Raw genomic sequence first — 57671 nt, forward strand, 5'->3', positions numbered from 1 at the left:
GTAAAGATGCCGCGAGGCCTATGGGGGTGAAGTACGTTTTAAATAGCAACTCCCGCCGTTGTTGGGGAGTACCCCAGCAGCTACGGGTTTTACTCCAGGTAATGTGTCAGGAGTCCGAAGTTATCCTTGTTCTCGAAGTAAAATCTTGCCGAGGAGAAGAGATATTCTTCGGGTAGAGTAACGAGCCGCCACTTTTCCTGAGCCGGGTTGTTGTGAATGTAGTCCAGCTTCTGCTCCGTAACAGCAACAGAGTAGCAATAGATTGATAAAGGGTTGCGCTCCCACAACTGGTACTGACGATCCTTAGCGTTTACTCTAAACCTTTCCAGCACCAAAGGGTGATGTGCAACAAGGTCATACTTTATTTGCTGTGCGGTATACTTCAAAAAATCCCGCTGCACATCTTCCCGCTTATGCGGCTCCTCCATTTTCCAGAGTAGGTGCAGGTGGTTTGGCATGATTACAAAAGCGTATACCTTTACCCGTTTCTGCTCTACCAGATAACGCAGGCTGTCGACAATTATCTGTTTATACTTATCGGGCTTTAGCAGGTGTTTCCATTCCAGAATAGTGGCTGTGAAGAAAGCGATATGCTGTTGCTCATGCATTTGCTGAGGTACTACTTTGCACACCCATATGTTGCGTAGTGGTTCTTCCGCTGTTTGCTTTGCCTGTTGTGCTATCTGCTTTAGGGGGTTTCGCTGTTGTGCGTATGCCCGCCGTTGTTTGCCATAAACCGCCGTTGTTGGTGTTTTCACCAACAACCACTTTGGGTTTGCGAAATGTAATTGCCCATACTTTTTCTGCTGCGAATAGATGAGTGAGAATGCAGGGCGTTGCTTCGTTGCTGCTGCCTTAGTTGTTGGTGAAAACACCAACAACGGCGGGATAAACAAAGAGAGGCTATCACATATTATGATAGCCTCTGCATTAATTGAAATATCTAGTTAACACCGTAGCTAAAGGCTGCTCAGCAAGAGCACTCCAGAGAAGATCAAAAGCCTTTTCTGCCATTTTCAGTACCAACCAAGTTCCTGCTGCATAAAGAGTGGACAGAATAGGATGACTCTTTACTAGCTGTAGACTAATTCCATGGACTCTAATTGGATGTGCTGCAACCTTTAACTTTCTATTTGCAGCAGCATTCAAGAAGTTAGCTATAATCCTTACCTTACTTAAGGTAGAGAAATAAAGCTCTTGAAACTTTTGCTCATCAAAAGCTTCTGCTTCTTGTTTACCAGTTAGAGACTCACCCAGTGCATATCTATTTCTCTTGGCAAGGTTTAGCAACTTACCGTTTGGTAAGTTGTTCTCAAATTTCGATGAATAGATTTGTCTCAGAACATCTGATAAATCATACTTGTTTTTATCAGGTATAGATATTGGTGTACCTCCAAGTATTTCATATCTAAGACAAACGGCTTCAAACCCATACTTTGAGTTAAGCATTTTCCAGTGAACCCACTTATAGTTCCTGTGGCTCCTTAGATAGGAAAAATAAGTGTCTAGCATATGTTTCTCAGCCTGATCATACTCCACCTCACTTAGGCTGAGAAAATCAAGTTTTAAAAGCTGTGCTGACAAATGGATGGAGAAAGACTTTGCTTGCTCCGAACCTAACTTTAGAATAGATATAGAAGTGATTCTGGGTGTTCTTCCTCTAGGGTTTAAGAAGGATTCACAGGAGTAGTGTACTATTAGTACCCTACTCCTGTTTTCCAATATTTTGTTAAGTTGGTTTAATCCTTCTTCCCTTTCGTGGGACCTCTTCACTCTTAACTATAAGAGGTTTACGATCCGCAAGCTTCGCAAGCGTCTGGGTTGTCTAGCGAGCAAGCCATGTCGCTGCGGTTCTGGTCTTGTTGGTTATACACCGGCGAAAGGGTTTCGGCGGCTTGTTTCTCAACGGTAAACTTAATCGCGTCTACCGCAGACTTGGTGCGCAGGTAGTACATACCTGTTTTCAGGCCGCGCTTCCAGGCGTGGAAGTGCATTGAGGTCAGTTTGCCGAAGTTCACGTTCTGCACGTGCAGGTTCAGCGACTGGCTCTGGCAGATAAAGGCACCACGGTCGGCACTCATATCGATCACGGCACGCTGGCTAATCTCCCACACAGTTTTGTACAGGTCCTTGATGTGCTGCGGGATGTTTGGGATGTCCTGCACAGAACCGTTGGCCGCGATGATGTCGTTCTTCATCTTATCGTTCCAGATACCCAGCGCGATCAGGTCACGCAGCAGGTGCTTGTTCACCACCATAAACTCGCCAGATAGTACGCGGCGCAGGTAAATGTTGGAAGTATAAGGCTCAAACGACTCGTTGTTGCCCAGGATTTGCGCTGTAGAGGCAGTAGGCATAGGCGCTACCAGCAGCGAGTTACGCACACCGTGCTTCACCACGTCCTGGCGCAGGCTTTCCCAATCCCAACGGCCGCTTTCCGGCGTTACGCCCCACAGGTCGAACTGGAACTTGCCTTCTGAAAGTGGAGAACCTTTGAACGTCTCGTAGGCGCCCTGCTTCTTGGCCAGGTCCTTAGAGGCCGTCATGGCCGCAAAGTAAATGGTCTCGAAGATATCCTTGTTCAAGCCTTTTGCCTCTTCGCTCTCGAAAGGCATGCGCAGGTGAATGAACGTATCCGCCAGGCCCTGCACGCCCAACCCGATCGGGCGGTGGCGCAGGTTAGAGTTCTGTGCCTCCGGTACTGGGTAATAGTTGATATCGATCACCTTGTTCAGGTTAACCGTGGCATGGTAGGTTACATCAAACAGCTTCTGGTGGTCGAAGGTCTTGTTGCCGTGCTCATCCTCTTTCACGAAGCGAGGCAGCGCCAACGAGGCCAGGTTACACACGGCTATCTCGTCTTTGCTGGTGTACTCCATAATCTCGGTGCACAGGTTCGAGCTCTTGATAGTGCCTAGGTTCTGCTGGTTAGACTTGCGGTTGGCGTGGTCTTTATACAGCATGTACGGTGTGCCCGTCTCGATCTGCGACTCCAGGATGTGGAACCACAGGTCCTGCGCTTTCACGGTTTTGCGGGCGCGGCCCTCGCGCTCATACTTCTCGTAGAGGCGCTCAAAATCCTTGCCCCAGCTGTCGCCCAGGCCAGGTGCCTCGTTCGGGCAGAACAGGCTCCAGTCGCCGTTCTCCTCCACGCGCTTCATAAACAGGTCTGGTGTCCAAAGGGCGTAGAACAGGTCGCGGGCGCGGTTCTCTTCCTTGCCGTGGTTCTTCTTCAGCTCCAGGAAGTCGAAAATGTCGGCGTGCCACGGCTCCAGGTAAATCGCGAAGGCGCCTTTGCGCTTGCCGCCGCCTTGGTCCACATAGCGGGCCGTGTCGTTAAACACCTTCAGCATTGGGATGATACCGTTGGAGGTGCCGTTGGTGCCTTTGATGTAAGAGCCCGTAGCACGCACGTTGTGGATGCTCAGGCCGATGCCGCCGGCGCTCTGCGAGATCTGCGCGCACTGCTTCAGGGTATCGTAGATGCCCGGAATGCTGTCGTCCTGCATGGTGAGCAGGAAGCACGAAGAAAGCTGCGGCTTCGGTGTGCCGGCGTTAAATAATGTTGGGGTGGCGTGCGTAAACCATTTCTCAGACATGAGATTATAAGTCTCGATGGCAGATTCGATGTCCTCCTTATGGATACCCACGGCCACACGCATCAACATATGCTGCGGGCGCTCCACGATCTTGCCATCCAGGCGAAGCAGGTAAGAGCGCTCCAGTGTCTTGTAACCGAAGTAGTCGTAGTTGTAATCGCGGTCGTAGATGATGGTGGAGTCGAGCAGGGCCGCGTGCTTGCGGATGATCTCGTACACATCCTTGGCAACGAGCGAGGCGTTCTCACCCGTTTTCGGGTCTGTATAAGTATACAGGCGCTTCATGGTGTTGGAGAACGACTTGCTCGTAACCTTGTGCAGGTTAGAGATCGCCACACGTGCCGCCAGCACGGCATAGTCCGGGTGCTTGGTGGTGAGCGACGCGGCCGTCTCGGCAGCCAGGTTATCCAGCTCCACGGTGGTCACGCCGTCGTAAATGCCGTCGATCACCTTTTTGGCCACCTCAATCGGCGACACATAGTCCATGTGCAACCCATAGCACAGCTTCTCGATGCGTGCGGTAATCTTGTCGAATTTGACGGACTCGCGTCTGCCGTCTCGTTTAACTACTAACATAGCGTATACAATTAGCGGGTGTCAAAGGCCCGGGTGGTTAATAAAATATATCGGTGTATTAAAATCCGCTGCCGCTGCAGCAGGTGGTTGTTCTTTAAATCAGATGTACCATCGGCTATACGTCTATATAGGTATAAGCCGTTGAAGTACAAACAATTGTGCTTTAAGCCAAATGCTTTTGCTATATAGTAGGGCTAGGATACCCTATCCAGGTGGCGGTGCTGCCACCCATGCCTCCGGTTGCGGTGCTGCGGTCGCCTCTGCTGCTTCTACTGCCGTCCGGTAATATGGTAAAGAGTAAGTTCAGGTGGGGAAAGAAGAAGTGCTTTCTCCCTCTGGCCACCTAAACTTACAAAGGTTTCTCTAATCTTAAAAGTCTTCGTCCAGGCTGAACACGTTTTTATCTTTGTCGCCCAGCACGCCGGCTTTCTGGTACTCGCCTACGCGCTTCTCAAAGAAGTTGGTCTTGCCCTGCAGCGAGATCATCTCCATAAAGTCAAATGGGTTGGTGGAGCCATAGATCTTCTTATAGCCCAGCTCACCCAGCAGGCGGTCGGCCACAAACTCAATGTACTGGCTCATCAGCTTGGAGTTCATCCCGATCAGGTCCACCGGCAGGGCATCGGTCACGAACTCCTGCTCAATGCTCACCGCATCGCGGATAATGGCGTGCACGCGCTCCTCCGATAGTTTGTTCTGCAGCATAGAGTACAGCAGGCAGGCAAAGTCACAGTGCAGGCCTTCGTCGCGGCTGATCAACTCGTTAGAGAAGGTCAGTCCTGGCATTAACCCGCGCTTCTTCAGCCAGAAGATAGAGCAGAAAGAACCGGAGAAGAAAATACCCTCCACGGCCGCAAAAGCGATCAGACGCTCGGTGAAGTTCTCGCTCTCGATCCACTTCAGAGCCCATTCGCCCTTGCGCTTCACGGCCGGCACATTCTCCAGCGCGTTAAACAGGAAGTCTTTTTCGCTCTGCTTCTTTACATAAGTATCTATAAGGAGCGAGTATGTCTCGGCGTGGATGTTCTCCATCATGATCTGGAAGCCATAGAAGCAGCGCGCCTCCGGTATCTGTACCTCGTTCATGAAGTTCACGGCCAGGTTCTCGTTCACAATGCCGTCGGAGGCAGCGAAGAAGGCCAGCACATGGCTGATGAAGTGGCGCTCACCGTCGTTGAGGTTCTCCCAGTCCTTCAGGTCCTGGCCCAGGTCAATCTCCTCGGCGGTCCAGAAGCTGGCTTCGGCTTTCTTATACATCTGCCACACCTCGTCATGCTGTATCGGGAACAGTACAAAGCGGTTTGGGTTCTCTTGCAGTATTGGCTCCATAATCTTTAAATAAGCGTTTTATTGGTTGAAGGGGTAAGCTGAGTAGCTTAGAAAACACCCCATTTAAATTTTAGTTTGGATGAATAGGATGGCGTTCACCCGGCATTATCCTGACTTCAAATATATAGAAATGAACTTGATTTGCGGGTCGAAAGTTGTTCAATTTATGCACATCCTCCTACGGTGCTACCAAGGCCGATTTTAAGTATAACTAACATGGTTATCCACATTTGTGTTAACATATATATTACATAATAGATATTAATAAAGCCATAAGACAAGGAGGTTAGGTACAAAACACCTGCGGTTTTGCCGTGGCAACTGTGTAAGTTGGGTGTACAGACTGTGAAACGGGTGCTTGCTGTTGCTTATATAAGTGTAACAGGCGGCTAACTTTATAAAACATAGAGGGTGGTGTGGAAAAGTGGCGGGGAAGGGTTCTGTGTTAACTATCTGTTGCAAAACTGGTTATGCGAATATTGAAAACTATAAGTAAGCCTATATGTGGATATGCACATACTTTTCCACAGCCTGTATAAGTAAAGTATACTAGCTGAACAATTTGTTATACAAGCCGTTGCAAATATCAAATGGATGCCGTATTTTTGCGGACTAAATCTTTAAACATACATTGAAGCTGATGTACGCAATTGTAGAAATCGCAGGTCAACAGACCAAGGTAGAGAGCGGTAAGTTCATCTACGCTAACAAGCTTTCCGGCAATGAGGGTGACGCCGTTGAGTTCGCCAATGTTCTTCTAACTGATGACAACGGTACAATCACCGTTGGCGCTCCTTTCGTGGATGGTATCAAAATAACTGGTAAGATCCTGGGTGAGGCGAAGGCCGACAAAGTATTTGTTTTCAAGAAGAAGAGAAGAAAAGGGTATAAGAAGTCTCGCGGTCACCGCCAGCAGTATACCAAAGTTCTTATCGAAAGCATTGGTTAAGCAGTAAGAAGAAATTAATCGTAGAACCTTTTGGGCTTAGCTTGCTAACCCAACTAAATAGTAAAAGAAAATGGCACACAAAAAAGGCGTTGGTAGTTCCAATAACGGCCGCGAATCGCATTCTAAACGACTGGGTGTTAAGATTTACGGTGGCCAGGACATTATTGCAGGTAACATCATTGTAAGACAAAGAGGTACTGCACACCACCCAGACAAAAACGTAGGTATGGGCAAAGACCACACCCTGTTTGCGCTGGTTGACGGCACGGTACAGTTCAGAAAAGGTAAGAAGAACCGTTCTTACGTTTCTGTGCTTCCTAAAGTAGAGGCAGAGGCTTAGTCAAGAGCCAAGCAGATACATAGAAGAGGGATGCCATACCGGTATCCCTTTTTTATTGCTGCCTGTTGCAACAAGTAAGCAAGGCCCGCGTATAATAAAGCAAAGAGGTTATAGTTAATAAATTAAACCTCTACTAGAAAAGGGATGCATTTGCATCCCTTTTCGCTTTTATAGCAGATCTTAAAAGACCTAAGCACCCGCAGGCGCAACAAATGTTTACTTTCTGCGGATATAGCTTTATATTTGCAAACTCTTATCAAGAAAGACTGAGGGATAGGGCCCGATGACGTCTTAGCAACCATGTATAAAGCTTGGTGCTAACTCCCTCCTGGTGGTGCTTTGCCAGGGAAGATAAGATTGCCCCTGCCTTACCTCAGGTGTCCTTCTTGATAAGTTATGTGAGAGACTGACGAGAAGATAGACACCAGCCATGACCAAGAAACATCCGATTTATACTTTGCTGCAGGAGCGCGTGCTCGTGCTCGATGGCGCCATGGGCACCATGATCCAGCGTTACAAGTTGCAGGAAGCTGATTTCCGCGGCGAGCGCTTTCAGGACCACCCCTCCGACCTGAAGGGCAACAACGACCTGCTGTCCATCACGCGCCCGGATATCATCAAGGCGATCCATACCGAGTATCTGGAGGCCGGGGCCGATATCATCGAGACCAACACCTTCAGCGGGACCAGTATTGCCATGGCGGACTATCGCTTGGAGCATATTGTGTATGAGCTTAACTATGAGTCGGCGAAAATAGCACGGGAAGCGGCGGATGAGGTAGAGGCAAAGAACCCTGCCCATAAACGCTTTGTAGCCGGTGCCATCGGCCCGACTAACCGCACCGCCTCCCTCTCCCCGGACGTGAACAACCCCGGCTACCGCGCTATTACCTTCGATCAACTGGTAGAGGCATACCATGAGCAGGTACGCGGCCTGGTGGATGGCGGCGCCGACCTGCTGCTGGTGGAGACGGTGTTTGACACCCTGAACTGCAAGGCGGCCTTGTTCGCCATCCAGGAGTTTGTGAACAACGGCGGCAAAGAACTGCCGATCATGGTGTCCGGCACAATCACCGATGCCAGTGGCCGTACTTTGTCTGGCCAAACGGTAGAGGCTTTCTGGAACTCGATCTCGCATGCGCCTATACTTAGTGTAGGCTTTAACTGTGCCTTAGGCGCGCGTCAGCTTAAAACGCACATCCAGGAGCTGGCAAGGATAACAGACTGCTACATCAGCGCCTACCCGAACGCTGGTTTGCCAAACGCCTTTGGCGGCTACGACGAAACAGCCGAGCAGATGGGGGCCATTGTGGAGGAATACCTGAAGGAGGGACTGGTGAACATCCTGGGTGGCTGCTGTGGCACCACGCCTGTGCACACCAAGGTGATCGCAGACTTAGTGCAGAAGTATAAACCGCACACACCTACCCCGGTTGCCCCTCTCCCCCGCTACAGCGGCCTCGAGCCCCTGACTGTAACGCCAGAGAGCCTTTTTGTGAATATCGGCGAGCGCACTAACGTGACCGGCTCCAAGAAATTTGCCCGCCTGGTAGTGGATAACAAGTATGAGGAAGCCCTGTCGGTGGCCCGGCAGCAGGTAGAGGGCGGCGCCCAGATCATCGACGTGAACATGGACGAGGGCATGCTGGACTCTGAGCAGGCCATGGCAACTTTCCTCAACCTGATCGCCTCCGAACCGGACATCGCCAAGCTGCCGATCATGATCGACTCCTCCAAGTGGAGCGTGATCGAGGCCGGCCTGAAATGTGTGCAGGGGAAAAGCATCGTCAACTCTATCAGCCTGAAAGAAGGAGAGGAAGCCTTTAAGCACCTGGCCCGCAAGGTACGGCAATACGGTGCGGCGGTAGTGGTGATGGCGTTCGATGAAACAGGCCAGGCCGACACGCTGGAGCGCCGCCAGGAAATCTGCGAACGCTCTTACCGCATCTTGGTGGAGGAAGTAGGTTTCCCGCCGCAGGACATTATTTTCGACCCGAACATCCTGGCCATTGCCACCGGCATTGAAGAGCACAATAACTACGCGGTAGACTATATCGAGGTGGTGAAGTGGATCAAGGCTACCCTGCCGCATGCGCTGGTGAGCGGTGGTTTGAGCAATTTGTCGTTCTCCTTTAGAGGCAACGACCTGGTGCGCGAGGCCATGCACACGGTGTTCCTGTACCATGCCGTGAAAGCCGGTATGGACATGGGCATTGTGAACGCGGGCATGCTGGGCATCTATGAGGAGGTGCCACAGGAGCTGCGCAACCTGATCGAAGACGTGGTCTTTAACCGCCACCCGGAGGCTACGGAGAAACTGGTTGCCTATGCCGAAACGATCAAGGGCAAAGGCAAAACCGCCACAGCAGCCGATACTGCCTGGCGCGATGCTCCTGTGGAGGAGCGCCTGAAGCATGCGCTGGTGAAGGGCATCGTGGACCACATAGACGAAGACACGGAGGAGGCTCGCCAAAAAGCAGACAAGACACTGGATGTGATCGAGGGGCCGCTCATGGCCGGTATGTCGGTGGTGGGCGACCTGTTTGGCTCCGGAAAGATGTTTCTGCCGCAGGTAGTGAAAAGCGCGCGCGTGATGAAGAAGTCGGTGGCTTACCTGTTGCCGTTCATGGAGGCCGAGAAAGCGGGTTCTTCTACCAAGGCACAGGGTAAGATCCTGCTAGCCACCGTAAAAGGCGACGTACATGACATAGGCAAGAACATCGTGGGCGTGGTGCTGGCCTGTAACAACTATGAGGTGATAGACCTGGGGGTGATGGTGCAGCTGGATAAGATCCTGGCGGAAGCCGAAGCGCAGAAAGTGGATATCATTGGCCTGAGCGGTCTGATCACGCCATCACTGGACGAGATGGTGTACGTGGCGCAGGAGATGGAGCGAAGAGGCATGAAGATCCCGCTGCTGATCGGTGGCGCCACTACCTCCAGAGTGCACACGGCTGTGAAGATCGCGCCGCAATACAGCGGGCCGGTGGTGCATGTGCACGATGCCTCCCGAAGCGTAACGGTGGTGAGCAGCCTGCTCAGCAGCAGCCGCGACAGCTACGTTGCCGAAATCAAAGCAGAGTATGAGAAGCTGCGCGAAGACCATTTGGGCCGCACCAAAGACCGCGCCTTTGCCAGCATAGAAGAGGCCCGCGCCAACAAGTATAACGTAGAGTGGGCGGCCACCGAGGTAGCCAAGCCCAGCTTCCTGGGTAACAAGGTATTCACCAACTACCCGCTGCAGGAGATCGTGCCTTACATCGACTGGACACCGTTCTTCCATACCTGGGAGCTGAAGCGGCAATACCCGAAAATCCTGGACGACCCGGAATTAGGCACGGAGGCACGCAAGCTGTTTAACGATGCGCAGGCGATGCTACAGGAGATCGTGGACAACCAGTTGCTGGAGGCCCGCGCCGTGGTGGGCTTCTACCCTGCCAACGTGCAGGCCGACGACACCATTGAAGTATACACGGATGATTCACGTGGAAAGGTGCTGACTGAATTCCACACGCTGCGGCAGCAGGGCAAGAAGGGCGCAAACGTGCCAAACCTGGCTTTCTCTGACTTTGTGGCTCCGAAAGAGACAGGCGTGCCTGATTATATCGGGGGCTTTGTGGTGTCGGCTGGCTTTGGCATAGAGAAGCTGCTGGAGAAGTATGAGGCCGAGCACGACGACTATAAATCCATTATGGTGAAAGCACTGGCAGACAGGTTGGCCGAGGCCTTTGCCGAGCTGATGCACGAGAAGGTGCGCAAGGAGCTGTGGGGCTATGCACCGGACGAGCAACTGGACAACAATGGGTTGATCAAGGAGCAATACAAGGGCATTCGCCCGGCACCAGGCTACCCGGGCTGCCCCGACCACACCGAGAAGATCACGCTGTTTAACCTGCTGCATGCGGAGGAATCGGGCGTTATACTTACTGAGAACCTGGCCATGTATCCGGCAGCCTCGGTGAGCGGCCTGTACTTCTCGCACTCGGAGTCGCGCTACTTCGGCCTGGGCAAGATTGGCGAGGACCAGGTGGCCGACATCGCGCAGCGCAAAGGCATGGCCAAAGAAGAACTGGAGCGCTGGCTGTCGCCGAACCTGAACTATGAGCCAAAGCCGTTGGCACAGCAGGCGGCCGTGTAGAGAACCTCGTGCGCTGCCCCTTCCTGTTAACGGAAGCGGCTTATGCTTACCCCATGTTTCTGTCATCCTCAAGGCATCTTGTGTGAAGGGAGGTGAAGCAGAAGCTATAAAGTATAAGGCTGTACTTCCGCAGCGGCTGTTACTCCTTTGCTGAGAACGAGAGTCCGGAAATGTGAGCGTAGCGCTGAGGAGGTAGGGGTAGTTGGGTCCGGCAGCGTGAAACAGCCATTTAAAAATAGAGCAATTTAACCATCAACATACATTGAAAGTAACAGACCACTTCAAAAATGCAAACGGCAAAACGCTGTTCTCTTTTGAGATACTGCCACCGCTGAAAGGGGAAAACCTGCACACGCTCTACAGCCACATTGACCCGCTGATGGAGTTTCAGCCGCCATTCATTGACGTGACCTATCACCGCGAAGAGTATGTGTATAAACAACGGGAGAACGGGCTGCTGGAGAAGCGCACGACCCGCAAGCGCCCGGGGACAGTGGGGATCTGCGCGGCCATCCAAAACCACTATAAGGTGGACACGGTGCCGCACCTGATCTGCGGTGGCTTTAACAAAGAGGAGACGGAGAACGCCCTGATCGACCTGCACTTCCTTGGTATTGATAACGTGCTGGTGCTGCGCGGCGACTGCGTGAAGAGCGAGCAGCGCTTTGTGCCGGAGCCGGGTGGCCACAACTACGCCACCGAGCTGATAGAGCAGGTGGTGGACATGAACAAGGGCTGCTACCTGGATGAGGAGCAGGCGTATAACAGCGGCACTGATTTCTGTATCGGGGTGGCCGGTTACCCGGAGAAGCACTTTGAGGCCCCCAACATGAAGTCGGACCTGCGCTGGTTGAAGAAGAAAGTGGAGCTGGGCGCGGAATACATCGTCACGCAGATGTTTTTCGACAACCAGAAGTACTTCGACTTTGTGAATCGCTGCCGCGAAGAGGGCATCGACGTGCCGATTATCCCGGGCCTGAAGCCCATGACGACGAAGAGCCAGCTCACCCTGCTGCCCAGCCTGTTCCACCTGGAGGTGCCCTGCGAACTGGCAGATGCCATAGAAGCTTGCCCCGACAACAAAGCAGCTGCAGAGGTAGGCGTGGAGTGGGCCATTCAGCAGTCCAGGGAGCTGATGGCGTTTGGCGTACCTTGCCTGCACTACTACTCTATGGGCAAGTCAGGGTCGGTGCGGAAGGTGGCCGAGGCGCTGTTTTAGAATACGAACACCTTAAACAACTAAACTTTATCTACCTTAGGCTGGGGCTGCTGCCCCAGCCTTTCTTTTATACTTGCGCCGGCTTAAAAATCTCTGCGATCATGCAGCGCACACTGCCGCCCCCGCACTGCTCTATCAGGTGAACCGGGATGTGCAGCAGGTGATCATGGTGCTTTCTCAGTTTCCCCAGCTGCTCCTCCGCCAGCGAAGTAAAAGCGGCCTCCGACATCACCAGTATCCGTTCGCCCTGCCTGTTGCGCAGCTGCAGCATGTTGCCGGCAAAGTGGTGATGGGTCTGGTCGGCTGTCAGCTCGATGATCTCCTTGCCGGTGCTTTCCAGTTGCCGGCGTAGCCGTTCCCGGTCCTGCTCATCCACCACATCCATGCCAGCCACGGCAAACGTGTCGCCCACGCAAAGCATCACGTTGGTGTGGTAGATAGGCTCACCTGTGGGGCCATAGGCACGGAAAGTAACAGGTGTATACTTCAGCCTGTCGCAGAACGCCTGCAGCGGCTCCAGTTCGGTGCGGGGCGACACAGCGGCGTAGGCGATCCTGTTCGCCCTGTCCAGAATCATGCTGCCGGTGCCTTCCAGAAACTTCGGCTCAGGCGCGTCTTCATACTGCTCCAGCCGCACGTGCTCCCGGTAGCCGTACTGCCGCATCAGGAAATCAATCACCTCCTGGCGGCGCTCCCCGCGGCGGTTCACGGGGGCCATGGGGTAGGTTACCAAGCGCCCGCTCCGGTGCGTGGAAAACCAGTTGTTCGGAAAGACCGAGTCCGGGGTGCAGGAGTTCTCCACGTCCCGGACCACGTTTACCGCCACCCCGGCCTGCTGCAGCCGCTGTACCATCTGCCTGAATTCCTGGAGCGCCCTTGCCTGCACTTCTTCCGGTGTCATCCCCTCAGCCTCTCGTTGGAACTTGTTGGTTGTGGCGGCCTCCGGGTTGTAGCAGAAGTTCGTCGGCTCAACCATCAAAACAGTATCCGTGGTCTGCTCCATAGCGCTACTACAGTTGTTGTGCAAGTAATGGTGTTAAGCTGTAAAGCACGGGCTTGCTGGGGCTGGCATCCAGCTGCAGGCTGGCTATCTGCAGGTTCAGCAAGTATAGCCCGTCAGCAATATGGTTGGGGGCATAAATGAGTTCGGTAATGGTGGCGCCGCAGCGGGTGTTGTACGGGTACTGCCAGAACGCGTGGTGGCACAGCAGCTTTCCTTCGTCCAGCTCCCGGTCCACGGATGGCAGGTCTAGCAGCAGGTGCTGTATGCCCTGCTCGGCCAGGTACTGGCCAATGGTGTGCTCCAGGTAGGGTGGGTTGGTGCCGGAGTAGTGGCGGGTAAGCTTCTCCTCCGGGTTGGGCAGGGTGCGAAGTATAAGCGCCTCTGGCTTTATACTTGGCAGCTGCGCTTTCACATCCTCCAGCAGCACCACCTCGTCGCCGTTCTCCTGCTTTTGCGGCTGCACCGTTATCAGTTGGGCCACAAACAGAAAACGCTTCAGGCAGTTGTGGATGGTGGCGTTTCCGTCGGCGGAGATGTGGCCGTAGCACTCGGTGTGGGTGCCGTTGCCGTGGGGCGTGAGGTGCACGCGCTTGTAGTTGGTGCTGCCGCCCTCGGCCACGCTGCCCACAAAGTCCCCTACCCTGATCACGTCAAACTGGACCGGCTCAGCCCAGAAGCACTCCGGCTGCGGCTGGCGGTCGTGCAGGGGCATAGAAATGTCCAGCGGCTCTAGCGGACTGAACGCATAAACCTGGCTTTGGTAGGTGATGGTGGCTTCCATAGTATGATGGGCTTTTTAGCAAGTATAGCAGAAAAGTATAAACCGTGCCTAAAGATCAGGAACAGGGCCTTGGCACGAGTTGAGCCTAGAGACGTAGCCACCGCAGGGCAGCCTCATCGCTGGTGAAGTTCTGCACCTCAAAATCAATGTTGCCTAATGCCTCCGCCCTGGTGACAACCGCCTCAAAAGAAAGCTTGTTGAACAGGTTTTGGGGCAATACCCGCGCCAGCTTCTTTATGCCGATCTCAGACAGGGACTTGTAGTAGGTGGTTGACAGCCACTCCTTCGTTTCGGGCAGCAGCGAACCCATTTGCAGCGCGCTCAGCAGCAGTTTGTCAGCATCGTTTTCCTGGAGCAGCCGATTTATCTTTTGGGCCGTGAGAAGCATTTCCTCATGCTGCACCTGCCGTAGCCAAGTATTGGAGATCAGGCTATGCGCACGATCTATGGCAACCCTGCTGATGTCGTTCTGGAAGAGTGTTTCGAGTTGCTGCATCGTGGCATGGTACGGTTCATCCAAAGCTACGAATAAAATTGAATCTAAGCACCGATGTTGCCAGAGCCTCTACTCAGCAAGCAAATCCAACGTGATCTGGTCGGCGAGCAGCTTGCCTTTGTCTGTTAAGTACAGAACCTCGCCTGTTATACTTGCCAACTCTTTCTGCTGCAGCTCCTGCAGGTAGAGGGTGTGGGATGCCTGCACATCGTACTTGTACCTGTTACGCAGCAAGGCCAGGTCGCAGCCCCAGATGGTGCGCAGCGTGGTGAGCAGGTAATCGTTGGCCTGGTCGGCGGGGGTAAGTTCTTCTACCTCGGCAGGGATATTGCCCTCGGCGATGGCAGCCGTATACTTGCGGTTGTTGGCTACGTTGTACTGCCTGCTGTGGCCGTTAAAGGAGTGTGCGCTCGGCCCCACACCCAGGTAAGGCACGCCGCGCCAGTAGTTGCTGTTGTGCCGCGACTCATAGCCCGGCTGGCAGAAGTTGGAGATCTCATACTGCACAAAGCCATGCAGCCGCATCTGCTCCAGCAGTAGCTCGAACTGTTGCGCCGTAAAGTCATCCTCCGATGGCCTGAACTTGCCCTTTTTGCTCCAGCGGCCCAGCGCCGTATCGGGTTCTATCGTCAGGGCGTAGCAGGAAACGTGCTGCACGTTTAGCGAGAAGAGCATTTGCAGGTCCTGCAGCCAGGTGGCATGGCCCGGTGCCGGGATGCCGTAGATCAGGTCGACGGTGATGTTGTCGAAGCCGGCTGCCTGGGCATCACGCACGCACTGCAGGCTCTCGGTGGCGTTGTGGGCGCGGTTCATCAGCTGCAGGTGCGGCTCATGAAACGACTGCAGGCCGATGCTCAGGCGGTTAATGCCCGCCGCCCGCAGCTCCCGCAGCTTCTCCGGCTTCAGGTCATCGGGGTTGGCCTCCAGCGTAATTTCGGCATCCTCCGAAACTATAAACAGCTTTTTGATGGTTTGTAGCAGTAACTCCAGCTCCTGCTGCGTGAGCAGCGAGGGCGTGCCGCCGCCAAAGTAGATGGTGCGCACCGTTTGCCCCTGCAGGTAATCCTGGCGCAGCTCCAGCTCGCGGGCAATGGCCGCTATGGTGGCCGCCTTATGCCCCATGGAGGTGCTGAAGTGGAAGTCGCAGTAATGGCAGGCCTGCTTGCAGAAAGGGATATGGAGGTAAATGCCGGACACAGTTAAATTTTTAAATTGCTGAAAGGTTAAATTGCTGATGGTCTGTAAAATGTGCTTTCCTTAGATGTGCCAGGTATACTAGAACCCTTTACCTTTGCAGGTGTGATGTATAAACCGGACGCTGTTGTGCAACCATACATCCAGTAAACAATTTAACCCTTTAACAGTTCAACCGCACAAATGTACAAAATAGCTGCCTTCCTGTGTTGCCTGATGCTGTGCCTGGGGACCGTGCGTGCCCAGGTGGTGCAGCCGCAGGATACGGCAAAGCAGCAGCAGGCCAAGAAGCCAGAGCCGGAGAAGGCGGAAAAGCCTGCTCCGGCCAGCAAGGTACAGTTGTCGGTAAAGGCCCAGAACGCTGCGGGGGCGCAGGTGCTCAGGCGCTATAATTTCCGGGAGACCCTGCCTGACTCGGCCGAGGCCACAAAGGAGGTGCGGGCGCTGGTGTACCGGTTGCAGCAGGACGCCTTTTTGCTGGCCTCCGCCGATAGTTTATACTTTGGCGGCGACACGCTCCACGTGAAACTTCATGTGGGGCAGCCTTTTGCATGGGCGCAGTTGCGCAACGGCAACCTGAGCGAGGGCATTCTGGTGGAGGCGGGCTTCCGGGAGAAGTTTTATAATAATGTGCCTTTCAGGCCAGCCGAGTTCGTGAAGCTGCAGCAGCGCATCCTGGATTACGCGGAGCGCAACGGTTACCCTTTCGCCAACGTCTGGCTCGACTCGGTGCGTATAGACGGCAGCAAGATATCGGCCACCCTGATGGTGGAGAAGGCCTTTGTGGTGACGTACGATACGCTGGAGATCGTGGGCAAGACCAAAACGCAGCCCAAGTTCCTGATGCGCTACCTGCAGCTGCAGCCGGGGCAGCTCTACAACCAGGACCAGGTAAACGCCTCCGAGCGCATGCTCACCCAACTGCCTTACCTCAAGTCCACCAAGTCGCCACAGGTACGCTTCCTCAGCGACAAGGCCAAAGTATACTATTACCTGGAGGACCGGCAGGCGAACCAGATCGACGGCGTGGTGGGCTTCCTGCCGGACCCGAACCGGGAGAACAAGCTGCTGATCACCGGTGAGGCGAACCTGAACATCCGCAACATCCGGGGCTCCGGTAAACAGCTGGGGCTGCAGTGGCGGCGGGTAAGCGTAGGCTCGGTTATACTTAACGGCGAGTACCTGCACCCGAATTTCATGGGCAGCCCCTTTGAGGTAGGCACCAAGTTCAGCCTGCTCAAGCAGGACTCTACCTTCATCACGGTGCAGCCGCGCCTGCAGATAGGCTATTATACTTTGAAGTACGGCAAGTTCAGCGTGTTTACCGAGTGGCGCAACTCCCGCATACTTTCGGAGGTGAGCCCGCAGCGCCTACAGCAGCTCGACCTGGCCGATGCCCAGACCACGACCTACGGCCTGAACTACCTCTGGAACAACCTCGATGACTTTTACTTCCCGAGGCGCGGGCGGCTGCTGGAGTTCCAGTTTGCCGCCGGCACCAAAAAGCTGCTGCGCAGCGCCGACCTGGAGAAGGACTTCTACGACACGCTGGACATGAAAACATCGCAGCTGAGCCTGAGCCTGCGGCTGGAGAATTTCCTGCGGCTGGGCAAGAACAGCGCCCTGCTTACCAGGCTGCGCGGCGAGGCCCTGCTCAACGACCAGATCTTCCTCAACGACATGTACCGGCTGGGCGGCCTCTCCTCCCTCCGCGGCTTCGACGATTACTTCTTCTATGCCTCCAGCTACGCCGTGGGCACCCTGGAGTACCGCCTCTTTACCGCCGCCGACTCCTATGTCCTGCTCTTTTATGACCAGGGCTACTACCGCCGTGACCTGGAGCGCTTTTCTGCCGATGAGTATCCTTTTGGTTTGGGGGCGGGCATTAGCTTCAGCACGGCAGCCGGTATTTTCCAGTTGGTGTACTCTGTAGGCAAATCGGGGCAGCAGCCGCTGGCATTAAAACATTCCAAGATACACTTTGGGATAACCAGTAAATTTTAGCGAATGCCTAACTTTTTTAACGATTTTAGGTATACACACTTGCATGGTAAACATCTTTAGTATACTTTTGCATCATCATAACAGTGCGGGGTGGAGCAGTTGGTAGCTCGTTGGGCTCATAACCCAAAGGTCGCAAGTTCGAGTCTTGTCCCCGCTACCTCAGATTAAGATAATGGCTTGTAGGTGAATAACTTACAGGCCATTATTGCTTTTAAGGTGCCCAAAAAGGTGACCAACTTCCTTTTCAACTGTAGTCCGCTGCACTAAAGTTAAGCACGCGTGGCTTAAAATAAAAGCTTTTCATTTCTCCTGTCTGTCTGCTCCGCAGTAAAATATTTTGCTCCTGCTCGCATTTAGAACACCGCAAACTTCAGATTTAAACTAGCACTTGTCAGGTTTACATGAAGAATTACTCATGTGTGTGCAATCTGGATAAGCCATTATTGCTTCATTTTACTCCATGATTAAGGCTCAAACCCCATGTTGCTACGTTTTCTCAAATTTAAATTTAAAATATGGCGTAAAACCACGTGATATGTCCGCTTGGAGCCACGCCAAAAAAGTTGATTAAATATGTTATCCTCTTAAATACCCCTCAAAAATAAAACCCGCCCTACAATCAGTAGGACGGGTCTCATTGATGCCTTTACAGGCGATTTGAGCAGATGCTAAATGCTAACCTATTGGTTGCTTGTTTCTGCTTTAGTTTCTGCCTCTGTTTTGGCTTTAGCTTCCGCTTCTGCTTTAGCTTTGGCTTCGGCAGTTTGCTCTAGCTGCATTTCGTAGGCCTTAGGGTTGTAGCGCATCATGGCTCCAGTAGCTGCATCTATACCCCAACCCAGAATAGAAAATAGGTTCAGTACAGAAACTGCATTGAAGGTAGTCTCTGGCTGGAATGTTTTTGCTTCATAGCCTTCCTTTTTCAAGGTCACAGTTTGTCCTTCAAAGCCTTTCTTCAACTTAACTACGCTAGGTGTAACGCCTCTGTCAATGCCGTCTACTTGGATTTTGGCTCCAGCAGGATAGCTCGCAATGTTTACGGCTTGCTTAGAGCCAGTGAAAACTGTTGCGCAGCTTGACATGAAAAGAGTGGATGCAGCAAGAGATAAGAGTACAAATTTTTTCATAAAAGTTTGTTTGAATAACTGGAATATTTATGAATGCAATATTACATTTGAAATATTTAATAATCAATATGTATATATATTTAATGTTTACACCTCTTCCCTGCTACTTTACAAAGTTGATAAATATTGCGGTGAATGGTCCACCCTTATATTATGACATTTTCTAAACACACGTTTGGTTTATGTCAAATTACATCGTAAATTTGCTATGTTCTATTTAAGGTAGCTTTCCCATGAAGAAATACATAGCCTACTACCGCGTGTCAACCCAAAAGCAAGGTGTATCTGGTTTAGGCCTGGAGGCGCAGCGTGCCGCCGTCCTAGGCTTCATTTCAGGCGCTCCAGTGATAGCGGAGTACACGGAGGTAGAGAGCGGCAAGCAGAACAATAGAGAGCAGCTAACAGCCGCTATAGCCCACGCAAAGCAGGCAGGAGCCACGCTGGTAATTGCCAAGCTTGACCGCCTTTCCCGTAACGCTGGCTTCATTTTCAACCTGAAGGATTCAGGCGTAGATTTCGTATGCGCAGATATTCCAGAAGCCAATACCCTGACGATAGGCATTTTCGCAGTGATGGCGCAGCACGAAAGGGAAATGATTAGCAAGCGTACCAAGGAAGCGTTAGCTGCAAAGAAGCTTCGTGAACCAGACTGGCAGGCTGGCACACCCGCCAACCTGACGGCAGAAGCCACAAGGCGTAGCGTGCAGGTGCGTCAGCAAAACGCCCTGACAAACGAGAACAACGTGAAGGCCGCAGCGCTGGCGCAGTCCATGAAAAAGGAAGGATACACACTAACAGCCATCGCCACGGCACTGAACAAAAAAGGCTTTAAAACGCGAAGGGGCAAAATGTTCATAGCCAAATCCGTTCAGCGCCTACTTGAAAAGGACTTTGACCTAATAACCGTTTAGCCAATTTTAAATATAAAAACATGAAGAGATTTAGCGAGTTGGTGACCGAGAGTACACCGCAACTGGACATAGCGGCAAGGGCGTGGTGTGACGAGCAGGTAAAGCACTTGTCAGAAGCAAGTCGGTTAGAGTGGGCACAGGCACGATGGGCAAAGAACGACCTAAACCACCTAGATGGTTTAAGCCTGACCAACTACTTTCAGAAAAACGAACTGGATGGAGAGCACAGCTACAGCGAATTTCTGACCGCCGTAAACATTGCGTGCGCAGACTTCTACTACGCCAACGGCGGCGAAATGAGTGAAGAAATCAAGCGCTTTAGCCAGAAGATGGGTCATTAATTCCTCAAACCAACTTTAAATCTTAAAATTCATGGCAAAAAAAATCACACCCAAGGAAATTGATTTTTTCACCACGTACTACGTGGCGGCAAGAACGTGGCATGGATTGCTTTTTGGGCAATTGTCCTGTGGGAAAATGGGGGACTTTGGTGATGTGTCTAGAATAGTTTTTGCAAAGAACCCAGATGACGTGGACGAGCACACCTATGACAACATACTGGTTGTCTTTAAGACCGAAAAAGGGCTGCACAACTGGCGCTTGAAGCACTACCCAGAGACAATACCCGTTCCGAAGCCAGAGAAACCAAAGCTGGTGACCATAGGCAGTGGCCCGAATAAGTTGGTTATTTCCAGCATCCTTTAAATTGCCGCTCCAGCATGAAGTCTTTTACCGAACTAACGCCCTGCCAGAAATTTCTCCGTCAAAACCTAGCCCGCGTCATCGTCTACGGCGGCTTTATTGTGGCCTTGTACATTGGCATGAAAAAAATCGCAGACTTTCAGGGCGAGAAGCGGGAGCAGTATAATCGCATTGAGGATACAATGATGAACTACTACAGCGAAACAAAGGGGCAAATGGACACGGTAGGCATGGCTGATTACATGCAGGAGCGTCTTTCCCCTGACGATTACAAGGCATGGCAGCAGGAGGACAAATAAGCCCCTTTGCAGCTACTTTAAATACTCTCCTGTGATTTCTGTCGCCAACATTGAAAAAGTGCCTACAACGGCCTTAAACAGCCTAAAACAAGGTTTGTTCCAGCCGCTCTCATAGCTCCTTAACACCGCAGTTCTGCCTCTTTAGCCTGTCGTTGCCGCACCAGCTAAAAGCCCCCTTCCTTATATTGCTTTATTTGCATTTAGTTGCACGGTATGCCGACCCGCAGTTTAAGCTTTCGCAGGTTATTTAAATAGTTGACATAAAGCCACACGGATAGCTCTCTCCCCACCAATAATTTTGGCGCAAGTGCCTGTAACCGGCATTACAGGAGGCTATAGCAGATTAAAAATGCATTTTTATAGAGTAGAAGGCATTTAAGTATATATTTGAACTTTTGAATATAAAATGCTTCTTTTTTTGGAAAAAAAATAACAATATGAGAAACGTAACAGATACACATTTAACCTTTTCAGTTTTAATCTCTTTAGGTTCATCAAGTGGTTCAGGTTTCCTGTATAATTCAGGTAAGTATATTTATTTAGTGACTGCAAGACATGTTCTATATAATGATGAAAGAGATTTAAGGGAAAAAGAGATTGAGATAACTTGTCAGACTGTTAATTTAAATAGTGATGATGTAAATATGTACAGACTAAATCTAGATAAGTTAGAATCAACCTGTCATAGGAATAGAGATGTGGCTATTGTTAAATTTGCTGCTGTTAAGAAACCTTCAGAAGAAGGTAAAAACGGTAAGCTAAGACTCCTTTCAGGAGCCGAAAAAACTGTTGCTGCTCCAACAGGTCCAGTTGTTGCTTCAGAAATAAACATAGGTAAGTTTCATGAGGTTATGGTTTCCAATGATGTATATCTCTTCGGCTACCCTGTATCGATTGGGTTGCCAAGAAGTCCTCAATTTGACCCAAATAAGCCATTGTTAAGGAAAGGTGTTGTCGCTAACGTTCACTCTTCTGCTCAAACAATAATTTTAGATTGCCCTGCTTATGGTGGTAATAGCGGAGGCCCAGTAGTACAAATAATACATGAGCCTAAGAAAACAATGAAAATTATTGGAGTAGTTTCGCAGTACATACCATTCGTTCAACATTGGAGAAATGACAGAGATAAGCTCGTGCATACAGAACACTTAAATTCTGGCTACTCAGTTGCTACCTCTTTTAATCCAATTTTGGAGTTGATTGAAAGTGTAGAACTAGCTAAGGTTTAAGTAGTGTTTATAATTGTCTATAGACACATGTTTAACAGCGAGTTAACCAACGGAGAGGCAGCATAAGCTTTCATTACTTTTCTAGTATAGAAATGCAGAAGGAAAGGAAATTGAATTGATAGCGATAGAAGTAAGTTTACCTATCAGGAAAAGTAAGAAAACCTTCTGCATCAAAATTCAACCTTTATGCTTAGTCTGTGCCTTGCCTACGGCTGCACAATTGGTGGTACTACATGAAACCACCGCCTGAACACGCCTTTTGAAGCCGTAAGTTACAGCCGCAGAACAAGGCATTTAAAGCCGTTTTAAGCACCTCCTGACGCAGCCAATGAAGTACTTTAAGAGTGGCAACAGAGTGGCTTAAAACGGCTTATTTTGCTCTTAAACAGGCTGTATTTATACGCTGTTACAGCGGCAGTAATAGACGTACAGCCTACCCCTTCCTCGCTAATTTTAAATTTAAAATTCCCTACGCCGCTCGCGCCATTTTAGACTCCAGATTCTCAGGGCACAGCAGCTTCACCGTCAGGTTCGGCACAGCCCCGATGTATCTTTCAAACTCCTCCTCCATGACCCGCTTCAGGTAAAGCTCGTTTCCCTCCGTGGTCATAAGGCTGTCATGTATGGTAAACAGCGGCAGGTCTGGCCGCTCGGTTTTGACGCGCTCGCAAACCTTGCTCAAGATAACATAGGCTTCCACTGATTGCAGCAGGCAGGCCAGCAGCGCGTTGTTGCCTTCCTTTATTTTCTCAAACACTCGGTAAATGGTGGGGAAGCACGACCTGAACGTGTCCTTTGCCAACACGCGACTTTCTCTGGAGTTTCGCTCTTTAAGCGTTCGCGGCTCGGCCATGTCTTCCTCGTTTTTGGAGAAGAGGATGGTAAACACCACCTTTTTCATGTCGTCACGTTGTATGTTCTCCCTTCCTGTCCTGTTCCTGTACTCCTCTAACAGGTACTCATATACTCCCCCGCTAATGACAAGGTCTCTGTATCTCTCTAACTCTTCTCTGTCTATGTCTCCTACTAAATCTCGAAACATAACGAGGGAAGACGTGTTGTGTAGACGTTGGTAGGTATGGTGTGTGTACAGACCTTCCGTGTGTTGTTGTGTGAAGGACATAGGCACCTGTGTTATGGGTGTGTTGCAATAGGTCGTGTTATCAGTACTTGTTAACAGGACATTAGAAGATATAGAAAAATTTGTCTCGCAAACGCCTCCCTCCTTGCCCTCCCAAAACGCCCTGTTTAAAATCGCAAGGCTGAAGAACGGCTGGCTGTTCTTCACGTCTATTTCAACAAGCCTTTTCCCGTCATAGGTCAGGAAATTGCGAAACTCCCTTTTCAAGTTGCTTAACGAGGTATGCACCCTGCCCGCCTTCTCGTCCACTTTAAAGAAGTACACCTGCTCCGAAACGCGCACTGCTGCCTGAAGCGTGCTGAAGTACTTGTGTATAGCCTTCTCGCGGCGCGTCAGCTTAACCCTGTCAAGGTCTTGCTGGCTGCGCCTGGAACGGTTCACCTCCTTTATCCTTCCCTTTAGCCTGCTGTGGCTGTCGTCATACACCCTTACCTTGTCTTTCAGCATAGTCTTGTGCAGGTACTCCCTAACCGCTTCTATGTCAAGCTCCAGTTTCCCGCGCAGGTACCAGTCAAGGAGGTGTGCGTGTGGCTTGCACCTGTCATCCAGCAGGACTTTTGCAATGGCCTTTTCGTTGGCCTTTTTTACGCGGGCAGTGAAGCCCTTTAAAAGTTCTATCTCCCTAAAGCCGCCCCTGTAGTGGCTTGTAAGGCGGTATTTTCTGGACGTTTCCCCGACGATGTACTGGGCGTTTTCCTCAAACACGCCCGTTCTTGTTAAGTAGTTTAAATAAGTTTTATAGTTGTTGCCAATGGTATTCTTCAATGCCACTGAGTTGATTGGCACAAACCCGCCCCATGCCTGCAAGTCCTTGTTGTTGGCAGGAATGGAGACGATTAGGCTAACCACGTATAGGAGCTTGTCTTTCTTGAACTTGGTTATCTCTGTAGGAGGGTATGCGGCAGTGTGCTGGTCTACGTCAAAGTTTGACGGGATAAAGTAAATCATAATCTCTCCGCTCAATCAATCTGCCCACGTCCAACGTCTCTGGAATCGCACTGTCATCGTGTTAAATAATTTAATGGGCACTAGTTGTACATGGCGTGCATTTCCTTTGCACGCTCAATTTCTTCATGGACGAAGACAGCCCCGTTATAGCCTAGCAGTTTGTGCTCCTTAAGAAAGCCGCTCTTCACCAGTCTCTTCAGTGCAGCTGGTGTTATATCAGCGTATACACAGGCCTGCGGTCTTGTTAGCGGGCACTTGAAAGTGTCGTTTGGTTCTATTTCTGTGGCTGTATGGAGTTGCCACACCCCGTCAGGGTATTGAGCATTGATAATGATTTTTCTGTACACCATGTAATAGGGTGTAGCTTTGAGCTGGGACAAAATGTTTGTAGATGTCGTGTTCATGTGTTGGTCGTTAAATTATTTAATGAAATATGTTAGTTAAGCTGCTTTTGGCTCTTTAGCGCATGTACTAATTCAGAGGCGAAGTAGTGGTAGCCCCTAACGCCTTTCCATTTGTGTCTTGGGATAGCCCCAGATTCTGCCAAATCTCTAAGGACAGGCACGCTAATATTTAAAAACGCGGCTGCTTCTTCGGTCGTAAGCGGCTTTTCTACGCCCGTATTCCCTAATGAAGGAAGCTTTGTGCTCATGTAATTATCTACCGCGTTTGAAATCGCGTTTGAAAAGCCGTGAATTATGTCGGCAAGGGTAATAGTGTTCAGGTCAACAAGATTTACCATGTTGGTCAAGGTTAAAAAAATTAAATTATTTAATTGGTTTAAGGTGCCCGTAGGCGAGGATATGAACGTGAGGTCAGCCCGGGTGAAAACGCTGTAAACGCTTTTTATTCTGTCATTTAACAATCACAATGCAAAGGTATGGCGAGAGACCACAAATGGCGGCAGGTTTTCTGAGAAATTTTGGAAAGTCCAAAAAAAGGGGCCGAAGCCCCTTTTTCCTTAAATAACTTAAGCAGCCCAGTGCTTGTTTACCTCCGCATCTATGTGCTTCTGGTTCTTTGCCAGGTACCTCATCAGCATTCTGTGGTCTTTATGACCTGTCACACCTCTAATAGCTAGTTCTGTCATGCCCTTTTCTGAAGAGAGGGTGCAATAAGACCTTCTTGCGGTGTGGCTGGATATGAACTGGTATTTGGGGCCAGCTTTCTCAATTCGCTTATTACCGCGATTAAATACTTTAACGGTGTGTTCATCAATCTTGGCGAGCTGACAAACGTCTTTAATATACCTATTAAACGGCTGGTTCTTGAGGTCAGGGAATACTAGACTTGTGGGAGCGCCTTTTTGTTGCTGCTCCAGCACCCTTTTCGCTTCACCAACTATCTGCACCTTCATTTCCTCTGTGCGGCTAGCTTTCGTTTGGAAGAGGTGCCAGTAAATTTTTCCGTCAGTTGTATACTTAATGTTGCTCCATGTGAGCGTTCGCACGTCTTCAAAGCGTTGCGCAGTATAAAGTTGGAACAAGAACTTATCCCTGATTCTTGCAAGGTGTGGTTTACTATCCAGATTTAAGGTAGCCAGTCTCTCTACTTCCGCCTCTTCCAGAGCAATTACTTTAGTAGGTTCTCTATCTGTCTTAAAATCTTGGAAGGCGGGATTGCTGTGATATCCATGCTTCATCGCCCACTTCATGTACGTTTTAAGGCTTCCAATATTTTTACCTACAGTGGTGTTGTTCTGTAAAAGAACGGTATTTAAAAAGTGCCTAAACCGTACCTCAAACGAAGTGCTTATAGATTCAAAAGTAACTTTGTATTTGCAGTCGACCTCAAACTGCTTCAGTTGCTTTATGAGGGTATTGTCTCGCTGTATTGTTTTAGGGTCTAGCCTTAGCTTTCTTTCCTCTAGGAACTCAGTATGCCTTTCAAAAAAGTCTTTTATGTCTGCTTCATGTTTAAGGTCATTATGCCCTGAAATAAACTGCTTGATTGTTTCTGGGCTCGGGATAATTCCTAAGCTGGTATAATGGCGGTAGCATTCATGCACCTTTTCCTCTATCTCTAAAAGTTTGCTTTTGTACTCCGCATAATCTCCAAAGCTAGCCTTGGGGAAAGATTTCTTATCGTCCCAATTAGAGGGTAGGATAGAAATTCCAGAAGATACGCGAATTCGTTCGCCGTAGCGGAAGTTGACCATGATTAAAGCTGGCTTGGCTTTCTCTTTTCCTGCTGCCTTCTTAAGCCAGAAAGTCACGTTTGGTTTTTTCATTGTAAATGTTCATTTATGGTGCAAAATTATCCGCGGGGGTGCAGTTGAAACTATCATTGACCATATTTTTGAAAAGACCAATCAAGGTGACCAAAAGGTGACCAAAATCGCTTTAACACCTTTCAAATGTTTTCACCACCTTTTATCCAAAACTGTTTGTTTTAGCTTCTTAAATCTAATTTGGGGTAATTACTGCAAAGCAGGTATAACTTTCAGTAGTCTTGTCCCCGCTACCTCAGAAAAACGCCTGATTCAGAAATGAGTCAGGCGTTTTGTTTTTATGCGGCCATTTTCGCTTCTGCGCCTCTCCAGCTACTGCCGCTCTTTCTAAGTATAAGTATTCGATGTAACTCTATACTTGCTCCGGCCGCACGGCCACAGCCACGTCCGTGGCAACGGGAGGTAAGTGCAGTAGCAAGTATGCACCGGAAGTGTGGCGGACAACCTCGGAGGTAACTATCTTGCCCTCCAGGGTATCCCAGTAAGTTACCCTATATGCACCCTGGTTCATGCCCGGCACCTGTACCTCTGCCGCAAGCGGCTCAGCTCCCCGGTCTATGGTCGCCAGCACATCTTCTCCTTGCACGTAGTTATCTGCGCGAAGCAGCCATAGCAGAGCCTGTCTTTCATCGGCACAGGCAAACAGCACAAAGGAAGGGCTGCTGACTTTGGCTTCGTAGTTCAGGTTCTTTCTCCGGAAGTTTTTCCAATCGAGCAGCTTTACGAACGCAGCCATACTTTTCTGGGCGCGGCGCATGCCGTGGGTGAGGCAGTGCGGGTGGCGGTTGGGCCAGCGCATGCCGCCGCCCGCAGCACCCGAGGCCAGGTGTGCCCACTGTATGTGCCGGAAATATTCATCATCGAAATACTCTGGAAAAATGATGTGCCTGTCCTTGAAGGCATGAATAGGGCCGTGCTCGCTATCGAAGAAAGGACGGTTACCCTGCAGGTGTTCCAGTGCCTCCCGCACCAGGCGCCCCGCTACAATGGCGGACCACAAAGTATCCTTAGGGTTGTTGATCGTGGCGGCGTCGTAAAAGTGGGTGCTGGCAAAATCGAGCATCGGGTGCCGGAAAATAACGTCGGCCACTGCCGGGTGCTCATCCAGCACAGGGCCGTAAAGCGAAACCGTCTGCGGATGGCAGCGCCCGTACAGCCGCTGCTCTTCCTGCCGCAGGTGCTGGCTCAGCTCCTGTACAAAGTCAGCAAATACCTCTGTTCTATCGCCGGCGTGGGCGGGGTGTATCTCGTTCCAGAGGTCCCAGGCAAAGAGCACACCGCTGCCGCCCCACCTCTCAGCTACGAAGCTTAGCCGGTTCTTGACGGCCCGTAGCGTGTCGGGGCAGAGGAGCCATTCAGAGCGGTCCTTGCAGGGGCCCCCGTTCAGGTGGCTGTAGGGGTGGTGTTTCCATTTGATCCACATCCAGAAAGTATCCACCGGGGTCAGTAAAATACGGATGTTATACTTGGCGCAGAGGCGGAACAGGTCGTCCCAAAGCTGGACCATACTTGGGTTAAAGGTGCCGGCCGGCTTTTCGAAGTAGCGGTGTTGCCCCTGCGCGTACTCCAGCATCAGACGCAGGCAGGTCACCCCATGTGCTGCCAGCCATGCCAGGTGCCCTTCTACCTGCTGCAGGTTCTTTCGCCGGAAGAGGCCTGCAAAGTCAGGCCAGGTGATGGCGTCGTTCTGGCCGATAGGCGTCCAGTCCTCACCGGTCTCCGTCATAAAATAGGGCGCATCCGGGGCCACCTGTACCCAGGGAAGATCCTGCTCTAGCTTAAAAGCGGGCAGTTCCTTTCTTTTTGCTGTAGCGGCCTTGCCGGATTTTGACAGGCTGCTTTCGTCAATGTTGGCCCCAGTGTGCTGCTGTTGCTCAGTGAACTCCATTTTTTGGAATGTTTCTTATACTTCCGTTCAATGCTTTTCCCGCTCCATTCAGTTGCTGAGGCGCGTTTACAACGGCCTGAGCCAGTTTTTCTGCCGATAGCTTCTTAAAGAGCGTGAGTGCCTGCGCCACGACCTGGTCCATGTTATAATATTTGTAAGTGGCCAGCCGGCCCACGAAGTGCACACCAGGAGTGGCATCCGCCAGTTTCTTATACCTGTTGTAGGTCTCGGCGTTCTCAGGGCGCGGCACGGGGTAGTATGGGTCGCCTTCGGCCTGCGGGTACTCATACACAATGCTGGTCTTGGGGTGCTGCTGCCCGGTCAGGTACTTAAACTCCGTGATGCGGGTATAGGCGTGCTCGTTTGGGTAGTTGACGACGGCGGCAGGCAGGTGCACCGGCTTGTCCAGCGTTTCATGCCTGAACTCCAGCGAGCGGTACGGCAGCCTGCCGTAGCGGTAGCCAAAGTACTCGTCCACCGGCCCGGTATAGATCATCTCCCGGAACGGGATCATGTCCGCGATATCCTGATAATCCGTGTTAAGCATGATCTTGATGTTGGGGTGCGCCAGGAGCTTTTCAAACATGGCGGTATACCCGTACAGCGGCATGGCCTGGTAGGTGTCGGTAAAGTAGCGGTCGTCGCGGTTGGTGCGCACCGGTACCCGGGCGGTCACCGACTTATCCAGCTCCGAAGGGTCCATGCCCCACTGCTTGCGCGTGTAGTTGCGGAAGAACTTCTCGTACAGCTCCCGCCCCACCCTGCTCACCACCACGTCCTCCGAGGTGCGTACCGGCGCTATGTCCTCTGCCACGGACTTAAAGAAATTGTCTGCATCAAAGGCCGTCAGGCTGAGGCCGTATAGTTTGTTGATCGTATCCAGGTTGATCGGGATGGGCACCAGCTGCCCGTCCACGCTGGCTAGCACCCGGTGCTCGTACGGGCGCCAGGCCGTGAACTGCGACAGATACTCGAATACCTCTTTGGAATTGGTGTGGAAGATGTGCGGGCCATACTTGTGCACCAGTATCCCTTCCTCGTTGTAGTGGTCGTAAGCGTTGCCGGCAATGTGGTTGCGCTTATCAAGGATCAGCACCTTTTTATGCAGCTGCGAGGCCAGTCGCTCAGCCAGTACGCTCCCGGCAAAGCCTGTGCCCACGATCAGGTAATCAAACATACTTCCTCCCTTCCTTTAGATACGGTCCTTATTCTCCATTGCCTGTGCCATCAGTTCCACCATGCCACGCCAAGTCTGGTCCCAGGACATGTCGCGCATAAAGCAGCTCACCTTTTGCTGCCACGCATCGTTGTGCTGCTGTGTTAGCGCTGCCTCCACGGCCTGCACGAATTCTGCGGCCGAGCCAGCAATGTGCACCAGGCCCTCCTCACCGTAAGGGCGCACCACATCCCGGATGGGGGTAGACACCACGGGCTTGCCTGCCGCCAGGTACTCAGGCGTCTTGGTGGGGCTGATGAAAGCAGTGGACTCATTGAGGGCAAAGGGTAGCAGGGCCACCTGCCAACCGCTGATGTAAGCCGGAAGCTCCTGGTACGACTTGCCTCCCAGGTAGTGGATGTTGGGGCGCTGCGGCAGTGTGGCAGGGTCTATCTTCACCACCGGTCCAACCATCACAAGCTGCCAGTCCTGGCGGGCATCGGCCAGGGTGGCCAGCAGCTCAAGGTCCATGCGCTCATCTATCACCCCGAAAAAACCCAGCCGTGGCTCCGGTATAGGTTCCTGGTCGGCGGGTGGGGGTAGTGGCTTTTTGGCCTGTGCAAAATGGCCCTTGTCGATGCTGCTGGGAAAGGCCTTTACGGCAGGGTGCTGCTTGCGCTTGGCCTCGTACAGGCGCTGGCCTCCTGTAAATACAAGGTCGGCCCGTTTAAAAAGCTCTAGTTCCAGCTCCTTCAGGCGGGGCGGGGCAAATTTAAAAGCCGATAGCTCGTCCATGCAATCGTACACGGTGAGGGCGGGCCGCAGGTGGTTGGTAAAGGCGAGGGCCATGGGGGTATAGTACCATAGAACAGGATGCTCCAGCCGGTGTTCCGCTAGCAGTTGGTCCAGGAGGTGGCGCTGTGCTGCCTCAATTTGCGCTTCCTGCAGGCCATGTGGCAGGTGCGGCACCGCCAGCAGCATGTTTTCTCCTCTGGAGGAAGTATGTAGGTAGGGTTTCTGAGTATCTGTAAACACCGGTTCCTCCACAAAAAACAGGCGTCCGTAACGGGCAAAGCGGGAGAGCAGGTGCTGTGGCCGCTGGTACACAAAATCCCAGCGCAGGTGCGAGAGGCACACGATACCTGGGAGCTGTTGCAGAAACCTGTCCGTTCTATTTTGCTTCAGGCTGGCCTGGCTTTCGTGAGTAGCTGGCGGGAGGGTAGCGGCTGTCTTGCCTCCTACGTGTGGATCAGGCGTTTCTTTAAACATGAGTTTGTTTCCTTTAGAGTATATGGGTGCTTTCCAGGTGCAGCTACAGGAGCAGGTGCTACTACTGCCCGGTTGTTTTAGTACGCTTTTTATAGAGAAAGGTCAAGGTGTAAAGTAAAAAAATACAATTTATGCCAGGTGTTGCTTTGCAGCCTGCATCCCTTTAGGCAGGCTTAGGGAAAGCGGGGACGATAACCTGTGGCAAAAGGCGGGATAATTGGCTAGCTTTGGCTAAAGATTTTATACTTAGAGACAGCGGTAGAGCGTGCAGATGTCCGAAAAAGGAGAACAGCGGGAGAGGGAAAGCAAGGGAATAGGTGTGCAAAATGAACGCTCGTTGCACGCGGCCCTGAAACTATGGTATGCGCAGCCAGACGATAGGTTTGAAGTGCCCTTAAACGGCTTTTATATTGACCTGGTGCGGGGAGAGCAGTTGGTAGAGATCCAGACACGCAATTTCGCCGCCATCCGGCAGAAGCTGCAGGCGTTGGTGCAGGAGCACCGGGTACACCTCCTGCACCCGGTAACTTTCGAGAAGTGGGTGTTGCAGGTGGATGCAGCGGGCACCGGCGTCAAGTCACGGCGCAAGTCTCCGTACCGGGGCAAGCTGACAGACATCTTTGAGGAGTTGGTTCGCATACCGGAGCTAATAAAGCACGAGAACTTCTCGATAGAGTTCCCCCTGATCCGGGAGGAGGAGGTACGTTGCCGTGACGGCAAGGGCAGCAAGTACAGGAAGCGGGAAAGTATAAAAGACCGAAAGCTGCTGGAGGTGGTAAGCAGCCATCGCTTCACAAAAGCTGAGGACTTTCTGCGGTTCATCCCCCAGGACTTGCCCCGCCCTTTTTCAAACAAAGCCCTTTCCGCTGCGCTTACCCTTCCCCTCCACCGGTGCCGCCAGATCACCTACTGCCTGCGTAAAATGGAGGTGATTGAGGTTGTAGGGAAGCAGAAAAATGAGCTTCTGTTTAATATTCCAGGCAGTTAAGCTGCCCTACTGTCTCCCTTCCCTATTTTAAACTAAAAGGCACAGCTCTTGCGCTGTTGCCCTCCCCTGCAGCGCTAACCCCATGCTTTAAAAGAACTGGTTCAAGGGTGAGCCAGGCTCTTTGCTTTTGATCTCTTCCGGGCGCTCATATCTTGACTGCCTGTGCCCTGCGCAATTTTCAGAATACCAATCCGTTATACTTTTAAGCATTATAAAAAACAAAGAAGGCGTGTAACCTTTTACAGGTTTTGCCACTAGAGGTATAGGGCGGCATGGTGCCTGTTTTCTGCCATTGCTGCCTCCAAGCACCTGTTTCTCTCTCTTTCCCGGTGGTTTAACTGTAGCTATTGGGCCGGTACATAGCCAAGTGCTTACGTATCTAATATATATGATTTTCGTAATACAAAAACTCTGAGCCTATAGATCACCCTTAACTCCTACCTAGATGCACCTTCTGTTACAAAGGCATTTGTTTCTTAGCTTGCTCTCTTTGCTGCTGCTTTGCCATGTGGGCTGGGCGCAGTGCCCTACCGCTATAACTGTAAATGGGCGCACCGTACTTTGCGAGGGAGAGACAACAGAGCTATCGGCGCCTGAAGGTGATGGCCTTAGCTACCAATGGATTAAAGACGGTGCAGATTTAACCGGGCAAGTGGGGCGAACGCTGCAGGTAAGCGAATCCGGGTCTTATCAGGTGCGGGTAACAGGCAGCACCTGCGACACGAACACCTCCAGCGAGCGCGTCATAACGGTTAATCCGCTTCCCATCACTCCTGCCTATACGGTTTCCCCTGCCCCGGCACCCAACAACCCTGTGTGCTCCGGCGATGAGCTTACCTTCTCCTTGAATTTCCCGGCAGAGCCAGGCGTAACCTATACCTGGGATTTCGGGGATGGCAGCACCGCAAGAGGGGCAACAGTAACGCACACGTACACGTCTACCGGTGTGGGGGCAGAGTCCTTTCCTGTAACAGTTACTGCCACCAGTGCGGCTGGCTGCGAAGTAAACTCTGCGCCTAGAGACGTGGTGGTGAACCGCCTGCCTGAAATCAGCTTTTCAGAAGAGTCTAATTTCCAGGTGTGCTTGCCGGATTCTATAGAAGATAGTGAGATTGAAGTCTTCGCTATCTTGAACAACGAAGTGGCAGAGCCTTCCCTTTCCGACATCCGCACCTACTTTGTGGACTGGGGAAACGGTGATCCGGAGCAGCAGTACAGCCGTGGCGATTTTCCTGTTTCCAACCCCACCGCATACGACTCTATCAAAACCTACCCCATTACCATCCGTGCCATCGCCGGGAACGGCTGCGAGGCAACTTTCACGCAGGATTTTAATGTGAGCAAAGAGCCTAAGGCAAACTTTTCTATTGCGGAGAAGAAGCGGGTGGAGGAAGAGCAGCAGCCGCCCTGCGTGCCTATTATCGTCACCTTGGCCGATAGCGCCACGGGTGGCGGCCTGTCTTACAAGTGGTCGGTGCAGCCGGAGCAGGGTTGGACCTTCGAGACAGGTGACTCCGCCTCTGCCGAGCCAAGCATCCGGTTCACGCAATCCGGGGTGTACACCATTGAGCAGATCGTGACCAACGGCTGTGAGTCCGATACCACCTCCCAAGGTATAGTAGTGGGCTGGCCGCAGGTGCAGTTGCCACCAAGCGTTACCGTCTGCGGTCCCACTGAGATAGACTACAGCAGCAGCGGCCCGGGAGGAGGGTTCGGCGGCGGTTTGTTCGTGGACAAGAACCTGGGGGAGAACATCACCGTCAGGCTCACGATTACGGGCCCTGTCAGCACGACGCGCACCTTTAACTCTGATGTGTTCCAGTACCGGCACCAGTTTACGCAGCCCGGCAGGTATACCGTATCCTTGGAGGCCATAAATGAATGTGGCAGCTCCAATGCCATTTACCAGGGGCAACCGGCGCCTGTGCAGGAGGTGGTGATACTGCAGCAGCCGGCCGCGCCTATTGTCCAGACACCGGTCACGGCCTGCGAAGGCGATATGGTGGAGCTCACTCCTTCAGGGCCGGGGCCCATATTTGCCTGGTTCGATGTTAACGATCCGGCTGCAGCCCCCGTGTTTACAGGGCCAACCTTTACGACTCCGTCCTTAACAAACGACATCACCTTTTATGTAGCGGCCATAGACACGGCGAACGGTGTGGTCTGCATCAGCGACTTTACGCCCATACCCATCACGGTAGTGCCCGCTATTGCGGATAACACCATCGAGGTGCAGGGAGAGCAGGTGCGGAGCCTGTGTAAGGGTGCCGTGCCACCTACCATAACCGGCTCCACGCCTTCTGGCGGGGCACCGGGCGCCGCGCCGCGCTACCGGTGGGAGGTCAGCACCACCAGCCCCACTGCCGGCTTTGCGGCGGCTCCCGGTACGAACAATACCAAAGACTACACGCCGACACAGGCTGTCTCGGGTGATACCTGGTTCAGGCGTGTGGTATTTTCCGGTAATTGTGGCGAGAACATCAGTAACGTCGTGTCGATCATCGCCGTGGATCCGGTGCCAGCCAGTGCCAACACCATCACCGCTGAGCCCACCCAGGTCTGCGAAGGCGACACTCCCGGCCAACTAATTGGTTCGGAGCCAACGGGCGGTGGCGGCAGGCCATATACGTTCCTGTGGGAGGTGAGCACAACCGGGCCCGACGAAGGCTTTGCGGCAGCCCCAGGTGCAAATGACGACGTGAACTACACCATACCGGCCGGTGCGCTGCAGCAGGGCGAGACGTGGTTCCGCAGGGCGGTTACCTCTGGCGGCTGTACCTCCTACTCGGATGCTATCAGGTTTGTGCTTTACCCGAGGCTAGAAAACAACGAGATCAGTGCGGAGCAGACGCAGGTATGCATTGGCACTGCCTCGCCTATACTTAACGGCACCGAGCCAACGGGCGGCAGCGGCAGCTACACGTACCTGTGGCAAAGCAGCACCACCGGGCCAGATACCGGTTTCAGAAATGCTGCCGGCACAAACACCGGTCAGAATTACTCTCCGGGTATACTTACCGCTACCACCTGGTTCCGCCGCGTGGTAAGCTCAGGCTCCTGCGGGGCCGATACTTCTGACGCGCTGGAGATAAGGGTGGCTCCTGCCCTGCGCAATAACACCATCACGGCCGCGCAGCCGGATGTGTGCCAGTCGCAGGAGCCGCCGCAGATAACCGGCAGCTCGCCAACCGACGGCGCCGGGGGCTACACGTACCTCTGGGAGAGCAGCACAGTTGGCCCGGATGCAGGCTTCGTGGAGGCCGCAGGCACGAACACAGGCCAGAACTACCAACCCGCCGCACTCAGCCGCGATACCTGGTTCCGAAGGGTCGTGTTCTCCGGCGGCTGCTCCGATACCTCTAACGTGGCCAGTATAAGCGTGCTTCCGTTGCCGGAGGCCCCTACGCTGGCAGTAAACAATGCCACCGCCTGCTTCGGCGAATCCGTTACGCTGGCAGTTGCCAATGCCAACGGCTTTGAGTACAGGTGGTATACTTCGTCTACAGGCGGTAACCCGGTGTTTATAGGGGCAGAGTTCCCGCTGGATAACGTAACCCAGTCGGCCACCTACTATGTGGAGGCCGTGAACAGCCAGCAGTGCGCCAGCGCTGTGCGGACTCCGGCCACGGTAACTGTGGTGGTTGCTGAGGCCGGCGCAGGCGAGGATGTGACCATTATACAAGGGCAGCCGGTAGAGCTGCGCGGCTCCGGCGGCGCAACCTACCTGTGGGAGCCAGCTACTGGCCTCAACGACCCAACGCTGCAGAACCCGGTGGCCAGGCCGCAGGAGACAACCACTTACACTGTGACTGTGACCACTGCCGAGGGCTGCGTGGATACAGCAAGTGTAACGGTAGAAGTCATCCCGGCCGTTGAAGTGCCGAACGCCTTCTCCCCGAACGGCGACAACGTGAACGAGGTGTGGGAGATCAAGAACTATGAGAATTACCCGGACATGCGGGTGGAGGTATTTAACCGCTGGGGCAACAAGATCTTTAGCTCCAAAGGCTACGGCGTGCCGTGGGACGGCACCTACAACGGCAAGGAGCTGCCTGTGGCCACCTACTATTACCTCATCTACCTGCGCAGCACCAACGAGGAGCCGCTCTCCGGGAACGTCACCATTATCCGTTAACACATGACCAAGCCGCTTATACTTATACTTTCGCTTCTGGCCGTGGCCATGCAGGCTATGGGGCAGCAACGGCCGCAGTATAGCCAGTACATGCTCAATAACTACCTGCTCAACCCAGCCATATCCGGTATAGAGGATTATGCCGATATCCGGCTGAGCCACCGGCGGCAATGGGTGGGGATTGATGGGGCCCCGAGCACCTATTACCTATCGGTGCACACGCCCCTGAACAAGGGCGCTGCCGGTAACAAGTACCATAAGGCGCTGGCCCATCACGGGGTAGGGGCGATTCTGCACACAGACAAGACCGGGCCGCTGCGACGCACGGGACTCAGCGTCTCCTACGCTTACCACCTGCCGCTCACTACAAGTTTAAATTTATCCGGAGGCGTATCCACGGGCCTTATCCGCAATGCCATCAACGCCAACGACCTCGACTTCTCCAACGATAACGACCCGCTGCTGGCGGGTGGCAACATCAACAACACGGTGCTGGACCTGAACCTGGGGCTGTGGCTCTACTCACGTAACTTCTCGGTGGGTGTAGCAGGGGCGCAGCTGCTGGAAGATGCGGGCAGCTTTAACGCAGACAGGCGCAACGAGGCTGTGCTGCCCCTGCAGCGGCACTATTTTATCACAGGCAGCTACCGCCTGGAGCCAACTGAAAGTATAGACGTGATCCCGTCGGTGATGGTGAAGATAGCCGAACCCAGCCCTGCCTCTATTGATGCCAGCCTGCGGGTGATGTACGCCGAGCGCTTTTGGGTGGGTGGCGCCTATCGCCACGACGATGCCTTAACGGCCATGGTAGGAGTGTACATCAGCCCCCTGCTAGACCTTTCCTACTCCTACGATTTTACCACCTCTGAGCTGAACAGAGTAAGTGCCGGTACCCATGAGGTGGTGCTTGGTTTCAAGCTCCTCAACAACAACCGCATCATCTGCCCGCAGTGGGTGTGGTAAGTATAACCTAAACCTGTTTTTACCTTTCCTGAACTGCCCCGGCAGCTGCTTTCCCAGCTGCCGGGGCAGTTTGTTTTATCCAATATGCAAGCGCCGAAAAAAGTTGCCACATCCTATATGTGATGTTACCTCGGAGACCGGGATAAGGCGACAGCGCATAAATGCAAAAAGTTAAAAAGAGGCGGTTAGTGCCAGAGATGGTCAAACCATACCTTTGGCGCAAGCTTACATAGTATTATTTATATAAATGAATATTATTAGAGAATGAAAATGTTTAAACTTTTTAGTGAAACTTGCATTGTACCAAAAATTGTGAAATTTTAGGAGTATTATAGAGGGGAATTGTAGGGTGCTGTTTTAATAATTTTTCTATGTAATTTTTATAGTCTATTATTGCACCTGAAAAACTGACTCAGAGAGTTAAGCTGCCCGGAAGTTGTTGATTTAGTACAATGTAGTGTGATGATGCAGAACTCAATGTTTCACCTTAACCCAAGAAGTATATAAGGAATTTTTACAAATAACTGAATGAGAAGCTGGTTAGAAAAAGTCATACTCCTGGTAGTGTGCTTTTGCGTAGTTGCTGCTGGGGCCGTTGCCCAGACGGCACCTACGCTTGGTGCTATGTATGAGTTTGGCGCCTTGGCATCGCAAAGTGTATCTAACACTGGCAAAACTGTGGTTCAGGGGAAGGTAGGGGTTGCAACTGGTAACATTACCGGGTTTTTGCCAGATGGTGAAGGCACGGCCGTGCGAGGCGTCCACAGAAACCAGGAGCCTGCCAAGCAGGCTGTCACCGATGCCTTGGCAGCGATGAGCTACATGGCTGGGCTAACTGCCAAGGGGACGATTTCCGGCAACCTTAGCGGGGTAACCATTACTCCCGGCGTGTATGATACGGATGGACCTGCTACGTTAAGTGATGGGGCAATTCTGAAATTAGACGGTGGAACCGAGCAAAATCCGGTGTTCATTATCCGGGTTAAAGGAGACCTGACTATAGGGCAGGTAGAAAAGTATGAGCTGAAGAATGCAGTAGGCATTAACCTGTTCTGGTTGGTAGAAGGAAACGTTATCGTGCGAAGCGGGGGGTCCGCCCGGGGTAACATCTTCTCTACAGGTAACATCACCATGAACCATAACGCTCGGTTGAGGGGACGAATAGCTGCCCCTAAGACCGGTGGTGCCATATCCCTTGAAAGTAGTTCCCTTATTCACCCAACAGATCTCGCCACGACACTCACTCTTCTTCCCAGTGCAAGTGGCGACGATAAGTACGCCTTTGGAGAAAAATTAACCTACATCATAAAAGTTCGGAACAACGGGCCAGTAAATGCCCCTAATGTTAAAATTCCGCTGGGGCAGCTGATAGGTACACGCCTGGGCCATTCTTCTTCGATGCCGGAGAGAACCTCCTACGATGCTACCAGTAATGCCATTGTTGTGTCAGAACTGCAGTACCAGGAAGAAGTAACAATTACAATTGAGGCCCGGGCCGATCAGGCAGGCCCCTGGACCAGCTTAGTCAAAGCCTCCTGGCAGGACCTAGATGAGGTTGGGTTCAACGACACCGGCCTTGTGGATTTTTGTGTGCTGCTCTCTGAGACAAGTGAGATTGTCGGCCCAACAGAGGTGTGTCGAGGCGATGTTACTACCTACAACATAGAAAAGGTGGCTGGTGCCACTTATTATGAGTGGACCGCATCCAATGGGCTAGCGGTAAAAGTGCTTGGTACAGCCGGTGAGGCACTGGCTGTAGAGGTAACTGTATCGGAAACGCATGAATTCCCGGGCAGTGCAGCATGGGTTACAGTGACACCCGGGAATAACTGCGGCCCAGGGCCATCCAGAACGATCTACATAAGTGTTCAATCAGACAAGCCCGCGCAACCAGGCCCCATCACCGGCCCGGGCGCTATTTGCCGGGGCGCTGGTGCCAGCTTAACGTACAGCATTGCACCTGTGGCAAATGCCACCTCTTATACCTGGACGCTCCCAAACGGATGGACCTTCGCCTCAGGGCAGGGCTCTACGATGACCGGAGAGAACCTGACGGAGGTTGTGGTAAACCCGGGAGACAACAGCGGCACTATTACCGTTATCGCCTCTAACGCCTGCGGTGAGAGCGAGCCCCGAACCAAGTATGTGCAGGTAGATGATGCCACGCCAGACGCGCCAACCAGTATCACGGGTACGCAGCAGGGCTGTGTGGATACCGTCGTGCCTTATGAAGTGAATGAAGTGCCCACAGCAACGGAGTACCTTTGGGAAGTTCCGTCGGAGGGCGGCTGGGATATTGTTTCTGGCAACGGAACCAGAAACGTGATGATAAGGGTCGGTTCAACGCCCGGCAACATCACTGTAAGGGCGAAAAACGGATGCGGCGTTAGTGAGCCTTTCTCCAAATTTGTTGAGCCTGTCACCTCGCCAAGCCCTGCACCAGGGCCAATAACAGGCGATATTTATACTTGCGTGAACCAAACCGGTCTGGAGTACTCTGTTGAGGAGGTGCCAACTGCCCTGTGGTACGAGTGGAGCCTTCCGGACGGATGGGAGATCGTAAGCGGGCATAACACCAACAAGATCATCGTGAATGCCAAAGCTAATGGAGGAGAAATCTCTGTAGTGGCATGGAACGACTGTGGCAAGAGTGACCCTAGCACCCTAACCGTTATACCTACAGAAGATGTGCCGCAGCAGCTAGGTCCCATTTCGGGTGGGCAGTACAGCTGTGTGGGCAAAACCACCACCTACAGCGTTGAAGAAGCTGCCGGGGTTAACTTTTATCAGTGGGAAGTTCCGGTCAATGGCGGCTGGGCAATCGTAAGCGGGCAGGGCACAACCAGTATAGAGGTATTGGCAGGTTCTACGAGTGGTAAGATAACCGTAACTGCCGTTAACGGTTGCGGCAGCGGTGCAACCAGTACATTGGATGTTGTGCCACAAACTGCGCCTCCTGCTGCCCCCACGCCAATCATCGGCCCTACAGAAGTCTGCGAGGGAAAGGCTGGCTACGAGTTCCGGGTGAACCCGGTGGTAGGGGTGAATTATTATGAGTGGAGCGTGCCGGAGGGTTGGCTCATTACCGAGGGCCATGGAACGGAACGCATCATCGTAACAGCCGGCTCAGAAGCAGGCACAGTGACGGTAAAGGGTGAGAACGACTGCGGTGTAGGAGCTGAAGCGAGTCTAACAGTGACCGTGGTGCCATCGCCGCCAGACCAGCCGGGAGATATCACAGGTCCGCCATCAGTATGCGTTGGCCAGCAGAATGTGGAGTTCTCTATTGAGCCAGTAGCCTTTGCCTCTTCCTACATATGGTCCGTTGGCGAGGATAATGGTTGGGTGATTATATCGGGACAGGGAACCACCAAAATCGTTGTGAATGCCGGTTCTGCGCCTACAATTGTGAGTGTAAGAGCCGTTAACGCCTGCGGCGTGACCGGTGAAACACAGCTGGCCACCATCATGACCAGTGAGCAGCCGGCGATGCCAGGCCCTATTACAGGTGAAACAGTGCCGTGTGCCGGTGGCACCTATACCTTTAGCATTGGCGAAGTAGAAACAGCTTACAAGTATAACTGGTACTTCCCGGAAGGTTGGAAAGTAATTGAAAATAACGGCACCTCTGTCACCGTAGAAACGAACGGAACGGGCGGAACAGTAAGAGTTTCTGCAGAAAACGGCTGCGGACCGGGTGGTGAGCAGACACTGCAGGTAGCGCCTAGCACCGTGCCGCCGGCAGCTCCGTTGGCTATACTCGGCGATCTGGATGCCTGTGCAGACAAAGAGGCGACATTCTATGTAGAGGAAGTAAACGGAGCATCAGAATACATCTGGGAGCTTCCACAAGGTTGGTCTTTCATATCCGGGGAGGGCACAGCCAGAGTAGTATTACAGGTTGGTGCTGTTCCGGGAACCATATCGGTTACCACCAAGAACGGGTGCGGTATGGGAGGCTCTGTTTCACGGGAAATCAACCTGAACACTGCACCGCCTGCAGCCCCAGGCCCTATTACAGGAGCACCACTGGTATGTACAAAAAGCACCTTTACGTATAGCATTGAGCCGGTAAATACAGCCTCCTCATACTTCTGGGAGGTGCCAACCGGCTGGAGAATAGCAAGCGGCCAAGGCACTACTAGTATAGAAGTGGAAGTTGGTACAACCACAGGTGATGTGGGCAGCGTGTCTGTGACAGCGATCAACAGCTGCGGCAATAGCAGCACTACCACGTTAGCGGTAAACGCATCGGATGATACGCCAATTGCCATAGGTGCCATTACAGGTCCATCCACCACCTTCTGTGAGGGTACGGAAGGCCTCACGTATAGCATTGAGCCGGTAAACGGGGCTGTCTCTTATGAGTGGGCAGTGCCAACAGGCTGGACCATCACGGCGGGGAGAGGCACCACCAGCATCACCGTAACAGCAGGCCCTGAAGCAGGGGATGTAACGGTAACTGCCCTGAACGCCTGCGGCAACGGAAGCACTGGCCGCAAGGCGGTCATGTCGCAGACAGTGCCGCTGACACCGGCGATCAGCATCGGGCCATTAAACCCTTGCCAGGGCGTGACGACCACCTACAGCGTGTCGGCCAGCGCCACAGGCAACGTGGATACTTATATTTGGGAAGTGCCGAAGGGCTGGGAGATCGTGTCGGGGCACAATACAAGCACCATCGAGGTAATCGCTAACGGCACTGCAGGCAAGATCAAGGTAACGGCGAAGAACAGCTGCTCTGAGAGCGGTACTGCTGAGCTGGACGTGGTGCCGTCGCCAGCCTTGCCAGAGACGCCAAGCGCCATCGTAGGAATTCCCGAGGTATGTGCCGGCGGCACTGTAACCTACTCCGTGCAGAACCCATCAACCGGCGCAACCTACGAGTGGAGCGTGCCGGAGGGATGGGAGATACTGACAGGCCAGGGCGAGGCTACCATTACGGTAAGAACAGCACCGGGAACAGGAACAATTACCGTGAAAGGAACCAACGGCTGCGGCACTACGGAGCCGGCCTCTCTGGCGGTAGCAGCAATGGCTGAAGGAGGCGCTACAAGTATAAGAGACCTCAGCACACCATGTGTTGGCCTGAGCTATGAGGTAGACCCGGTACCAGGTGCTACTACCTATACCTGGTCTGTGCCGGCCGGTTGGTCAATCATCTCCGGCCAGGGAACCACCAGAATCACGGTTACGGCAGGCATGGGCTCGGGCGATATCTCAGTGGTGGCCAGCAACGGCGGCTGTACGGACGAGCCGGTGTACCACACGCCGAACCCGACATTTGCGAACAGCGACCTGCACTTCCCGAACGTGTTCTCGCCGAACAACGACGGCACGCACGACCTGTGGCAGATCAGCAACATCACCAACTATCCTGACAACGAAGTAACGATCATAAACCGCTGGGGCAACCAGGTGTACCACAGCAAGTCTTACAAAAACAACTGGGACGGCGCCAACCTGAGCGAGGGCACTTACTTCTATGTGGTGCGCGTGAAGCTCTGCGACGGGCAGGATAAAATGTTTAAAGGTTACGTGATGATAGTAAGGTAAGGCGATGGAAACGAACTTGAAGGCAATAAAGAAATTACTCGTGCTGCTAGGCGTAGCGCTGGCCCCGGCCGCCTTTGCCCAGCAGGCGCCGCAGTACAGCCAGTACATCTTCAATGAGCTGGTGGTAAACCCTGCCTACGCCGGCAGCAAGGAGATTCTGAGCATTAATGGCACCTACCGCAACCAGTGGACGGGGCTGCCGGGCGCGCCAATCTCCCAGACGCTGAGCGTGGACGGCCCGACCGGCCACCGGAGCCTGGGTTGGGGGGTGCATCTGTTAAACGATGAGATAGGGGCGCAGAGCCAAACCTCCGTGTACGGTGCCCTTTCCACCCGCATCAAGCTGGACCACTACTCCGACCTGTCGCTGGGTATAGCCATAGGGGCCTCGCAGTACGTGCTGGATGGCACGCGCCTGGACCCGGGCAGTGAGATGCCGGATCAGGCTATTCCGGAGGGGCGCGTGGCGCAGGTGCTGCCAGACCTGAAGATTGGCGCGTTCTACAACACCGAGCGCTTCTACGCAGGCTTCTCGGCGGCCAACCTGGTACCCTTCAAAGATAGCAACACCGACATCGCCACGCCGCGTCGCCACTTCTTCCTGTCCAGCGGTTACGTGTTCGACCTGAACCGAGAGGTGCGCCTGAAGCCAAGCATCCTTATCAAGGAGGATTTCAGGAGCCCGACAGCCGTGGATTTAAACGCGTTTGTGCTGCTGTACAACCGCTTGTGGCTAGGAGCCTCCTACCGTACGGCCGTGCCGATGTTCGTGGACCAGCAAATGAAGCAGCTGGACAAGCGGAATGCCGTGGCCCTGATCGCACAAATTTATGCCACGAAAAAACTGCGTATTGGATATTCTTACGATATTAGCCTCAACGAACTTAAAAACTACTCTAGCCACGAAGTATCAGTGGGCTACTATTTCCTGAAGAAGAAGTATGGCCGTATCCTGACACCTCGAAACCTATAGTTTACACCACCCTTATATGAAGCGTATTTTTACCCTCGCCCTGGTGCTGACGCTACTGGCCATCGGCAGGACCCTGCCTGTGCTGGCACAGAAGGAAATGAAGCAAGCTGACAAGTACTTTAACAACTTTGAGTTTAGCCTGGCCCTGGAGTCCTACAAAAAGGTGCTGGAGAAAGAGGAGCCTACCCTGAAGGTGGTGCAGCGCATTGCCGACAGCTACCGCATCCTCAACAACAGCAAGGAAGCAGAGTTCTGGTACGCCCAGGCGGTGGCCTTCCCGGGGGCCGATCCGGCCAACATCTTCCTGTATGCGGAGGCGGCCAAGCGAAACGCCAACTACAGCAAGGCCAAGCAGCTCTTCCAGGAGTATGCCGAGAAGGTGCCGGAGCAGCGGGAGCTAGCCCTGCGCCAGGTAGCCTCCTGCGACACGGCCATGAAGTGGATGAAGTATCCCAAGCCTTACGAGATGGCCCAGCTGGAGGCGATTAACTCCGAGAGCGCTGATTTCGGCCCGGTGCGCACCCAGGACGGGCTCCTTTTCTCCTCCGACAGGCTGAACGACAGCAACAAGCGCAGCAACTGGACCGGCAATGGCTTTATTCAGATGTATATGGCCGCTAAGGTAACAGACACTACCTGGGCCGACCCGGAGCCGCTACCTACTTCTATCAACACCTCCTACCACAACGGCCCTGCCGATTACCTGGAGAAAGACAAAACCCTTTTCTTTACCCGCACGCATGTGGTGAAGAAAAGAGCCGTTCCGGGCAACAACGGAGACCCTACCAGCTGGTTCAAGGGCAGCGACAACGGCACGCATACCAACCGCCACGGCATCTACATGGCTAAGTTCAACGGCAAAAAGTGGGAGAAGCCACAGGCGTTTAAGTATAACAACACCGATGAGTTCTCTATCGGGCACCCCGCCATCACACCCGATGGAAAGGTACTGTACTTTGCGTCGGATATGCCAGGGGGCCACGGCGAGACCGATGTATACTACAGCGAACGCCAGGCAGACGGCTCATGGGGCCAGCCGGTGAACGCAGGCCCGGTGATTAACACCAGCGGCCGTGAGAGCTTCGTGAGCCTGGGCGATGACGGCAATCTATACTTCTCGTCAGACGGGCACACCGGCATGGGCGGCCTCGACCTGTTTAAGGCGGTGGGCACGCACAAGGCCTGGACCAGCGTAGAGAACCTGCAGTACCCGCTCAACACCTCGCAGGACGACTTCGGAATACAGGTGGACAGCACCGGCAAGAAAGGGATGCTCTCCTCCAGCCGCTTTTCTGAGAGTGGCTTCGACGACATCCTGACCTTCCGGGAGTATACGGTGCCCTGTGTGCTGATAGGCAGCGCTGTGGAGAAGCTGGCGCAGGACGGCACGGTAAAGACGCAGAAACTGCCGGTGGCCAATGCAAGGCTGCAACTGTATGTGGATGGCAGCGATGAGTTTGTAGAGGCACGCTCCGATGAGAAGGGCCGCTTCCACTTCCCAATCATGGCAGGCACGAAGTATATTATCAGAGGCAGCAAGCCCGGGTACCTGGAGCAGGCGGTCACGTTTACGCCGGAGTGTCTCTACAAAACCGACTCGGTGCAGGTAGAGCTGGTGTTTATCCGCAACACGCCAAACGTCCCGATCGTGGTGGAGAACATCTACTATGACCTGGACAAATTCAACATCAAGCCGGAGGCGGCCAAAGAGCTGGATAAGCTGGTGCAGACGCTGCAGGTAAACCCAATGGTCCGCATTGAACTGAGCTCGCACACCGACAGCCGCCAAACGCACGAGTATAACCAAATGCTGTCGCAGCTGCGCGCGCAGTCAGCCGTAGATTACCTGGTGTCCAAAGGCATTAGCCGCGACAGGCTGGTGGCAAAAGGCTATGGGGAAACAAGACTGATCAACAAGTGTAAAGACGGCGTGTCCTGCCCTGAGCAGATGCACCAGGAGAACCGCAGAACAGAGTTCAAGATCCTGAAGTAACAGCAGGAGCAAGTATAAAAAAGGGCCGCAGGAAATTTACCTGCGGCCCTTTTTCTTTTGGCAATGGCTTATACTTCAGAAGTCGAATGTGATACCTGCTGCCTTTGATTTATACTTTACTGCGCCGTCCAGCCGCCGTCGATCGGCAGGCTGGTACCCGTCATCTGGGCCGCAGCCTCGGAGGCCAGAAACAGCGCCAGCTGCGCGATAGCCTGCACATCCACGAACTGCTTCACGGGCTGCTTTTTCAGCATCACCTTCTCCTCCACCTCATCCTCCGACATCCCGTGCGCCCGGGCCTGGTCCGCAATCTGCGACTCTACGAGCGGGGTCTTTACATAGCCGGGGCAAATGGCGTTGCAGGTGATGTTATACGGAGCCCCCTCCAGCGCCAACACCTTGGTAAGCCCGGCAATGCCGTGCTTGGCGGCCACGTAGGCCGCCTTAAACTCAGAGGCACGCAACGCGTGGGCCGAGGCAATGTTGATGATGCGGCCAAAGCGCCGTTCCTGCATCCCCCTCCATACCGCCTTGGATGTATGGAACGAGGAGGAAAGGTTCACGGCAAGTATGGCGTCCCACTTCTCTTCCGGAAACTCCGCCACCGGCGCCACGTGTTGGATGCCCGCGTTGTTCACCAGCACGTCCACCTGCCCCAGCTCTTGCTCTGCCTGCCGCACCATTTGGCGTATCTGCTCCGGTTGCTGCAGGTTGGCCGGCGAGAAGTATACTTGCACCCCGTGCTCCTGGGCCAGTTGCTGGGCGAGCTCCTCTCCGTTCTTTTCCAGTCCGTTTACCAGCAGGTTATAGCCCTGGGCGGCAAAGGCGTTCGCCAGGCCGAGCCCGATGCCGCTGGTGCCGCCAGTTATCAAAACGTTTTTCATGTTTATACTTTGTGTTGATGTTGGGAAAAGCGTAAAAATGCCGAAGCGCCCCGTAAGAGCGCTTCGGCGGTCATGTAACCTGTCTAACCTCTCACTCTCATGTTAGTATTTGCCGTTGAGCACGCTCAGGTTCGGCAGCAGCTTTTCGGTCAGGTCGAAGCGGAGCTCGACGGAGTACAGGCGGCCGATCTCCGGCGAGCCCACGTACTCGCGCTGCGCTGAGTCAAACAGGTTGCTCACGCTGGCGCCCAGCGTCATCCACTCCTTCAGCTTATAGCCGGCGCTCAGGTCCACCGACGTGAAACCGCCCAGCGGGCCATAGTTGTAGTTGTAAGGCGCCACGCGCTGGTTCTGGTTCTCACGTGCCGCAATCTGCACACCGGAGTAGAAGTCGTACTCTGGCAGGATGCGCACGTTCACAGAGCCGAAGAACTTCTTGTTGAATAGGTCGCGTGCCGTAAAGTTGAAGTTGTAGCGGTGTTGGGCCGCGTTCAGGCTGCTCTCCGATACAGACACCGTGCCGTCGCCGTTTGCGTCGTTGTCCAGGTTGTCCTTATCGGTGATGTCAGAGTTGAAATAAGAGTACTTGGCCCCTATGCTGAAGTAGTTGTTCAGGTAGAAGTTGATGCCCAGGTCGGTGCCCCACGAGTTCACGTTGCCATAGTTCAGGTAAGTGAGGTAGTAGTTCAGCGCGTTGGCAGCGGTTTCCGTCACATCTTTGTCGCCTTTACGGATCACGCGCTCCTTGCCAAGTATAGGCGTGATGCCGGTTAGCGGCGAGATAAAGTTCTCTGATTTGGAGTACCAGGTGCTCAGGTCGATGAACAGCTTATCGGTAGGCGTGCCTTTGTAACCGAACTCAAGGGTCTGCACCTGCTCCGGCTCCAGTTTGTCGATCATGCGCTCTGCGCCCGTTTCGGTGTTGCGGATGGTCAGGCCGGCGCCGTTGCCCAGTATGGCCAAAGCACCATTGTTCAGGTAAAACTCCTGGAATTGGATGGATGGCGCGGAGTAGGCGCGGCCCCAGGTGGCGCGGAAAGTGCCTTTTAGGGCGTTATACGTCAGGGCCGCCTTCGGGCTGAACTGCGAGCCATAGTTGTCGTGGTTATCGTAGCGGGCAGCGCCCAGGGCTTTAAACTTCTCTGTAATGGCGTACTCTAGCTGCGCCACCACGCCGTACTGGTTCAGGATGATGTCGCCGTCTGCGTCGTCCAGGTAGGTCTGGCGGCTATAAGCCACGTCGCGCTGGTAGCTCAGGCCGGTGATCAGATCCAGCTTGCCGAAGTTGTTGTTGTACTGCACCTCACCGTTTATGCGGTGGCTCTTGTCGATGAAGCCCGGGAAGGCAACAGGAAGAGAGCCTTCGCCGATCTCGCCTGGCTTGGCCCCTGTTTTGGAATACTGGGCGGCCTGTGCCTCAGAGTAGCCGCGTGCGCGCAAAGTATAGTAGTTGGTGGTGCGGGCGTTGATCTGGTAGGTGTCACCGGCATCGTTCCAGGTGCTGTAGAGTTGGGCGAACACGTGCGGCGATACGTAGCGGCCCTGCAGGTACTGGAAGGTCCAGCCGTTGATCTGGTTGCGTCCGTTGCTGGTCACGCCAATATTATCGCCCTGGCCGTAGCCATAGTCCAGGATAATGTCGGTGGTGCTGGTTGGGCTAAAGTATAAAGCAGAGCCGAAGCGCTTCGATTTAAAGCCAAAGTCCACGTCATACTCCGGCAAGGCACCCAGCGTGGCGTTGTAAACGGTATCGATGAACTTAAAATCCTGCCCCTCGGTATACTCGCCGGTGATCTTATAGGCAAACTTTTCATTGATAACGGCGGCATGGCGGGCGCGGGCGCTCAGCACGTCCTGGTTACCGGCCCCTAGGGTTACGGTTGTGCCGGGGTGGCGGCGCGGATCTTTGGTAATGGTGTTGATGACGCCGTTGTGCGCGTTAGGGCCGTACAGTGCCGACGAAGGACCTAAGATTACCTCCACCCGCTCAATGTCCTCCTTGATAACGGTGTTATAGAAGCCGGCTGGCAGGCCGGTGCCACCTGGCAGCATGGAGTTGCGGCCGTCCGTCATCTGGTACATCTTCACGTTAAAGGCATTGTTAAAGCCGCGGGCGTTAATACCCACGCCAATTACGCCGGAACGTACCACTTCCACGCCTTGCACCTTGTTCAGTAACTCGCCCACGTTAAAAGAAGGCAGCGCCTCCAGGTCGCGGGAAGAGATCACGCTGATAGCGGCCGGAGCCTCTGTCAGCTTCTCGGGGCGGCGCGAGGCCGATACCACCACTTCCTCGCCCATCATGGTAGAGGCTTGCATCGTGATGGTGCCGATGTCAGCCGTGCTGCCGTCAGAAACCGTTACCGGCACATCAGGATAAGAGTAACCCATATAAGAAATGCGCAGGTTGTAGCTGCCGGAGGGCACGTTCTGGATGATGAAGTCGCCGTTGGAGTCGGTAGCGGCGCCTTTGCTGGTGCCTTTCAGGAGTACCGTGGCACCGATCAGCGCCTCCCGGGTGTCTCCTCCCACCACTCTACCCTTCACAGCGCCGCTTTGGGCCATGGCCGCCTGTGCCACACAGAGCACCGACAGCAGGAGTAAGTAAATCTTTTTCATGGTTAGTAAGGTTAGATGAAATGATGTTTTTGTGTTCTGATTAGTATAGGTATAAGTATAAATCAATCCAGAAACTCGCTTACCGCCTTATTGAAGGCCTCCGGCTGCTCGAACTGCAGCATGTGCCCGGCCTGCGGCAGCATCACCAGCTGGCTGTTCGGTATCCGCTCTTTCCCGATTTCAGCCACGGCCTGCGTGGTTAGGCTGGGGTTGAGGTAGCGGTTCGGAATCAGGCTGTCGTTCTCGCCGAACAGGATGAGCGTAGGCGTTTGTAGCTGCGGCAGCCTGTCGTGCACCGGCTCATCCACCATGGCGGCCACGCCCTGCGCCACAGCTTTGCTGTAGTCCGGGAACTGCGCCGCCTTCGTCATCTCCACCCGTTCATCAATCATGAATTGCGCGTCAGCAGGCATCTGGTAGAAGTTTACCTTCACGTTGGCAGCGATCTGCTCGGGGGTAGTCTTGGCGATACTTTCAGGCGTAACGGTGGCTTTAAACAGCTGCTTCTGCTGCTCGGTGAAAGTCTCCAGCCCGGCGGGAGCGGCTAGTATGAGCTTTTGCACCCGCTCCGGCGCCTGCAGGGCCGCGGTTATGGCAACCTGCCCGCCCATGGAGTGGCCCACTAATACCGCCTGCTTAATTTTGAGCTTGTCCATCAGGGCCAGCACGGCATCGGCGTAGGCTTTCATGCCCACCTGTGCCTTCTCTTTGGAGGATTTCCCGTAGCCCGGCAAATCCAGGGCAATGGTGCGGTAGTGCTGGCTCAGTTCTGGGATGTTCTTGTTCCAGGCGGGTAGGTAGCTGCCCAAGCCATGGATAAGGATAATGGTTTGCGCCCCCTTTCCCTGGTCCACGTAGGCAATGGTCTGGCCGTCCGGCAGTATTACCTGCTGCACCGGGAAGTTATACTTCAGGCCTTCAAAAACAGGATCAGCAGTGGTGGTGGCTACCGTCTCAGACTTAGCGGCCGGGGCTTGGCACTGAGCGTTCAGGCTCAGGAGGCCTCCGAGCAGGAGCGTTAGGTATAGTTTGGCGTTAGTTCTCATACACGGGTTGGGTTACAGGTGTGGCAGGAGCCTCCACCGGGGCAGGCTTCCTGAAAGTATAGTATAAAGAGAATCCGACGATGACAGAGGCCAGTATAGCCAGGGCGGCGGCAATGCCGGGGTTGCGTACCGGGGCATCCATGTATGAGGTGAGGCCGCCGTAGTATACCGCAAAGTGCACGGCCACCGAGGTGAGCGAAGCCGCCACCGGCGCCACCAGCGGCACCCGCTTCAGGAACATGCCGAACAGTACCGGCACAAAGGCCGCCGAAAAGTAGGCATACACGCCGTTCTGCGCGAAAATGCCCACGCTCAGGTTCGGGTAAAGCAGCTGGTCAAAAGTTAGCAGTATGGTGACCACGGCCAGCGCCACAATCACCAGGCGGTTGATCACTACGCTGCGGGCCTCTACTCTGGGGCCGAATACGGGCGTCAGGATATCGGAGGTGATCGTGATCGACAGCGATTGAATCAGCCCCTCTAAGGTGGAGAGCCCTGCCGAGATCAGCCCCAGCACCACCAGCAGCCCAATGTACACCGGAAACTCACTCACCACGTAAGCCGACATGATGCCGTCTAACGGAATCGCCTCGCCGTTTATACTTAAGTCCGGAAAGGTGATGCGGGCGTAGAGGCCGGCAATGACCACCAGGAAGAACAAGGCCTCGGTGAGCACCCCTACCAGCAGGTATACATTCACGTCTTTTTCATTCTTGAGCAGCAGCGATTTAGTAATGATGTGCGGCTGGCACACAATGGCCACCCCGATGATGATCTGGCAGAAGATGATCTCGAAATAGTCGCGGAAGAGGAAGCTCTGTGGGTTGGTGGGCTGTACCAGCAGCGGGTCTATGGCCGCGAGTTTGTCCAGGAAACCTTTCACTCCGTTGCTGAAGTGCTCGTAGCCGGAGCCCAAAAGTATAAAGGCCACCACCACCATCAGCAGCGCCTGGATCATGTTGGTATACACCATGGAGTTGGCGCCGCCAAACATCATGTAGCCGAACACAAACACCACAATGCCCACACACACATGCAGCTCGTTTAGGTTTAGCACGCTGGCCAGCACCTTCGTCAGCCCCACACAGATGAGCACGATAAACGTGATCAGCAGCAGCGACAGAAAAGCAAAGAACATCGCGTAGCCACGGCTTTTGTATACCGAGCCCATCCACTGCGCCATGGTTTGCGCCTTCACGGCCGTGCCCATACTCCGGAAACCCTTAGTAAGTATCACCAGTGATAGCAGCGCGGCAGCCGGCAAGGCAATGGCCATGGAGATAAAGCCACTCACACCGTACAGCGCCACAAAGCCCGGGTTGATGATGAACGTGGCCGCGCTCGTCATGGAGGCAGCCAGCGCTAAGCCCACCGCCACCGGCGAGAAGGCCACGCTGCCCAGCGCGTAATCCGAAATAGAACGGATGCGCAGCGCCCCCCGCACCACGAAGAACAGTATAAGCGCCGCGTAAGCGATGACAAGTATCCAACCAGCCGTTGTAAGTTCAGAAGGGGCTAAGTCGTTCATGGGAGTCGGTGTTATAAGTGTAGCTTTGTCCAAATAATTTAAGCAATTATCTAAATAGCGCCACGCTTATACTTGCCAACTCAGGATATTTTAAGGTGAAATTGGAAGAGCGTGAGGTGAGGTTTTCTTGCCGTGAGTGAGTAGTTGCTTATTTTGTGGGTGAGGTTACAGAGGGTGTAATTTTTGTTGCCGCTGCTCTCACAGCTCGTGCTCATTTATACTTGGCAACCTTCCTGGGGCCAATCTTTTGATTTGTGACTTACTAATGATGTTGAGTCTGAGACTCAACTGGCTTAAAAAGGCATGCCTTATACTTGGGCTATACTTCATATTTCTCTGGCGCAAGAAGCGTCCGCTTGTGCCTTTGCTGCTGACTTTTCGCTGGCGCGAGCTTATAGCTCGAGCTTTTTCCTAATGCTACTGCTTCCCTAACTTTAACCTAGCTATCCGTGCTAGCTACTGCTGATCCTCCAGTCTTACATACCTACAGTTGCATTTCATACTTTCTGCTCTCTAGCCCGAGAGGGCTCGTCCTCGGCCATCGCGCTGTCTACATTTCCTGCCCTCGTGCCTCGGGCTGCCTCACTGGCGTTCGGCACCGGAAATCTAGAAGGCGCTCAGCCCAAGGACTGGGTTCTAGTTCGATAGCCACGGCACTCTGTAGTGTTACCTTTGGAAGGGGGCAGTGGGATTATAATTGTCTGCTGATTCCCCTCCTCGGAGGGGTTAGGGGTGGGGTTTGCTTTGGCGCCAAAGCTTCACCTCCCTTTCACCAAGATCCTTTCAGGGTGACAAAAGAAAGGCTACACTTGACCTGATATAAGAACAGTTAGAGCAACGAGAAAATAGAACTCCCCTTCTTGCCCTCTAAAGAGGGCTTCTGCACCCCCAGGAGGAGCCGTTGATCCCGTTGGTTGCTTGGCTCTACAACTCCTAAACTCTCTAACTCCCAAACTCAAAGTATCTGCAGCCGCTTCAGCAGTGCCTCTTTGTGCGTGTTGCCAATAGGAATTTGCTTGCCGCCAATCAGGATGTTGTTATCTTCGATGGCCTCGATAGCCGTGAGGCGCACGATGTAGGAGCGGTGCACGCGCATGAAGTCCTTGCTGGGCAGGCGCTGCTCCAGATGCTTTAGGCTTTGGCTGACGAGGTAGATGTGCTGGGGCGTCTTGATGTTGCAGTAAATATCCTGCGCCTCAGCCCACACAATGTCCTCCAGCGCGACCTTCTCCAGCCGGTTGCGCACTTTCACAAACAGCGCGTCGTGGAGCAGGTAATTATCGCCTTCGGCTGTGGCAGGCTCCGTGAGCGCAGTATTTATACTTGCCGCCTGCCCTTGGCGGGCGCTGGCGTTGTATATGGCCACCTCAATGCTGCTTTGCAGGGTCCGGATGTCGAAAGGCTTCACCAGGTAAGCGTGCGGATTAGTTTGCTTGGCACGGTCGATCGTCTCCTTGTCTGAGAGGGCCGTCATGAAAATGAACGGAATCTGGCTGGACTTGGAAAGTATGGCCGCCGTGTCGATGCCGTCGAGCTTGCCTTCCAGCGTAATGTCGAGTATGGCAAGGTCCGGGTTGCACTTATGCACCTCCAGCAGCAGTTCCTCGCCGGAGCTCACCATAGCGCACACCTCATACCCCAGCTCCTCCAGCGAGAAAGCCAGGTTCTGCGCAATCACCACGTCATCCTCTGCGATCAGCAACTTTACCTTTGCCATACGTTCTGTGGTATATTTTTCAAGCTTCAGGAGCTAAACCATATCAATATAGATATTTTAGGCTAGATAAAGAAATCGCCTGCCTCGGCAAGTATGGTTTTATAGGGAGGAATTTGTAACTTGATACATGCTTTTGCCGCTCCGCCAGATAAGAATCTTCTTGACTCTCAGCCTGCTACTGCTGCAGGCTGTAGCAAGTATGGCCACGGCTCAGGCCCCCGATACCGTAGTGCTGCAGCCAGACGCGAGCAAGGAGGTGCTGGTGCCGCTGCAGGTGTACCACGACCAGGGCGGCAAACTGCATTTGCAGCAGGTGCAGCAAATGTCTTTCTCTCCCCTCGATACACAGGCCACACTACAGGCTGGCAAAACCGTGCACTGGGTGCGGGTGGTGCTGCAGAATGAATCCCGGCACGAGATTACCCGCTATCTCTACGCCGGCGATTGGAGCCGGATACAGGTTTATGCTTTAGGTCCGGAGGCAGGTGTGGAGGAGCGACAAACGGGGCAGCTGCTGCCCATACAAGAGCGTGACGTGCCCCGGAGTAAACCGCTGGTGCGGGTGCAGGTGCCGCCACAAAGCCACGCGTTGTTGTACCTGCGCCTGCAGGGCGACATTAACCTGTACAAACCGCAGCGCCTGAGCCTGCAGCTGCAGACGCCGGAGCAAGTGGAGCAGCGTAACAATAACCGGTTGCTGGGGCAGGGGATTTTTATGGGCATCATCCTGGTGATGACGCTCTACAACCTGGTGCTATACTTTTCGGTGCGCGACCGCAGCTATTTATACTACGTGCTAGCGCTTCTGGGCACGGGCTTATACTTTATGTTTTACCATGGCTTCGCGCTGGAGCTGCTCTGGCCCAACGCCCCTTACTGGAACGCCCACAGTTTTGCCTTCATCGTTACGTTTAATGGCTTGTTCCGGCTGCTGTTTACTAAAAGCTACCTCAACACCCACCACACCATGCCCCGCTGGGATAAGCTGCTGACGTTGCTCTCGCTGCTATATGCGCTGCCGGTAGCCATGGGCCTGCTTTCCTTCCTCACCCCGCTGGACCTGCTGCAGGTCTGCGTGGATTTGATTGGGGTGATTGGTGGCGCCGTACTGGTGGCAATGCTGCTGGTGGGCGCTGCGGCACTGCGGCAGGGCTATCGTCCGGCTTTATACTTTCTTATCGCCAACGTATTCTTTGTGGTGGGTGCGCTGCTGTTTATATTGAAGGAGACGCATTTGCTGCCCAATACTACCTTTACTGTGTACTCAGCGCAGGTAGGCATGGTAGCGCAGGTGGTGCTGTTCTCGCTGGGTTTGGCCTACAGGCTGAACACCGTAACAAACGAGCTGGCAGCAGAAGTCCTGGAAAAAGAGCGTCTGGAGCGCGAGAAGGAGACAGAGCGCAAGCGCCTGGTGGAGCAGCAGAAAAAGGAGCTGGAGGTGACGGTGGCCAATCGCACCGCCGCGCTGCGCCACAAGACGCAGGAGCTGAACGAGACCGTGCATCAGCTAAGGGAGTCGGAGCACAAGTTGCTGCGCCTTAACCAGCTCAAAGACCGCTTCTTCTCCATCATATCCCACGATCTGCGTACACCGCTGGCTACGCTGGATTCCTTCCTGAATATCCTGATCAATTTCTCGGATCGCATGAAGCCGGAGCAGATGCAGAAGCTGGCCAACCACACGCAACTCTCGGTGCACAACCTGCAGTCGCTGCTGGAGAACCTGCTGCAGTGGGCTGCCTCCCAAACCGCCTCCGACCAAAGTATGCGCTTCGAGCCGGAAGTGCTGCCGCTGCATCAGTCCGTGCAGCGCAACCTGGAGCTGCTGCAGGATACCGCTGCCGCCAAGCAAGTAAGCTGGCAGGTGCAGCTGCCCGAGGCGCTAAACGTATACGCCGATGCCAACATGCTCGATTTCGTGATCCGGAACCTGCTGCACAACGCCATAAAGTTCTCGAATGCAGGCAGCCAAGTGTACCTGCAGGCAAAAGTGAGCAGCGGTATGGCAGAGATATCCGTTCGGGACGAGGGCGTGGGCATGACTAACGATGTGCTCCAGTCGCTCTTTCACTCCGAGCATCCGGCTATTACCAGCAAAGGCACCTCCAACGAGAAAGGCACTGGTCTCGGGCTGCTCCTTTGCCGGCAGTTCGTAGAGCGCTGCGGCGGAAGCATATATGTGCAGAGCGTGCCTGGCCAAGGCAGCCGTTTTTGGTTTACCCTGCCGTTAGCGCCAGCTCAGCCAACTCCAAACCCGCAGCGGGAGCTGGAGGGGGAGATACTCTAACAATTTTTCCAGCCGAGTTCTGCCTCTCCCCCTGTTGAGGAGTCTGCAGTGCCGTGCCCAACCACCCCTGCCCCTCCTTGGCTTTCTCGAGGGCCCCTACCCCCAGGAGGGGAGCTTGTGATTACTGATTCTGAAGTATGAGTTCTATAGTTAAAGTATAAACACCCCTATAGTCCCCTTAAGGGGACAGTAGTACTAGCCGTAGCTACCGAACCTGATCCCAGCCTTTGGGTTGAGCGCCTTCTAGATTTCCGGTGACGAGCGAGAGCGAGGCATTGCGACAGCAAAGGAAATGTAGACAGCGCGATGTCCTTATCGAGGGCCCCTACCCCCAAGACGAGCCCTCGCGGGCTGGAGCGAGCCAAAGTAGGAGGTGAAACAGGTAGGTGGTAGGACCGTGGATAAACGGGGGCTAGCAAGGATAGCTCTTGTGTCAAAATGCAGGAAGCAGAAGCAATAGGAAAGCACGATCTACAACTAGCGTATGAGAAGAGGCATCAGCGGCTAAGGGGAGCACCTTCATTACCAACATACGAAAATAATCGTAAATAAATTTCCTGTTACGAAACTATTCGTATATACTTGCAGTACAACATCTCAAGAACGCTTAACTACTTCTACCCTATGACCTTACCACAAATCCCAAAACCTACGGAGTCAGAGCTGGAGATACTGCAGGTGCTGTGGCAGCACGGGCCGAGTACCGTGCGCTTCGTGCACGAAGAGCTCAGCAAAAACAAAGAAGTCGGCTATACCACCACCCTCAAAATCATGCAGCTGATGACGGAGAAAAACATGCTGGAGGCCGACAAGTCTAGCCGCTCGCATATCTTCAAGCCGCTGCTGCAGGAGGAGGACACGCAGCAGCAACTGCTCAGCCGTTTCTTGGACACCGCCTTCCGCGGATCGGCCAGCAAACTGGTGATGCAGGCACTCGGCAACAGCCGCACATCCAAGGAAGAACTCGATGAAATCAGAAACCTGTTAGATAAACTGGAAGGAGGTACGAAATGAACCTAGTAGAAAACCTGATGCCGGAGGGACTGGTGAGCGCCCTTGGCTGGACACTGCTGCACGCGCTGTGGCAGGGAGCCTTTGTGGCACTGCTCCTGAGCCTGTCTTTGGTGCTGCTGCACCGCCATTCGGCCAGAGTTCGCTATGCTGTGGCCAGTTCGGCTATGCTGCTGCAGCTGTTGCTGTCGGTAGGCACGTTCGCAATCTACTTCAGCAAAGCGGATGCGGTTTTAGCGCCAGCTAGAAGTATGGAGGTGGTGGCTGAGGCGCCGGTTGTAAGTATACATGCCTCGTTCTGGGCAGATCCCTTGGGAACGGCGCAGGTGTACTTTGAACAGCACCTGCCGCTGCTGGTAACGCTATGGCTGCTAGGGCTTGTGCTGATGGCCGTGCGTTTTATCGGAGGCCTGGCCTACACCCAGCGCCTGCGTAACTACAGAACATCAGAGTTGGGTGAGCAGTGGCAGCAGAAACTAAACCAGCTGCAGAGGCGGCTGGGCATGCAGCAGGCCGTGCGGCTGGTGGAGTCGGCGCTGGTGCAGGTGCCCATGGCGATAGGCGTGGCCAAGCCGGTGATCCTGCTGCCGATGGGTGCGGTAACGGGCCTGACGCCGGCGCAGGTGGAAGCCATACTTGCCCACGAACTGGCGCACATCCTCCGCCGGGATTACCTGCTGAACCTGCTGCAGTCGGTGGTGGAGATCCTGTACTTCTACCATCCGGCCATGTGGTGGGTGTCTGGGGTGGTGCGGGCCGAGCGCGAGCACTGCTGCGATGATGTGGCCGTTGCCCTCTGCGGCGACTCCCTGACCTACGCCCGCGCCCTTACCGAGCTGGAGGCCATGCGCATGCCGGCTGCGCCTGTTATGGCCGTGGCCTTCTCGGGGCAGCGCGGCTCGCTGATCAACCGGATCAAACGCCTGGTGGGGCAGCCCCTGAAGCCAACCTTTAGTGAGGGGTTCGCCGCTGGCCTGGTGCTGGTAATCGGGCTGCTGGCCGTGTCTTTTGGGGCGGTGGCCGAGCGGCAGCCGCTGGAGGCGGAGAAGCCAACCCAACCTGAGAAGGAAACGGCAGCGGCGGAAGCCGGAGGCGCGGAGGATACAGGAGGGGCAGAAAGTTTCATAGCGCAGGATGCCCAGGGCAACAGCCGCAACGTGGTTATCATCACCAATAAAAAAGGAAAGGTGAAAGAGCTGTACGTGGACGGCAAGCGCATCCCTAAGAAGGACATCGAGAAGTATAACGACCTTATAGAGCAGCGCCTGCAGGCCACTGCCAATGCACCGAGGGCCACACGGGAGGAGGTGAAAGAGCTGATAGTGCAGGAGCGCGAGGCGCTGGCAAGAACCAGGCGGGGCACGAGAGAAGAGAGGGTTATTGTGGAGCGTCTTTCAGAGGAGCCCCTGCCTCCCCTGCCCCCGCTGCCGCCATTGCCGCCCA

Annotated in this window: 40 protein-coding genes, 1 tRNA gene and 1 riboswitch (1 of these 42 only partly in view); of the genes, 20 read left to right on the top strand and 21 right to left on the bottom strand. The window is 53.7% G+C overall.

What is annotated here, in order from left to right; genetic code table 11:
* Positions 1-89: 89 nt before the first annotated feature.
* The 4 genes from PXG97_RS14495 to PXG97_RS14510 all read right to left on the bottom strand — a co-directional run bounded on the left by PXG97_RS14495 (position 90) and on the right by PXG97_RS14510 (position 5504).
* The gene (locus PXG97_RS14495) at positions 90-608 is read right to left on the bottom strand and encodes a transposase (RefSeq protein WP_276498491.1); all 519 of its coding nucleotides are present in this window, start codon (positions 606-608) and stop codon (positions 90-92) included.
* 322 nt (positions 609-930) lie between these two features.
* On the bottom strand, positions 931-1773 hold the full coding sequence (locus PXG97_RS14500; protein WP_276498492.1) for a hypothetical protein: 843 nt from the start codon (positions 1771-1773) through the stop codon (positions 931-933).
* Between the two features lie 17 nt (positions 1774-1790).
* Positions 1791-4175 carry a ribonucleoside-diphosphate reductase subunit alpha gene (locus tag PXG97_RS14505; RefSeq protein ID WP_276498493.1) on the bottom strand — a complete coding sequence of 795 codons (2385 nt, stop codon included), beginning with the start codon at positions 4173-4175 and terminating at the stop codon, positions 1791-1793.
* Between the two features lie 369 nt (positions 4176-4544).
* Positions 4545-5504, bottom strand: coding sequence for a ribonucleoside-diphosphate reductase small subunit (locus tag PXG97_RS14510; RefSeq protein WP_276498494.1), 960 nt, complete (start codon positions 5502-5504; stop codon positions 4545-4547).
* Between the two features lie 640 nt (positions 5505-6144).
* Here PXG97_RS14510 and rplU point away from each other — a divergent pair.
* From rplU to metF, 4 genes are all read left to right on the top strand, one after another.
* Positions 6145-6453, top strand: a complete 309-nt coding sequence (rplU, locus tag PXG97_RS14515; RefSeq protein ID WP_276498495.1) for a 50S ribosomal protein L21 — start codon at positions 6145-6147, stop codon at positions 6451-6453.
* A 70-nt stretch (positions 6454-6523) separates the two neighbouring features.
* The gene (gene rpmA / locus PXG97_RS14520) at positions 6524-6793 is read left to right on the top strand and encodes a 50S ribosomal protein L27 (RefSeq protein ID WP_276498496.1); all 270 of its coding nucleotides are present in this window, start codon (positions 6524-6526) and stop codon (positions 6791-6793) included.
* 250 nt (positions 6794-7043) lie between these two features.
* A riboswitch (SAM riboswitch) is annotated at positions 7044-7151 on the top strand.
* 72 nt (positions 7152-7223) lie between these two features.
* Entirely contained in the window at positions 7224-10931 is a 3708-nt protein-coding gene (gene metH / locus PXG97_RS14525; protein WP_276498497.1) for a methionine synthase, read from the top strand.
* 262 nt (positions 10932-11193) lie between these two features.
* Positions 11194-12150 (top strand): methylenetetrahydrofolate reductase [NAD(P)H], encoded by a 957-nt coding sequence (gene metF, locus PXG97_RS14530; RefSeq protein ID WP_276498498.1) that lies wholly within the window; start codon positions 11194-11196, stop codon positions 12148-12150.
* 67 nt (positions 12151-12217) lie between these two features.
* Here metF and ctlX read toward each other — a convergent pair whose 3' ends face one another.
* The 4 genes from ctlX to hemW all read right to left on the bottom strand — a co-directional run bounded on the left by ctlX (position 12218) and on the right by hemW (position 15627).
* Positions 12218-13153: a citrulline utilization hydrolase CtlX gene (gene ctlX, locus PXG97_RS14535; protein WP_276498499.1), complete on the bottom strand. Its 936-nt coding sequence runs from the start codon at positions 13151-13153 to the stop codon at positions 12218-12220.
* A 7-nt stretch (positions 13154-13160) separates the two neighbouring features.
* The gene (locus PXG97_RS14540; RefSeq protein ID WP_276498500.1) at positions 13161-13934 is read right to left on the bottom strand and encodes a cyclase family protein; all 774 of its coding nucleotides are present in this window, start codon (positions 13932-13934) and stop codon (positions 13161-13163) included.
* Between the two features lie 85 nt (positions 13935-14019).
* On the bottom strand, positions 14020-14454 hold the full coding sequence (locus tag PXG97_RS14545; RefSeq protein ID WP_276498501.1) for a hypothetical protein: 435 nt from the start codon (positions 14452-14454) through the stop codon (positions 14020-14022).
* 45 nt (positions 14455-14499) lie between these two features.
* Positions 14500-15627, bottom strand: coding sequence for a radical SAM family heme chaperone HemW (gene hemW, locus PXG97_RS14550; protein ID WP_276498502.1), 1128 nt, complete (start codon positions 15625-15627; stop codon positions 14500-14502).
* Positions 15628-15807: 180 nt separating this feature from the next.
* Here hemW and PXG97_RS14555 point away from each other — a divergent pair, with 180 nt between their 5' ends.
* A complete protein-coding gene (locus PXG97_RS14555; protein WP_276498503.1) occupies positions 15808-17628 on the top strand; it encodes a BamA/OMP85 family outer membrane protein in 1821 nt (606 codons plus the stop codon).
* Between the two features lie 84 nt (positions 17629-17712).
* Positions 17713-17785 (top strand) — tRNA-Met (locus tag PXG97_RS14560).
* 523 nt (positions 17786-18308) lie between these two features.
* Here PXG97_RS14560 and PXG97_RS14565 read toward each other — a convergent pair.
* Positions 18309-18755 (bottom strand): PEGA domain-containing protein, encoded by a 447-nt coding sequence (locus PXG97_RS14565; RefSeq protein WP_276498504.1) that lies wholly within the window; start codon positions 18753-18755, stop codon positions 18309-18311.
* 233 nt (positions 18756-18988) lie between these two features.
* Between PXG97_RS14565 and PXG97_RS14570 the strand changes: the two genes are divergently transcribed.
* From PXG97_RS14570 to PXG97_RS14590, 5 genes are all read left to right on the top strand, one after another.
* Positions 18989-19666: a recombinase family protein gene (locus tag PXG97_RS14570; RefSeq protein ID WP_276498505.1), complete on the top strand. Its 678-nt coding sequence runs from the start codon at positions 18989-18991 to the stop codon at positions 19664-19666.
* Positions 19667-19686: 20 nt separating this feature from the next.
* On the top strand, positions 19687-20007 hold the full coding sequence (locus tag PXG97_RS14575; protein ID WP_276498506.1) for a hypothetical protein: 321 nt from the start codon (positions 19687-19689) through the stop codon (positions 20005-20007).
* A gap of 31 nt (positions 20008-20038) precedes the next feature.
* A complete protein-coding gene (locus PXG97_RS14580) occupies positions 20039-20371 on the top strand; it encodes a hypothetical protein (protein ID WP_276498507.1) in 333 nt (110 codons plus the stop codon).
* Between the two features lie 14 nt (positions 20372-20385).
* The gene (locus PXG97_RS14585; RefSeq protein WP_276498508.1) at positions 20386-20667 is read left to right on the top strand and encodes a hypothetical protein; all 282 of its coding nucleotides are present in this window, start codon (positions 20386-20388) and stop codon (positions 20665-20667) included.
* A gap of 437 nt (positions 20668-21104) precedes the next feature.
* On the top strand, positions 21105-21896 hold the full coding sequence (locus tag PXG97_RS14590) for a S1 family peptidase (protein ID WP_276498509.1): 792 nt from the start codon (positions 21105-21107) through the stop codon (positions 21894-21896).
* Positions 21897-22365: 469 nt separating this feature from the next.
* On the opposite strand, the gene PXG97_RS14595 is transcribed toward PXG97_RS14590, so the two are convergent.
* From PXG97_RS14595 to PXG97_RS14625, 7 genes are all read right to left on the bottom strand, one after another.
* Positions 22366-23985 (bottom strand): hypothetical protein, encoded by a 1620-nt coding sequence (locus PXG97_RS14595; RefSeq protein ID WP_276498510.1) that lies wholly within the window; start codon positions 23983-23985, stop codon positions 22366-22368.
* A gap of 80 nt (positions 23986-24065) precedes the next feature.
* Positions 24066-24389: a hypothetical protein gene (locus tag PXG97_RS14600; RefSeq protein ID WP_276498511.1), complete on the bottom strand. Its 324-nt coding sequence runs from the start codon at positions 24387-24389 to the stop codon at positions 24066-24068.
* Positions 24390-24421: 32 nt separating this feature from the next.
* Positions 24422-24727, bottom strand: coding sequence for a helix-turn-helix domain-containing protein (locus PXG97_RS14605; RefSeq protein WP_276498512.1), 306 nt, complete (start codon positions 24725-24727; stop codon positions 24422-24424).
* Between the two features lie 228 nt (positions 24728-24955).
* On the bottom strand, positions 24956-26215 hold the full coding sequence (locus tag PXG97_RS14610; protein WP_276498513.1) for a site-specific integrase: 1260 nt from the start codon (positions 26213-26215) through the stop codon (positions 24956-24958).
* Positions 26216-26567: 352 nt separating this feature from the next.
* Positions 26568-28103, bottom strand: a complete 1536-nt coding sequence (locus PXG97_RS14615) for a glycoside hydrolase 5 family protein (RefSeq protein WP_276498514.1) — start codon at positions 28101-28103, stop codon at positions 26568-26570.
* On the bottom strand, positions 28090-29280 hold the full coding sequence (glf, locus tag PXG97_RS14620; RefSeq protein WP_276498516.1) for a UDP-galactopyranose mutase: 1191 nt from the start codon (positions 29278-29280) through the stop codon (positions 28090-28092). The genes PXG97_RS14615 and glf overlap by 14 nt, the downstream gene beginning before the upstream one ends.
* A 15-nt stretch (positions 29281-29295) precedes the next feature.
* The gene (locus PXG97_RS14625) at positions 29296-30528 is read right to left on the bottom strand and encodes a glycosyltransferase family 1 protein (protein ID WP_276498517.1); all 1233 of its coding nucleotides are present in this window, start codon (positions 30526-30528) and stop codon (positions 29296-29298) included.
* A 271-nt stretch (positions 30529-30799) separates the two neighbouring features.
* On the opposite strand from PXG97_RS14625, the gene PXG97_RS14630 reads away from it, so the two are divergent.
* The 6 genes from PXG97_RS14630 to PXG97_RS14655 all read left to right on the top strand — a co-directional run bounded on the left by PXG97_RS14630 (position 30800) and on the right by PXG97_RS14655 (position 45136).
* Positions 30800-31516: a DUF8091 domain-containing protein gene (locus PXG97_RS14630; RefSeq protein WP_276498518.1), complete on the top strand. Its 717-nt coding sequence runs from the start codon at positions 30800-30802 to the stop codon at positions 31514-31516.
* Positions 31517-31961: 445 nt separating this feature from the next.
* Complete coding sequence (locus PXG97_RS14635) at positions 31962-35651, top strand: Ig-like domain-containing protein (RefSeq protein ID WP_276498519.1); 3690 nt, start codon at positions 31962-31964, stop codon at positions 35649-35651.
* A 3-nt stretch (positions 35652-35654) separates the two neighbouring features.
* Positions 35655-36614 carry a PorP/SprF family type IX secretion system membrane protein gene (locus tag PXG97_RS14640; protein WP_276498521.1) on the top strand — a complete coding sequence of 320 codons (960 nt, stop codon included), beginning with the start codon at positions 35655-35657 and terminating at the stop codon, positions 36612-36614.
* A gap of 528 nt (positions 36615-37142) precedes the next feature.
* Positions 37143-42170 carry an ice-binding family protein gene (locus tag PXG97_RS14645; RefSeq protein ID WP_276498522.1) on the top strand — a complete coding sequence of 1676 codons (5028 nt, stop codon included), beginning with the start codon at positions 37143-37145 and terminating at the stop codon, positions 42168-42170.
* Between the two features lie 4 nt (positions 42171-42174).
* Positions 42175-43143 (top strand): PorP/SprF family type IX secretion system membrane protein, encoded by a 969-nt coding sequence (locus PXG97_RS14650; RefSeq protein ID WP_276498523.1) that lies wholly within the window; start codon positions 42175-42177, stop codon positions 43141-43143.
* Between the two features lie 16 nt (positions 43144-43159).
* Complete coding sequence (locus tag PXG97_RS14655) at positions 43160-45136, top strand: OmpA family protein (RefSeq protein ID WP_276498525.1); 1977 nt, start codon at positions 43160-43162, stop codon at positions 45134-45136.
* 116 nt (positions 45137-45252) lie between these two features.
* On the opposite strand, the gene PXG97_RS14660 is transcribed toward PXG97_RS14655, so the two are convergent.
* From PXG97_RS14660 to PXG97_RS14680, 5 genes are all read right to left on the bottom strand, one after another.
* Positions 45253-46020 carry a 3-hydroxybutyrate dehydrogenase gene (locus tag PXG97_RS14660; protein ID WP_276498526.1) on the bottom strand — a complete coding sequence of 256 codons (768 nt, stop codon included), beginning with the start codon at positions 46018-46020 and terminating at the stop codon, positions 45253-45255.
* Positions 46021-46122: 102 nt separating this feature from the next.
* Entirely contained in the window at positions 46123-48639 is a 2517-nt protein-coding gene (locus PXG97_RS14665; protein WP_276498527.1) for a TonB-dependent receptor, read from the bottom strand.
* A gap of 62 nt (positions 48640-48701) precedes the next feature.
* Complete coding sequence (locus tag PXG97_RS14670; protein ID WP_276498528.1) at positions 48702-49685, bottom strand: alpha/beta fold hydrolase; 984 nt, start codon at positions 49683-49685, stop codon at positions 48702-48704.
* On the bottom strand, positions 49675-51213 hold the full coding sequence (locus tag PXG97_RS14675) for a sodium:solute symporter family transporter (RefSeq protein WP_276498529.1): 1539 nt from the start codon (positions 51211-51213) through the stop codon (positions 49675-49677). The genes PXG97_RS14670 and PXG97_RS14675 overlap by 11 nt, the downstream gene beginning before the upstream one ends.
* Before the next feature lie 955 nt (positions 51214-52168).
* On the bottom strand, positions 52169-52930 hold the full coding sequence (locus PXG97_RS14680) for a LytR/AlgR family response regulator transcription factor (protein WP_276498530.1): 762 nt from the start codon (positions 52928-52930) through the stop codon (positions 52169-52171).
* A gap of 127 nt (positions 52931-53057) precedes the next feature.
* Between PXG97_RS14680 and PXG97_RS14685 the strand changes: the two genes are divergently transcribed.
* The 3 genes from PXG97_RS14685 to PXG97_RS14695 all read left to right on the top strand — a co-directional run.
* Positions 53058-55217 (top strand): sensor histidine kinase, encoded by a 2160-nt coding sequence (locus PXG97_RS14685; protein ID WP_276498532.1) that lies wholly within the window; start codon positions 53058-53060, stop codon positions 55215-55217.
* Positions 55218-55841: 624 nt separating this feature from the next.
* The gene (locus tag PXG97_RS14690) at positions 55842-56231 is read left to right on the top strand and encodes a BlaI/MecI/CopY family transcriptional regulator (RefSeq protein WP_276498533.1); all 390 of its coding nucleotides are present in this window, start codon (positions 55842-55844) and stop codon (positions 56229-56231) included.
* Positions 56228-57671, top strand: partial view of a M56 family metallopeptidase gene (locus tag PXG97_RS14695; protein ID WP_276498534.1) — the 5' portion only. Its footprint extends 509 nt past the window's final position; the window shows 1444 of its 1953 coding nt (coding positions 1-1444); the start codon lies at positions 56228-56230; the stop codon falls past the right edge of the window. Before PXG97_RS14690 ends, PXG97_RS14695 begins: the two co-directional genes overlap by 4 nt.

The sequence above is a fragment of the Pontibacter litorisediminis genome (genome assembly GCF_029360645.1).
GTDB classification, from domain to species: Bacteria; Bacteroidota; Bacteroidia; order Cytophagales; family Hymenobacteraceae; genus Pontibacter; species Pontibacter litorisediminis.

What these genes read in the sequence shown, in the direction of transcription:
- PXG97_RS14495 (WP_276498491.1), bottom strand. Translation starts at nt 608, where the DNA reads ATGCATGAGCAACAGCATATCGCTTTCTTCACAGCCACTATTCTGGAA.
- PXG97_RS14505 (WP_276498493.1), bottom strand. Translation starts at nt 4,175, where the DNA reads ATGTTAGTAGTTAAACGAGACGGCAGACGCGAGTCCGTCAAATTCGAC.
- PXG97_RS14510 (WP_276498494.1), bottom strand. Translation starts at nt 5,504, where the DNA reads ATGGAGCCAATACTGCAAGAGAACCCAAACCGCTTTGTACTGTTCCCG.
- rplU (WP_276498495.1), top strand. Translation starts at nt 6,145, where the DNA reads ATGTACGCAATTGTAGAAATCGCAGGTCAACAGACCAAGGTAGAGAGC.
- rpmA (WP_276498496.1), top strand. Translation starts at nt 6,524, where the DNA reads ATGGCACACAAAAAAGGCGTTGGTAGTTCCAATAACGGCCGCGAATCG.
- metH (WP_276498497.1), top strand. Translation starts at nt 7,224, where the DNA reads ATGACCAAGAAACATCCGATTTATACTTTGCTGCAGGAGCGCGTGCTC.
- ctlX (WP_276498499.1), bottom strand. Translation starts at nt 13,153, where the DNA reads ATGGAGCAGACCACGGATACTGTTTTGATGGTTGAGCCGACGAACTTC.
- PXG97_RS14540 (WP_276498500.1), bottom strand. Translation starts at nt 13,934, where the DNA reads ATGGAAGCCACCATCACCTACCAAAGCCAGGTTTATGCGTTCAGTCCG.
- PXG97_RS14555 (WP_276498503.1), top strand. Translation starts at nt 15,808, where the DNA reads ATGTACAAAATAGCTGCCTTCCTGTGTTGCCTGATGCTGTGCCTGGGG.
- PXG97_RS14565 (WP_276498504.1), bottom strand. Translation starts at nt 18,755, where the DNA reads ATGAAAAAATTTGTACTCTTATCTCTTGCTGCATCCACTCTTTTCATG.
- PXG97_RS14570 (WP_276498505.1), top strand. Translation starts at nt 18,989, where the DNA reads ATGAAGAAATACATAGCCTACTACCGCGTGTCAACCCAAAAGCAAGGT.
- PXG97_RS14575 (WP_276498506.1), top strand. Translation starts at nt 19,687, where the DNA reads ATGAAGAGATTTAGCGAGTTGGTGACCGAGAGTACACCGCAACTGGAC.
- PXG97_RS14580 (WP_276498507.1), top strand. Translation starts at nt 20,039, where the DNA reads ATGGCAAAAAAAATCACACCCAAGGAAATTGATTTTTTCACCACGTAC.
- PXG97_RS14585 (WP_276498508.1), top strand. Translation starts at nt 20,386, where the DNA reads ATGAAGTCTTTTACCGAACTAACGCCCTGCCAGAAATTTCTCCGTCAA.
- PXG97_RS14590 (WP_276498509.1), top strand. Translation starts at nt 21,105, where the DNA reads ATGAGAAACGTAACAGATACACATTTAACCTTTTCAGTTTTAATCTCT.
- PXG97_RS14595 (WP_276498510.1), bottom strand. Translation starts at nt 23,985, where the DNA reads ATGATTTACTTTATCCCGTCAAACTTTGACGTAGACCAGCACACTGCC.
- PXG97_RS14600 (WP_276498511.1), bottom strand. Translation starts at nt 24,389, where the DNA reads ATGAACACGACATCTACAAACATTTTGTCCCAGCTCAAAGCTACACCC.
- PXG97_RS14605 (WP_276498512.1), bottom strand. Translation starts at nt 24,727, where the DNA reads ATGGTAAATCTTGTTGACCTGAACACTATTACCCTTGCCGACATAATT.
- PXG97_RS14610 (WP_276498513.1), bottom strand. Translation starts at nt 26,215, where the DNA reads ATGAAAAAACCAAACGTGACTTTCTGGCTTAAGAAGGCAGCAGGAAAA.
- PXG97_RS14615 (WP_276498514.1), bottom strand. Translation starts at nt 28,103, where the DNA reads ATGGAGTTCACTGAGCAACAGCAGCACACTGGGGCCAACATTGACGAA.
- glf (WP_276498516.1), bottom strand. Translation starts at nt 29,280, where the DNA reads ATGTTTGATTACCTGATCGTGGGCACAGGCTTTGCCGGGAGCGTACTG.
- PXG97_RS14625 (WP_276498517.1), bottom strand. Translation starts at nt 30,528, where the DNA reads ATGTTTAAAGAAACGCCTGATCCACACGTAGGAGGCAAGACAGCCGCT.
- PXG97_RS14630 (WP_276498518.1), top strand. Translation starts at nt 30,800, where the DNA reads ATGTCCGAAAAAGGAGAACAGCGGGAGAGGGAAAGCAAGGGAATAGGT.
- PXG97_RS14635 (WP_276498519.1), top strand. Translation starts at nt 31,962, where the DNA reads ATGCACCTTCTGTTACAAAGGCATTTGTTTCTTAGCTTGCTCTCTTTG.
- PXG97_RS14640 (WP_276498521.1), top strand. Translation starts at nt 35,655, where the DNA reads ATGACCAAGCCGCTTATACTTATACTTTCGCTTCTGGCCGTGGCCATG.
- PXG97_RS14645 (WP_276498522.1), top strand. Translation starts at nt 37,143, where the DNA reads ATGAGAAGCTGGTTAGAAAAAGTCATACTCCTGGTAGTGTGCTTTTGC.
- PXG97_RS14650 (WP_276498523.1), top strand. Translation starts at nt 42,175, where the DNA reads ATGGAAACGAACTTGAAGGCAATAAAGAAATTACTCGTGCTGCTAGGC.
- PXG97_RS14655 (WP_276498525.1), top strand. Translation starts at nt 43,160, where the DNA reads ATGAAGCGTATTTTTACCCTCGCCCTGGTGCTGACGCTACTGGCCATC.
- PXG97_RS14660 (WP_276498526.1), bottom strand. Translation starts at nt 46,020, where the DNA reads ATGAAAAACGTTTTGATAACTGGCGGCACCAGCGGCATCGGGCTCGGC.
- PXG97_RS14665 (WP_276498527.1), bottom strand. Translation starts at nt 48,639, where the DNA reads ATGAAAAAGATTTACTTACTCCTGCTGTCGGTGCTCTGTGTGGCACAG.
- PXG97_RS14670 (WP_276498528.1), bottom strand. Translation starts at nt 49,685, where the DNA reads ATGAGAACTAACGCCAAACTATACCTAACGCTCCTGCTCGGAGGCCTC.
- PXG97_RS14675 (WP_276498529.1), bottom strand. Translation starts at nt 51,213, where the DNA reads ATGAACGACTTAGCCCCTTCTGAACTTACAACGGCTGGTTGGATACTT.
- PXG97_RS14680 (WP_276498530.1), bottom strand. Translation starts at nt 52,930, where the DNA reads ATGGCAAAGGTAAAGTTGCTGATCGCAGAGGATGACGTGGTGATTGCG.
- PXG97_RS14685 (WP_276498532.1), top strand. Translation starts at nt 53,058, where the DNA reads ATGCTTTTGCCGCTCCGCCAGATAAGAATCTTCTTGACTCTCAGCCTG.
- PXG97_RS14690 (WP_276498533.1), top strand. Translation starts at nt 55,842, where the DNA reads ATGACCTTACCACAAATCCCAAAACCTACGGAGTCAGAGCTGGAGATA.